Genomic DNA, 57,671 nt, shown 5'->3' with positions numbered 1-57,671 from the left:
CTCCAGGCGATTGCTCAATCCCAGCCCGCCGCCCAAAGCACCCTCGAGCCGAACTAGAGTTGGCGAGATTCGCGGTCCCGCTCCGGCATGATAATTTGCCGGCCATGGAAATCATCGTGCTCGGTGCCGGCGCCATCGGCAGCTTGTATGGAGCAAAGCTCGCCGCCTCCAACGACGTCACTTTGGTTGGGCGCGCCGATCATGTGGCCGCGGTAAATGAGCATGGACTGAGGATAGAAGGCATCGAGCCGCAGATCGTGCGAATTCGCGCCGCGACGGCGATCGATCAAATAGGCGCTAATGCGTTGATTCTCTTAACCACAAAAGTCCCGGACAGCTCCGCAGCGCTCTCGCCGATTGCGCCGCTCGTCCACGACGACACCACGATTCTCTGTCTCCAGAACGGCCTCGGCAGCGAGGAGATTGCGCGGGCGGCCTTGGGGGATCGCGGAACGGTGTTGCGCGGCTTTACGCAACTGGGCGCGATTTTCACAGGGCCTGGCGTGATCCACTACATGGCTCCCGGTTACACCCTCATCGAGCAGCATCCCCGAAGCGACGCCGTGGCCAGTGCGCTCAACGCCGCGGGCCTCGATTGCCGGATCTCACCGGACATCGCTCGCGACATCTGGTACAAGCTCGTTTTGAACTGCGTGGTTAACCCGATCACGGCCGTGCTGGGCTGCGAAGTAGGCGGAATTGCCAACCCAGGGCTCGATCGGCTGAAACAACTCGTGATCGACGAGTGCCTCGCTGTCGCGGCGACTCAAGGACTGACCTTCGACGTTAATTTCCTGCGAGAAATCGCGGAGATCTTCGGGTCATCGCGCAACATCGCGTCGATGCTGCAGGATCTGCGGCGCGGCCACCCCACGGAAATCGATTACATGAACGGCGCGGTTGCCGCCCTGGGGGCAAGGCATGGCGTGCCGTGCCCCGTCAATGCAGCCCTCACCTCCATCATCAAGAAAATGGAAGCAAACCCGCGCTCATTGCTCCCAGAGAAAGTGCTCGAGGCGAAGCCGGCTTAACCGCGATTTCGCTTCGTCGCTGCGCGCACCGCCAGCGGAGGCGAGCTTTTGGTAAACGACCGCGGCCGGTTCCCAGTGCGACTCATCCTCCAGCAAACGCGCCGCGTTGAAGCCGGCCTTGTAATACCAAAAAAATTCGCGCTGTGGGCGATCCGGACGCGTTTCGTTTTCGATGATTTTGTAAAAGGTGGCGAGCGCATTTTCCCGGTCGCCGAGTTTCTCCAGGCAAATGCCTTTCTTGAACAGGGCCTGATTACGCCAATGCGGCGGAGCGTCTTTCTGGGCGGCGAGCTGGTCGTAAACGTCGATCGCGCGCTTGTAGTTTTCGTGATCGGCCTCGCCTGATTCGTAGAAGATGTCGCCCCGGCCGCAGAGCGCTTCCCGTTTCTCCTCGGGTTTCGCGTTCCCCTGCAAAACTTCCCCGTAAAGGGTGGCGGCATCCTGGGGCTTATCCAGTTTGCGCTCTATCACCGCCTGTTCGTTCCGCGCGGCCCATTTCAGTTCGCCGTTCTTTTTCACAACCTCGTCAAAAAGAACCAGAGCGCGATCGAGCGATTGGGCGGCCATGCTCTGGATAGCGGATTTCGCGGCGAAAAACAGGGCCCTTTCCGTAAACGCGCCACCCGGATTTTCCTGGGCCAGGGTTTGAAACTGCGTCTGGGCATTCGGAAAATCCTGCTGACGGTAATAGGTCTCGGCCAATTTCATCCGGACGTCGGGAACGAAATGTGAGTTCGGATATTTTCGGAGGAACTCGCCCGCGGCACCGATGACCTTCGCCGGGTCCTGGTTTGGCCCGGCGTCTTCAATCCAGATGGCAAGATAATCCGCTCGTTCGGACGTGCTGGGGCTTGGCTCACTCTTTTGGGCACGCGCCAGGTGTTTCCGGGCCTCGTCGACCCGCGGGGGAGCGCCATGAAATGCCAGCTCGGCCAGGGCCAGCGATGCTTCCGCCGCGCGTTTGTGCCGCGGAAAGTCTTTCAGAAAAGCCTCCAGCGTTGCCGTGGCTTTCTTGTTTCCCTGCGCCGCCTGGGTAAGGCCTTCCTCGAGCAGGAGATCGCCCCGCGTTTCCGCGTCTCCGCCGTTTTGGGACAACTCCTGCGCGACCGTGTCGAACCGGCCATCATCTCCTAATTGGAGCCAGGCCAGCGAGGCATTGAAGAGCGAATCACGCGCCAGTAACGGCGAGGCGTGGGCCACCTGCTCGAATGTTCGTGCCGCTGCCTCGAAGTGTTTGGCGTAATACTGGGCGTGCCCCTGGAGCTGGGTGATTCGATCCAGCCAGTCCGGCGCCGGCCGGAGCGCTATCGCGTCGTTTAGAATTGCCAGTGCTTCGTCAAACCGGTGGTCTTCGATTTTCAATTGGGCGTATTCAAACAAGCCTTCAGCCATGGCCGGTAAGGGCGCGCGTTCATCGCGGAGCTTCTCGAAGGCTCGCAAGGCACCTTCATGGCGCCCGGCCCGTCCCTCGCTGCGAGCGAGATACCATTGCGCCAGGGCTCTCCGTGGTTGAACGGGATCGCTCGCCCATCGGCTCAGCTCCTGGCTCGAAGGCTGCCGTTCGGCGCGATACAGCTCATCGAGTTTTTCAAACACGGTCGGTAATGCCGGATCGGCTGGATGATGCTCGACAAAATCTTCGAGAGCATCGTCTCCAGCTTCTGGCGTTTCCCGGCGCAGGTTCGAATCCGCGATGGCACAGAGGGTTGCGATCAGCACTTCGCGGCTCGTTCCCTCGGGACTTCGAAGGATCGTTTGGAAAAGCTCGATCGCTCTTTCGTGGTGATCGAGTTGAGCCTCGATCCGCCCCTGCAGATAGCGTTTCTCCTTTTTCCCCGAAAGCGCGACTGGTCTTGTCTTATCGAGCAACCGGCGCGCGCCGGCAGCGTCTTGTTTTTCGAGCAGCAATTCGACCGAACGCAGCTGCGCCCGGCTGTTCCATTGTGGATTGGAAAAAAGATTGCCAAATAATTGCAACGCCTCGTCCGGGCGATGCAATGCCCGGAGGGCCTCCGCCTGTCCAAAGAGGGCCATTGCCTGAAGAGATGATGCGGATTGGGCGGCCACTCGCTGATACAGCGGGAGAGCCTCCGTCCAGCGCTGCAGACTGGCCAGGGCCTGCGCACGCCAGAGCGCAACTGCCACGAGATCCTGCAAACTTGGATCCTCCAGGATTTGCAAAGCCTTTTCGGCCTCGCCGGCTGCGAGCAATGCTTCGCCCAATCTTACCGTGACCGTTTTCCTGTCGGCAGGAGAGAGCTCGCCTTCCAGAACTTCACGCAGCCGAAGGACCGCCACCTGCGGCACCCCTTCGTCCAAAGGCTGGACGGCGTCGGCGAGGTCTGCCGGCTCGCCCTTCGCAAATGGAGCCAGCAGCAAACTGACCGCGAAGACCGCGCCCAGCATGCTCTGTCGTTCGGTCCTGGAACTCTTCCTCATCTTTTAAGCAACGGTTTCAAATATCGCCCCGTGTAACTTCCGCCCGTCTCCGCGATCTTCTCCGGCGTCCCCGTCCCGACGATTTCACCTCCGTGATCGCCGCCCTCTGGTCCGAGGTCAATAATCCAATCGGCGCATTTGATCATCTCGAGATTGTGTTCGATCACCACCAGGGTATTGCCGGCGTCCCTCAGTTTCATCAAGACCTGGAGCAATTTTTCGATATCCGCGAAATGGAGACCGGTGGTGGGCTCATCGAGAATGTAGATGGTTCGCCCGGTTGCGCGTTTCGCGAGCTCGGTCGCGAGCTTGACCCGCTGCGCTTCCCCGCCCGAGAGCGTCGTTGCCGCCTGTCCGAGCCGGAGGTATCCGAGACCCACGTCCAGCAATGCCACCAGTCGATCGGACACCGAGGGGACATTCCGGAAAAAGCGTGCGGCTTCATCCACCGTCAGGTCGAGCACGTCCGCGATATTTTTCCCCTTAAAGGTGATTTCGAGCGTCTCGCGATTGTAACGCTGGCCGCGACAGACCTCGCATTCGACGTAAACATCCGGCAAAAAATGCATCTCAATCTTGATTAATCCCCCGCCTTCACAATTCTCGCATCGTCCGCCTTTGACATTGAAGCTGAACCGGCCGGCATCGTATCCGCGGACGCGGGCCGCCGGCAGCTGGCTGAACAATTCGCGGATCGGGGTGAATGCTCCGGTGTAGGTGATTGGGTTGGAACGGGGCGTTCGTCCGATCGCGCTTTGGTCGATCACGATCGCCTTATCGAGCTGGTCCAGGCCCCGCAGGGCGGCATATTTCCCCGGTTTGTCCTTGGAGTTGTAGAAGTGCCGGAAGAGCGCGCGCCGCAGAATATCGTCCACCAGGGTTGATTTGCCGCTTCCGGATACGCCCGTCACGCAGGTCAGTAGTCCGATCGGGAAAGAGGCAGTGACGTTTTTCAAATTATTCTCCGCCGCGCCGGCGACCGTCAGCCAGCCATCGCCGACCTGGGTAGAGCGCGGTTTCGTGCGCTCTCGAGGCACGGCGATTCGAGCCCGGCCCGAAAGGTAGTCGGCCGTTGGTGAATTCTTCGCGGTCAGGACTTCGGCCAACGTTCCCTGCGCCACGATCTCGCCCCCGCGCGGCCCGGCGCCCGGCCCGAGATCGAGAATGTGATCAGCCGCCCGGATCGTCTCTTCGTCGTGCTCCACCACGATGACCGAATTGCCGAGATCGCGCAGCCGGCAAAGGGTCGTGAGCAGCCGCGCATTGTCGCGTTGATGCAATCCGATGCTCGGCTCGTCCAGGACATATAGGACTCCGGCCAAGCCCGAGCCGATCTGTGTCGCCAGCCGGATCCTTTGCGCTTCGCCGCCGGAAAGCGTTCCGCTTTCCCGATTGAGCGAAAGATAATTCAGTCCCACTTCGACGAGAAATTGAAGCCGCGAATCGATCTCGCGGACGACGTCGATCACGATCTGTCGCTGTTGGTCCGTCAACGCGAGCTTCCGGATGTATTCCGCGGCCTGTTCGATCGTCAGCTCGCTGAATTGGTGGATGTTCAACTCGCGCCCGACTGAATCCTTGATCGTGACGGCAAGAATTTCCGGCTTCAGTCGGGCCCCGTGGCAGGTCTGGCAGGGGACCCGGGTCATGAACGCGCGAATCCGATTTCGGGTGAACTCGCTCTCCGTCTCCGCATACAGCCGCTCCATTTGAGGCACGAGGCCTTCGAAGGGCCGCGCGGTTTTCGGCGATTTCCCATTGCCGCCGACGTTGATTTGGATCGGCTCGTCGCCGGTCCCGAAGTAGAGCGCGTTCTTAAAACTATCCGGCAACTCCGCGAACGGGATCGTCTCGTCGACGCGGAAATGCTTCACGAGCGCGCTCTGCAGGTTGCGATAGTACACCAGCATCGGCTTCGTTCCGCGACGCCACGGCGTGATTGCTCCTTCCTTCAACGATTTTTCCGGGTCCGACATCAGCTCGGCATCGGGGACCAGCTGCGTTCCGAGCCCATGGCAAGCCGGACACGCGCCCAGATGACTGTTGAACGAAAAATGTTTCGGGGTCAGCTCGCCGAGCGAATAGTTGCTGTCCGCATTTCCGTAATCCGTCGTGTATCGAACGGTTTCCCATTCCCCCGTTTGAGTGTCGGATTGTCGTAAAACCACAATCCGGTTCCCGCCCCATCGCAGCGCCGTCTCCACGGAATCGGCCAACCGCGTCCGCACTCCTTCTCGAATCACCAGCCGGTCCACCACCGCTTCGATGGTGTGCCGGTCCGTCTTCTTGAGCCGAATCGGCTCTGGTCCTCCCAGTTCCGCGATTTCGCCATCAATCCGCATCCGGACAAACCCTTCCCGTTTTACCTTCTCGATTACATCCCGGAATTCTCCCTTTTGGTCTTGAATGAGAGGTGCCAGCAAAATGACCTTCGTCTCCGCGGGAGCGGCGAGGATCTGATCCACGATTTGCTGCGGGGTTTGCCGGTGAATCGCCTGGCCGGTTACCGGATCGTGCGGCTGGCCGACGGCCGAAAAAAGGACCCGGAGATAATCGAAAATTTCCGTCGTGGTCGCGATGGTCGAACGCGGATTGGCCCCGGCGCTCCTTTGCTCGATCGCGATCGCCGGCGAGAGCCCTTCGATAAAATCGACGTCCGGCTTCTCCATCTGGTCGAGAAATTGCCGGGCATAGGCCGAGAGGCTTTCCACATAGCGGCGTTGTCCTTCGGCATAAAGGGTATCGAAGGCCAGGGAAGACTTCCCCGACCCGCTTAAACCGGTGATGACGACCAGCTTTTCCCTAGGTATTTCGACGTAGAGATTCTTGAGATTGTGCTGGCGTGCACCGCTTATCTTGATAGTTTGCGCAGCCATCGGACGCCAAATGTCGAACCTGTCAGTTAAGCACAACCGTCCCCTTTCTCTAGCCAAATCGCCCCGATCATGAGTGAACCCGCGCGCAGCATTTCCCACGAAGAACTCGTCGAGTTGCAGAAAAAATTCAGCGAGATCAAACACGCCATTAACAACGCCCTCGCCGTGATGATGGCGCTTTCCGAGATGTCACAACGCCGCCCTGATTACTCGGAGAAGCTGGCGAGCACGGTGCTGACCAAGGCGCCGCAAATTGTCTCAAGCCTGCAGGAATTCACCCAGGCGTTGAATGAAAAAGCCGGCCCGAAGCCGGAAATCGTCCCGTAGCCCTTGGCAGCTGGAGGTGCGGATCGCTAGGGCGGGGGTCGAAGCGAGTCGACGATTTGGTTGAATCGCGCATGGTCGCGGAGCTTATCCCATCTCGGGTTGAGCGCGAGATCACCGTAGGATGGGCCGGCGGGTATTTTTGTTACTGCCTCCAACTGTTCGATGGCCAGATCACTCTCTCCCGTCCAGGCATAAACGACGGCCAGATTCGTCGCCCACATCGGTCCTTCCATTGCGTCTTTTTCCACGGGACGAAGAGCGAGTGCTTGTTTCGCTTCTCGAATCGCCTCCTCCTTGCGGCCGAGAGCGGCATCAATCCGTGCAATGGCGCTGAGACGGGCAGGATCCTCGGGTTCTTTTTCGACCGCGGCCTGAAAGAGCTCGCGAGCACTGGTGAATGCTGTCCGGGCCTGCTCACTGTCTTGTTGGGCGTGGGAAATTAAGGCCTCGAACCAGACCTTGGGACAATAGGGTCCTTTCAACGAATCCGGAACGTTCGGCGCGCCCTCCGAGATGAAGCGCCTGGCCCCATCGTAGTCACGCAGATATAACGCTGCCGTGAAGCGATAGTAGGTCCCGTACGGGGTAGCGCTCGTACCTGGCGGACCGTATTCGAAGAACGGAAGGACACTCCTCGGGGTGCCGCGAGCGAAGTAGCAATCCGCGAGCTTGGCGTAAATAACGAGGGCGTCTTGAGGAATCGTCGAAAGAGCGCCCTTTAAGAGCTGTTCCATTTCCTTGTAGAGCCGCAGTTCCAAATACGTATCCGCCAAGGCTCGGGTGATTTCCCCATTGCGGGGGTCGAGGTCGTTTGCCCGCCGCAGATCCCGGAGCGCGGCGGCCCAGCGGTTCTGCCGTCGCTCGATCAAACCCGCCAGCGTAAGAACCTCGGTGTCGTTAGGTAAGAGATGGCGGGCCAGCTCGAGTTCGCCGCGGGCGGAGTCATATCCCCTGTAAGCAATGTAATGGTAGCGCGCGAGGGCTAGATGCGTTTCCCCGAGATCAGGTCCCAGGCGGACGGCCGAATCCACGGCGTGCTTCGCCAGAGCGAGCCGCGTGGGAGTATGGTCCAAATCATTCCAATATAAATTTTCATGGGCGCGGGCAAGGTGGCAATAGGCCAGCACAAATGAAGGGTCCCGCTCGGTAGCTTCATTGAGGAGATCGACAGCTTTCTTTATGTTCGCGGCTGCGTCCTTCGAGCCAATCGCTCCCGCGATAAGTCCCATCGCGCCCATGTACAAATCGTAGGCCGCTACATTGATCGTCGGGCGTTTTGTCAGCGTCGCCTTTTCGGTGGGGGAAAGTTTCGCCCGCAGTTGGTCTGCTATGGCCTGCGATAATTCCGCCTGGGCGTCGAACACGTCCGCGATATCGCGATCGTATTGCTCCGCCCACAGTTGAGTGCCGGTTTGCGCATCGGTTAAGTGAGCGCTGATCCGGACATGTCCATTAACTCGGCGGACGCTCCCCTCGAGGACGTGCCGCACTCCCAACGCGCGGGCAATCTCATTGAGCTTGCGGGACGGGCCCGGCTTGTAATCGCGCACACTTCTGCGGCTAATCACTTTTAGGTCCGCTACAGTCGCGAGCCTGGTCAGAATATCGTCGTGAATGCCGGCGGCGAAAAATACATCGTCCGGAGCGGAGCTAAGGTTTTCGAAGGGAAGCACTGCCAGGCTTTTTTCCGGGGGTGGAATTTCAGGCGGAGTAAAGGCATCTTGGCGGATCACCAATCCGGCGACCGCTCCGATGAGGAGCAGACACGCGCTTGCTGCCGTAGCCAGCAGCGGATTGCGCCGCGACCAGCGCCAAATGCGGGCAGGAGCGAGGACCGGCCGGGCGAGAATCGGCCGGCCAGCCAGCCAGCGTTCGAGGTCGTCTGCCAGGTTGCCGGCGGACTCATAACGCGCCCTTGGATCGCGCTCCAGGCAATGCGCGACGATGGTCTCCAAGTCTCGATCGAGCGACGGCGCCAGCGAGCGTAATCGGGGTGCGTCCGTGGCTCCGGCTTGCCGAATGACCGAGATGGCATTTTCTCCTACGAAGGGTGGTCGGCGCACGAGGAGGAAGAACAGGAGCGCGCCCAGACTGTAAATATCCGCCGCTGGCGTTAACCTGGCGGCGGCGCCTTCGACCTGTTCGGGCGCGATGAAACCGGGCGTCCCAAAGGCGGTGAGTGTCCGGGTGAGGTCGCTGCATCCATCCAGCCATTTCGCCAGGCCGAAATCGCTGATCATCGGTTCCCCTCGTGCATCGAGGAGGATGTTGCCCGGTTGGAGATCGCGATGAAGAATCCCGCGATGGTGAGCGTGCTCAAGCGCGCGCGCTACCCTGGCCATCAGTTGGACACACTCCCTCGGTTTGGAGGAAAGGGCGGGCGCCGCGGCCCGCAAGCTCCCACCTACGGCCAGTTTCATGCTGAAGAAGGGAACGCCTTCATCGCTCTCACTCACCTCGTAGATTGGAAGAATATTCGGATGATCGAGGCTGGCGGCTGTTTCCGCTTCGCGACGAAAGCGGACGAGCGTCTCATGCGACTCCGCTTCGTAACTCAGCATGCGTTTCACCGCCACGATGCGCCGGGAGTGCCGCTGTTTTGCCCGATAAATCACGCCCATGCCGCCGCGGCCGATCTCTTCCAGAATCTCGTAATTGCCCAGACGCCATTCCTTGTCCGGCAGGTCCACTTCCGCGAGCACGCTTTCGAAGACCTCGCTGGAGGCTTCGCCCTTCGCTGCCAATCCTTCCAGCAGTAGACAACTGAGACAGGTTCCTTGATCCAGCCGGGTGTCAGCGCCGCATCGGTCGCAAATTGCGGGATGTTCCGCCGTGCTCTTGCCCGGCGCGGAGTCGCCAAGCAGATTCTTCATCAAGGTTGTTCCATTCCGGCGGCGAGCGCCGCGCAGAGGTACCGAATCTCGGCATCCACGTCGGCAGGATTTGCGACCGTATGAGCGACCTCATCGCGGAGGAGCCATCGGTAACGCTCGCGAAGATTGTGCAGTTGTTTTTTGATCGCGCTCTCAGCCACTCCCAGGCTTGCCGCGAGATCGGCATAAGACACATCAGTGCGCTCAGCCGTCAAATGGCTGCTCAATGCGTCGAAAAGACGGCGACGACCCTTCGCTTCGCATTCCTCGCCCAGCCGTCGCAGGGCGTGCTCCACCACCGTCGCGGCCCAGCGAAGGTCGAACAGTCTTTCCGCGGGCAAGGTCTCTAGCGTTTGAGGAGGAATGGACAACCGGGAAGGAGCTTCTACCATCCACTCATCCCACGAAATAAACTGAACGTCCCCACCCCGCTTGAGCGCCTGCTTTTTCTCCCGCGCATGATTCAGCGAATTCTGAAGCGACTTGAGAAGGAACGACCTGAAACGGCCGCGGCTTTCGTCCGCGTGCTGGAGCCAGTCGGTTTCCAGGATCATTAGGAAGAAGTCCTGCGTCAGGTCCTGCGCGTCCTGCGGAGAATATCCTCCGCGGCAAACAAAGGAGAAAACAGGTCGCCAATAGATCCGGCAAAGCTCGGCCAGCGCCGCCTGCGTCTTGGCGGAGTCACCATTCGAATTCACGCCCGAAAGGATCAGGCTCCAGCGCGTGGTAAGGAAGATGCGCGGCTCTTCCGAGTTCTTTGATCTTGGAGGGGCGGTGTTCAACCGGGGGATCGTAGTCATTTTTCCGCCGTTCGACAAGCGTAGAAAACAAGCCGCCGCCGCTGGGCCGGTCTCTCGAAAACCTGCGCGGCGAAATAGGCCGGAACTTCCCGATCCGGTTCCGCTAGTAACTGCCGAACAGCAATCCACGAACCCCAAAACCCATCCTTATGAAAACCAACCCGTCCACTCGATTCCCGAAAACAACTCGCCCTAGAACGAATCATCAAAACTTCGCAGCGCTGCGGAGGTTTCGCGGCGTCCTCTTTCTTCTGCTTCTGGCCGCACTTCTCGCTCTCACGGGAGCGTCCAGCCTTGCGGCTGCGACTTGGAATGCCAACCAGGTCCTACATGGCGGTAATGTTTCCTCGTCGTCCGGAGTACCCTGGGACTACGATATTCAACCCTCTCCGCTCCCGCCGAATCCGATTACCATCGGATCGCTCGGTCACATAGCGTATGGCATTCAGGACCCGGCCGGAAACACCACTCCGGTATCGCTCACCATAACAACGCCGGCCGGATTTCATGTTACTGGAGGGTTCTGTGTCAGGTTCTTCGGGCCCTCGAATCCACCGAATAACCCCACTAACCTTGGTTCAGGCTGCAATCTCACGCCCGGCGCGTCGGTCCATAATATCGCCGTTGGCGTTTTAAACAAGAACGACAAGGTGATCGTCATCATCAATGGATATTTCGATCAAGCCGGCTCGCAAGCGGCGACATTTGCTCCCAGCGGGCCCGGCACCCAGCCCCAAAACTTAAACTGGAGTGTTTACGCGTCGAACCTCCCGGTCGACATAACGCTTACTAAGGAAGAGAAACCGAAGACAACGGGGACATTTGGCTCGTCGGCCACCGTCCCGATTTGGCCGACCGCCGGTACGGTTACCTACAAACTTAAAGTAAAGAATCAATCCACCCCGGATCTAATGTATCATACAACGGATGTCTATCTCGGCCAGTTGCTCCGCCTTAACGACACCGTCAGCACTCCGGGGGGAGTGCAAGACGTGAATCTCGGCATCAATATTAGTAACTTTCAGTGCACGAAATCGACTGGCTCGGTCGACTGTCCAGGGGCTATCTCGGACTCATTTGGGCTGGGCTATAATCAACCTCACAATTTGCCGATGATAACTTATCCCGCGCTTTCTCCCGGATTACTTCCGGCTGGCGAATGGTTCGAGATCACATTCGACGCGACGATCACGAATGGCTCCCAGTGCTCGGCCAATAATAATAACAAATTGCTGAACCAGGCGTTCCTGACTTTCTCCAATGGAACAACAACTGTCCAGGATACCAACGCGTCGAATAATACGTCGGGCATTGCCACCACCTATTTGCAGTTACCCGGGCTTCCGACCACGTGCGCCCCAATAGGCACGGTTAATGTCAGCAAAACCGTCCAGACCGTCGGCTCCTGGACCTCAGGTACGCCTTTCATCTACGCGATTACGGTAACCAATCCTTCGAATTCAACCCTTGCCGGACTGACCTTAACGGATTGGGTCGGGAATAATGGAACCCCCCCGTTCACAGCGACTCCCAACAACATCGCATGTGCCCCGGCCGTCAGTTGCGGGGCGCCGACGACTTACACGCCGGTCGTGAGCTCCGGAAGCTCGGGCACGCTGTTCTCGATGCCACTTACGCTTGGGCCTAACGCCTCGGTAACAATCAAGTATAAAGTGCAGTACTCCGCGGCCTGCGCCAGCACATCCACGGCGGGTGCCATTTGGAACTACGCCTACGTCGGCGGTCCTGCTACCGGAAGCGCCTACGTGTCGAACGCGATGCCGTCGCTTCCCATTTGCCAACTCCAGGTAACGAAGGTGGAAAACCCGGTTTCGCCACCGATAGCGTCTTATCCGGCGACCCTTAAGTACGTCTTAACGTATAAGAACAATTCCTCGGGGCCGATTACGGTCCGGACGCTGATTGACGCCATGTCACTGGATTCTCCGCTCTACGCCACCTCCATGGATATCACCTATTCCTACACCTGTGCCAACAATGGCGTAAGCAATGTTACGTCCCCGCTGAGTTATACCTCGCCCTCCTCGGGGCCTAATATCCAGCCGAGAAATCCTCTCTGGTCGGGCACGAGGTTAATTGATTTCTCCAATCCGACAGGGATGGTTTTCTCGGCCGGTGCCAGCCTGACCTTTAACCTTACTGTAACTCTGAATCAGCCGCCGACCGGCGACGCTCTGTGTCAGAATTCCGGCATCACCAATGTGGTCAATACCGCATTCATGGACCCGAGTTATCCCTACAATACGAATCTGTCTCAGGTGCCGGCGTTCTTTGCCAAGGTGACGAAGGCGCTGCCCAAATGCGTTTCTATCGTGGTCGGGAAGAGCGGCCCCACGACCGCTTACGGCGGCGGCCCCGTTACGTTCACCCTGACGGTGAAAAACGCCGGGAGCGACACGAGTCCAGCGGGGATGAAATTAATCGATACCATGAGCAGTTTTGTGAGTCCGTTTGCTAATCCATTCAGCATCACCGGAGCCGGAGGATCGGGAGGTTTCACCGGAAATGTGCTGAACTTCACCCTCGCCGCAATCCCAGGGGGCGGTACAACCTCGTTCCAAGTTAGCGCTACCGCGCCGGTGGTGACTCAGCCCACGCCGCTTTGCAACACCGCTGACGTGCGGATCGCTCCTGGCGGCACGACCCCGTCCTATCTCCCGCCACTCACCTTCTTCGAAGGAAACCAGACAGCGCTGACAACGGCGCAAGCCTGCATTCAAATTGTGCCGCCGCCGCCGCCGACCCTCGTTAAGAAATTCTCGCCGGCCGTCATCTCTCTTGGTCAACCCGTGGACGTCGTGTTCACCTTGACGAATGCAGCCGGCTCGCCAGCGCAGACCGGGCTGAGTTTTGCCGATGCGTTGCCGAATCCTCCTTTCCCCTCACCGGGGACCACTGGAACCGTTACGAACACGTGCGGGGGCACTGCCAACGTTAACTTCAATGTCGTCGGCCTGCACAATGGTGCACTCCCTGCCGGCCCGTCCAGCTGCACGGTGACCTATCATATGTCCCCGCCCACCAAGTGCGGCATTTTCCATAACACCGCCGAGAATATTCATGAGCCCCATGGCCTCGACTTTAGCCATCTCAGCGCCGACCTCGAAGTGAAGTGTAAGCCCACGATGGAGAAGAGCTTTAGTCCCGCGGTTATCAATCTCGGGCAACCGGTCAACGTTGTCATCACGCTCACCAATCCGCCTTCCAGCCCGGCCCAGACCGGCCTCGTCTTTTTTGACAACTTACCCTCGCCTCCCTTCACCGGCGGGGCGGTCGTAAGCAATACCTGTGGCGGAAGCGCAAACGTCAGCACGACAGGGACCATTTCCCTGACGGGTGGCTCTCTGCCCCCAGGTCCCTCGAGTTGTAGCGTGACCTATACTATGAAACCGCCCACCAAGTGCGGGAGTTTTCAGAACACTGCGCACAATATCGAAAAATCGAACCTCGATTTCTCTCACCTCGCAGCGAACCTCAACGTGAAATGCGAGGAACCCGTCAAGGGCGAGATCAGGAAGGTAGCCGTGGGGGTGCCGGCGAACTATGCGGGACAGTTCAAGTTCAATGTCAGTTGTTCGCCGCCGGGAAGTGGCCCGGTGACGAGCGTGGACACAGTTTCATTTGCCATCTCCGATCCTCTCCAATCCTACAAGGGCGGCACGAAGGCGAAGATTAAGACGGTGGGGTTTGGGCCCTTTCCTCCCGGAACCATCTGCACGGTCACCGAGGTCCCGCCGACGCCTCCAGGGCATTGCGCTTGGTTGGCTCCCGTGGTTAGCCCCGCGAATGGAAACGTCACCCTGACGGCTCCCGGTCCGGTGACGGTAACCGTGCTCAACCAATTGAGCTGCGGCACGGGCGGCGGAACCGTCTTTGACGGCGCCGGTCCATCGACAACTTTGCCTGATGCGTCGGTCTTCAGTACGCCGAGCCCGAGCCCGAGTCCGATCGTAACAGCTACACCGCCGAAAGACGCCCCGACACCGCCGAGACAGACGCCGACGCCATCGAAAGACTCGGCCACCTCGCCAAGGCCGCTCCCGACACGGGCGGCCAAGTCCGAAGTTGCCGCGCCCGCAATTAAAGGCGTGACTTCTTCCGCGAGCCCGACGCGGAACGGCCCGTTCCGCCCAAGTCCTACTCCGACTCCGGCCCCTGGTCGTTAGCACGTTTTCTGACCGCCGCAGTTCCCGGGATGGCGAAGCCGGGGATCGCGGGGGTCAGGCGCCCCAATATGGGTCCCCGCTTAGCTGCCCCACCGTACGGAAGAGAGAGGCGCTACGGCTGGGCCCTGAAGAGAACTTAGCCTTTGGGCGAAGCTGCCGGAGACACTGAAGTCGAAGCCGATGGGGCGGCGCTCGGCCGCGCTGAAGGCGCAGGACTGGTCGCCGGCGGCGCCGGGCTAGTCGTGGGCGGGACAACTCCAGCCGGGGAACTAGCCGGCTTTACCGACGAAGAAGGGGCGATTCCTGCCGGTGTCGGGCTCGTCCCCACAGCGGAAGGAGTGGCGGTCGAAGAAGCATCGGGACTTGGCGTCGCGGTGGGTGTCGCCGAAGTTGTTGCTACCGGAGGCGGCAGATTCTTCTTCACCCGCTCAGTCAGGTTGCTGGGCGAACTGCTCTTCTGCGCGTAGAGAATTGAAAGGGCGAAACAGAGCAGGAAAAAAATGGCGGCAAACCAGCCCGTTATTTTGGTCAGCACATTGGTCGTTTGAGCGCCGAAAATGTTTTCCGTGACCCCACCGCCAAAAGCAGCCCCAAGTCCTTCGCTTTTGGGACGTTGCATCAGGATCACAAGGATCATCAATATCGCGACAAAGATGAAGATTCCGGTCAGGATGTTAATGGCAAGGTCCATTGGGACGGGCAATATGGCTGGTCAGAGCGATTTGTAAATGGCAGGCCGAGCTTTCCCGCGACGTTGCCTTTCCGGACTGGCTACGGCGCCTTGCGCGCTTCGGCCTTATGCGGTTTCCAAATCCGGTCGAGCTCGTCCAAACCCACTTCACCGAGCTTTTGTCCGCGGGCTCGCAACTCGTCTTCGACGCGGCTAAACCGCGCCACGAACTTGTCAGTCGCATTTTGCAGGGCCGTTTCCGCGTCGAGGTTGACCTTGCGCGCCAGATTCACCACGGCAAAGAGAAGATCGCCAATCTCACCCGCCACTGCCTCCGGATTGCCTGACCCAATTGCTTCCTTGGTCTCGCCCAGCTCTTCGTCAACCTTGGCGATAACGTCGGAAAGCTCCGCCCAGTCGAAATTAACTCGCGCCGCCTTCTTTTGAGCTTTTTGGGCGCGCATCAGCGCGGGCAGCTCGGCTGGCAGGTCGGCCAGATAATGACCCCCGCCCGGCTCCTTCTCTTCACGCTTGATCGAGTCCCACTGTTTGATCACGCCAGCCGAGTCGCGGACATCGGTGTCCCCGAAAACATGCGGATGCCGCCGGATCAACTTGGCGGTCACATCCCGGAGCACTTCCTCGATATTGAAACGGCCGGTTTCGTTCGCGATTTCCGAGTGCATGACCGCCAGCAGAATTAGATCTCCCAGTTCTTCGCGGAGATTTTGATCATCGCGAGCCCGCACTGCAGTCGCGACTTCGTACGCTTCCTCGATCAGGCCGGGAAGGAGCGATTCATTCGTCTGCTCGCGGTCCCACGGACAGCCCCCGGGAGCGCGGAGTTGGGCGACGATGTCGCAGAGACGACGAAAGTGATCGGGGACAGGTGACTGGTGAACAGACTCAGCCATTGCGGGCGTTTGGGACCTATTCACTGATCACCGGTGCCATTCACTTCTTTAGATCTTCCACAGCGACCGATGGGTGCGGAATTCCGAAACTTCGCCGGTCGTCTTTTTGCCGACGTAAATCGTGATCCCGATCACGCTCACCAGGGTGCCGACGAAGATGAAGGCGACCAGCCACGACGGGATATGGCCGACGCGCATCGCCCGGTAGAAAGCCGGCAGCCCATCCAGCGTCATCGAGGCGTGCAGGAAAATCTTTGTCACCCACGCGACCATGATGAGGATGAAAATGAAAACGTAATTCCGTTTCAGGCGTCGCCCCACCGCTTCGAGTTTCGAGATCTTGAACGAGGGCAGAATCAGATCTTCGCAGACCAGCTTTTTCCATTCGCCCTGAAGCATCTCGCGATTCTCCATCACCATGGGGACGAGAAAGTGCGCTTCCAGCATGCGGACCCGGGCCCGGAAGGCGTCGTAAAACCGGTAACGCCGCGCTTCGATCCAGAGCATTACCCAGACAATCGCCAGGTTGAAAAAGAAGATGATGTGAGGCACCTCGCGATTGGAAAACGCGATCGTGATAATGGCCGTGCTGCTGGTGATCGCCCAATTTGTCGTGATGTCGAGACGTTGTCGCCAGACCATGATCCGCCCCAGCTCGCCCCGATAGAAGTGGGACATCGCATTGACGTAGCCCGGGTCGTAGAGACTCTTCTGCCACGAGATCGTCGCTTCGTCCGTCGTCCCGCCGGGATTGTTTTGAGTTGCCACGAGTTAGTGAATAATTCGATAACTCGGATTGCTCCGTCAATCCAATCAATCGCTCAAGCGTTTTCCCAATGCCCGCGCTGCTCTCCGAAATTCTCGATCCCAAACAGGTCTCGCTGGAACTGCACGAAGCTACCGCCGCCGAGGCGATTCTCGAGATTGTGCAGCTTTTGCGCGACAACGGGCGCGTCAATGACTTCTACAAGCTGGCCGACGCTGTGATGGAACGCGAAGGCCGGACTTCCACCAACACCGGGGAAGGCATCGCGTTCCCCCACGCGCGCACAAATCTGGTGGATCGAATCGTTCTGGGCATTGGCCGGAGCACGCCCGGAATCCCGTTCGGCTATTCGAATGAGCCGGTGCATCTAATTTTTTTGATCGGTGTCCCGCAGCGAATGGTAACCGATTATCTTATCTGCGTGGGAGCGCTGGCCCGGGTCGTGAAAGACAAGGAGCGCCGCGCTGCCCTGATGGCCGCGACGACGCCCGAAGAGTTTGTCGAGCTGTTGCGGGCCGGGTCGCTCGAAGTGAAGTGAAGCCGGGAGGGCGCCTGCCGCGTCGGGCCCATTCAACGGCCTCCGAACGTTGCTTACTGCGGTTTTTTTAGGAGCCGATTTCTGGCCCGGTCGAGGGCTCGTCTTTCCGAAGCAGTCAGGCTGTTGATTCCTTGCTTCGATATCTTGTCCAGCACGGGGTCGATGGATTCGTGAATATTTTCCGGCTCGACGACACGGCGGGGTGCTGACCGCGGGACCACGTGGAATTTCGGCTTCGGTTGCCAGCGCGCTTTCAGGTTGTCCCACCAGACGAGCTCCGGGCCAACTCCGCGCAACCGAATGAAAAAGAACGCCGTCGCCACCGTAGTCCACAGAATGATGATGCTGGCCCAATCGTGATTTGCGAAAGCCGCCAGCGTGCCGATACCCGTCAGAATGAGCGCAATCCATTTGACCTGGATTCGGAGGAAAAACATTTCGACGTGCGGATAAATGGAAGCGAAGGCGATAAAAACGCCGAAATGGAGCGCGGCGGAGCCGGCCACGCCGAACCTTCCCCAAAGCCCCGCCAGGAGGAGAAACACCGTCGGGATCCAGAGAAGCAAGCCGTAAAGAATGAGGAACGCGCGCCGGCCGATAAAGCGCTCCACCTCCCGGCCAAACGCGAAAAGCATATACATTTCGACCACGAACCAAAGCAGCGCGTAGGCGGAGTAGGGCGCATGGACGAAAGCGTAGGTCACGATCTGCCAGACGCGTCCGTAGACCAGCACCTGAGCGCTGTCGAACATGGCCACGTTCAAGATAGAGCCACCGCCGAACGCGACCAGGAAGCAGGTCAGGACCATCAAGAGGACATGGACGCCGACGAGTAAAGTCGTGACGTCGACCGGATGACGCCCCACCCATGTCACCGGCTTGTAGTCATCCGAGGTGGTGACTCCAAACATGAGGCAACTAAATGCGCGCCCGCATGGCGCGCAAGCGATGTTCTAGTTTGGAGGCGGCCTGCCCTCAGGCCGTGGGGCGGCTCTCTAAAAGGGGGGGTATCAATCTTCGACGCTTGCGGCCACGGCCTGGGGGCAGGCCGTCTCCATCAGCGAAAATTTGCTTGGACAAGAGCCTGAAGCGGAGAAAATGACAATCCGGCTTGCGGCCTTTGCCTGTGACGCAAGGCGGGAACCATGGAAAATCTCGCGCCAGCCATTGCCCCGCCGGAAGGAATCGGAGCCTCCAAGCCGAGCAACCCGGCGGTGCTCGATTGGGTCCAGGAAGTCGCCCGGCTGACGGAGCCCGAAAACATTTTCTGGTGCGACGGGTCCGAAGAAGAAAATAGCTGGCTTCTCGAACAGGCGCAGCGCCAGGGCATTGTCCTCAAGCTGAACGAGCAAAAGAAGCCGCGCTCGTATTTGCATCGCTCTAATCCAAACGACGTGGCGCGCGTCGAGCAATTTACCCTCATCTGCACTCCCACCAGGGAGGAAGCGGGTCCGACAAATAACTGGGCGGCACCGGCGGAGACCTACACAAAATTGCACACCATGCTGGGCGGAGCGATGCGTGGCCGGACGATGTTCGTGGTGCCCTACATCATGGGACCGCCGGATTCGTCGCTCACCAAAGTCGGGTTCGAAATCACGGATTCCATTTATGTCGTCCTGAGTATGCGAATCATGACGCGGATGGGATCGGTCGCGGTGCGGCGACTCGGCGCGGATCCGAAGGCGGAATGGAATCGCGGCGTTCATTCTCTTCTCGACATAAATCCGGAGCGGCGGCTCATCTGTCATTTTCCGCAGGACAACACGATCATTTCGGTCGGTTCCGGTTATGGCGGCAACGTCTTATTGAGCAAGAAATGCCTCGCCCTTCGCATCGGTTCCTATCTGGCGAAGAAGCAGGGCTGGCTCGCCGAGCATATGCTGATCCTGGGGGTGGAAGCTCCGGACGGGCGCAAGCATTATGTCGCGGCGGCGTTCCCGAGCGCCTGCGGCAAAACGAATTTCGCGATGCTCATTCCGCCGCCGCATTTCAAGGGCTGGAAGGTGACGACGATCGGCGACGACATCGCCTGGATGCAGATCGGGAAGGATGGGCGGCTCTATGCGGTCAATCCGGAGAACGGCTACTTCGGCGTCGTGCCCGGGACGAGTTACAAATCGAATTCGAACGCGATGAAATCGATCGAGCGCGACACGCTTTATACCAACGTCGCGCTCACCGACGACGGCGATGTCTGGTGGGAAGGGAAGGACGGCGCGGTTCCCGATCATCTGATCGACTGGCGCGGGAATGATTGGACGCCTGCTTCAAAAGAGAAGGCCGCGCATGCGAACAGCCGGTTCGCGGTCCCGATGCGGAACAACCCGGCGCTCGATCCCGACGTGGAAAAAGGCGAGGGCGTTCCGATCAGCGCCATCATTTTTGGCGGACGGCGAAGCGACACGATGCCGCTGGTCTTCCAGGCGCGCGATTGGGAGCACGGGACCTACATCGGAGCCACGATGGCGTCTGAAATGACGGCGGCGGCCGTTGGTGGACTCGGCCAGGTCCGGCGCGATCCGATGGCGATGCTGCCCTTCTGCGGATACAACATGGGCCGGTATTTTCAGCACTGGCTCGAGATCGGGCCGCGCTTGAAAAATCCGCCGCTCATCTTTCACGTAAACTGGTTCCGCAAAGGCAGCGACGGAAAATTTATGTGGCCCGGATTCGGCGAAAACATGCGCGTCCTGAAATGGATCATCGACCGCTGCGAAGGCCAGGGTGGCGGCGCGGAAACGGAGATCGGCGTCATTCCGCGCCCGGAAGATCTCGATCTCGCGGAAATGGACATTACCCGCGAGACGATGCGAGAGCTCTTCTCTATCAAACCTGACGAGTGGAAGAACGAACTCGAAGGCCAGGCAAAATTTTTCGAGACGCTCAAACCCGACATGCCAGAGCGACTCCTGACCGAGCGGGAGAAGGTGGCGCAGCGGTTCGACGCGTAATTGGTCTACCAGTTCGCGGAACGCTTTTTTCCCCGTAGCGCCGGAGGGCGATTCTCTTAATTGAGGGCGTAGACTTCGACCAGGGCCACGCCGGTCGTGTTGTTAACCCCGCGCACAATTGCAGTGTAACTCGCATTTGCCGGCAGCGTCTCCACCATCGCGGATTCCAAGTCATTGGTCGGAGCCAGCGTGGTGGCCAGGATGTCCGCTTCCTGATCGCTGCGCCAATTATCATTCGACCGAAGCAAAGCACCATTTTGATCGCGCAATTCCAAGACCGGGTCTTCCAATTTCCCGGCTACCGGCAGGGAAGGACCGATCGCTCGCACAACCACCGTCTCTGGTGTCTGGCCACTCACGATCGTTCCCGCGATCATGACGTTGTCACCGGTCAGGACGAGTCCTCGCGTCGAGATATTGGCCAGCTTTGAATCGACTGTTCGGTCCAGGTCGTACGCTTCCACCAAGCCAATCCCAGTTCCGTTGTTCACGCCGCGAACGATGGCTGTGTAACCCGCATTTGCAGGCAGGGTAGCGACGATGGCGGACTCCAGATTGTTGCTCGGTGCGATCCCTGTGGCGACGATCTCGGCTTCCTGATCGCTGCGCCAATCATCGTTCGACCGAATCAGGCCGCCGGAAGAATCACGCAGCTCCAGGCTTGGATTAGTTACCGTTCCTGTAAGGGGCAGCGACGGACCGATGGCGCGCAACAGAACTTTCTTTGGCTGTGTGCCACTGACGATGAAGCCACCGATGAGCGCATTATCGTCTGTTCCCACACGCAACCGCGTCGAGATGTTGGAAAGAGAGGTTGCGAGCGTGACATTTACTTGCATCGCATCGGTGAGAAGAAAATCGCCGGTAGCGATAACGGTCTTAACGGGGCTCGTGAATTCCCAGCCGCGCCAGTGCCAATTGGCAGTGGGGCCAGCGGGAAATGTTACCGTGCCCAATTCATTTCCCCCTGCGTCCAGGAAGGTAAAATAGGTGTCCATACCACCACAGCCTCTAATGTCCGGGAGGTTTGCCCAATATGCGCCGAAGGCCGAGACCGGCTGCGAGAAAGAAAACGTCATGCTTGAGCCAGTCTGGTCGGCCCCCAGGAAGTAACTTCCGTCCACCGGACTCGCATAGTAGACGCACATATAAAACTGATTAGAGGTGGCCGTTTCCAGCCTGGGACCAGACAGGGTTGCGATCCCTCCGAAGACGGGAATCTGTTGGTCGTCGTCAAAGAACTGCCTGCCGAACTCTTCGAACGTCTCGGTGTGGGTGCCCGTGAACGGGGGAACGGGCGTGACATCGGCCCTGGCGATGGTGAGGGTGAGGGTGACGATCGCAAGCGACAATGCGATGAAGCATTTGCCGAAGGAGGCCGGAGAAGGCGTCCTTTCTCTCACCGGCTTTTGAGGCCGCTGGGACAAGCGGGTAAACGCCCCCGCCAGATTGGAATGCGCCTTCATTCCAATTAGCTACGATGGCGGTTGGTACGGTCCGCGTCAACAGCCCGCCTCATCTGCTTTTCGGGCGAAAATTTGCGAAGCGTGCGGCGCAATCGGATAGTCTCCGGTGGGTTCGAAAACCGCCGAAAAACCATGCGTGACCGCGCCCCCCGATAGGGGTTGCGTGGAGATCCGTGGAGCCCGCCAGAACAATCTCAAAGGGATCGACCTCGATCTTCCGCTCGGGAAATTGACTGTCGTCACCGGCCCGAGCGGCAGCGGCAAATCGAGCCTGGCCTTCGACACCATCTACGCGGAAGGCCAGCGCCGTTACGTCGAGACCTTCAGTCCGTACATGCGGCAGTTCCTTGATCGGATGGACAAACCGCGGGTGGACGAAATCCGGGGCATCCCGCCGGCCATCGCGATTGAGCAGGCGAATCCGGTGAAGAGTTCGCGTTCCACCGTCGGCACGATGACCGAGATTAACGACTACCTGAAGCTCCTCATGCCGCGGATCGCCCGGGCCTTTTGCCCGAATTGCGGCCGCGAAATTCGGCCTGAAACCGCGAAATCGATCGCGGACCAGGTTACGCAACTTTTCAGTCAGGATGAGACCGTCTTAATCACTTTCTGGGTCGCAGTCCCTCCCAAGACGGAGCCGCGCGCCTTCTTCGATTTCATCCAGCAACAGGGCTACCTGCGCATCTGGATCGATAACGAAATCGTCCGCGTCGATTCCGACAAGAAGGTCAAGCGCCTCGGTGCGCGCGTGCAGGTGATCCAGGACCGAATCACGATTTCGGAATCGAACCGCGCTCGCCTTGTAGAAGCGATCGAGACCGCGCTCCGTTTCGGCAAAGACCGCGTCAACGTCATCGCGCTCTCTGCCGAGCAATCGAAAATCCCTGCCCGCAACGCTTCGCGTAGCGATGCAGGCGGGGAAAATCGCAATTCGAAAATCCGAGAACTCCCGTTCTCGACTGGCTGGCATTGCGCTCATTGCGACATCGACATCCGTCCCCCGACTCCCGGCTTGTTCAGTTTCAACAATCCCCTCGGCGCGTGTCCCGAATGCCGCGGCTTCGGACGGACGATCGCCATCGACCTGAACAAGGCGATCCCGGATCGATCGCTCTCGATTTCGCAGGGCGCGGTCCGCGTTTTTCGCGGCGAAGAAATGGGGGAATCCCAGCGCGACCTGATGCGGGCCTGCGCGCGGAACGAAATCGATGTCCGGATCCCGTTCGAAGAACTGCCGAAGGCCGACCAGGATTTCGTGATCAATGGAGAAGCGCGCGATGAAGACACCGATGTCGAGGAATTGGCCGAGAACGATCGCTGGTACGGCGTCCGCGGCTTTTTCAAATGGCTCGAGAGCAAAACCTACAAAATGCACGTCCGCGTGCTGCTCAGTCGTTATCGCGCTTACACAACCTGCCCATCGTGTAATGGAGGTCGTTTCCAGCCGGAGACACTCAATTACCGGATCGTCTCGCCAGGTCCTGGAGCGGCGGTCCCTGACCGTCGAAATGGGCAACAGAACCCGGGCGGCGACGGTCAGAGACCGCCGCTCCAGAAGACGCGAGAGATCGCACGGACGTTGCCGGAAGTAACGCTGCTTCCTATCTGCGATGCTCAAAAGCTGTTCGCCGACCTGATTCTGCTGCCTGACGATTCGACCGCCCAAATGTTGCGGAACGAAGTGGTCGCCCGGCTCCGTTATCTTTGCGAAGTCGGTCTTGGCTATCTCACTCTCGATCGTTCAACGCGGACCTTGAGCGGCGGCGAAGTGCAGCGGGTAAACCTCACCACCTGCCTGGGCGCGTCGCTCGTGAACACGCTCTTCGTCATGGACGAGCCGAGCGTAGGGCTTCATCCGCGCGACGTCGGCCGGCTCGTGCGCGTCATGCACGATCTCCGCGACAAGGGGAACACGTTGCTCGTGGTCGAACACGAGGGAGCAATCATTCGTGCGTCCGACAATATTGTCGATATCGGGCCGGGCCGGGGTGAATACGGCGGGGAGTTGGTTTTCAGTGGAGCGTTGCGTGATTTTGTCTCGGGTAGGGTGGGCGTCTCGCCCGCCGGCGAAGGCGTCTCGCGTTCGCAAAATTCTCGGCGGTCACCAGAAGAGGAAAGACTATTTCGGCAAGATGCCGAAACCGGCGGGCAAGATGCCCACCCTACCCGAGACAATGTCGCGCCTTCACTGACGCGCGCCTATCTGTCCGGCAAGCAGCGCGTGCCCGTTCCAAAGACTCGCCGCAAATCGTCCAGCGCGGTCAAGATTGCCGGGGCCCGAGAGCACAACCTGAAGAATATCGACGTCGAAATTCCGCTCGGCATTTTCAACTGCGTCACCGGTGTTTCCGGGTCCGGCAAATCGACGCTCATCCACGACGTGCTTTACCGGCACCTGATCCTGGCAAAAGGGCAATCGAGCGACCAGGAGCCGGGCGCGGCCAAATCGGTCACGGGCGCGCATCGAATCGGCGAGGTCGTGATGGTCGATCAGTCACAGTTGGCCCGCACCCCGCGCTCGACCCCGATTCTTTACCTCGGGCTTTACGATCGCGTCCGGGAAATGTTTGCCGCCCAGAACGAAGCGATGGCGCAAGGTCTGACCGCAAGCGCGTTCTCTTTCAACTCAGGCAGCGGCCGTTGCGAGCGCTGTTGCGGGACAGGCTTTGAGAAGATCGAGATGCAATTTCTGAGCGATCTTTATGTGCGTTGCGCCGAGTGCGAAGGGCGCCGGTTCCAGCCGCATGTGCTCCGGGTCAAGGTTTACGGCAAATCGATCCACGACATCCTGGAGATGACGGTCGGCGAGGCGATTCAATTCTTCGCCCAAATCGGCGAATCGAAAACGCTCGGCGACAAACTCGACGTTCTCGATGAGGTCGGGCTCGGATATCTGCGGTTGGGTCAGCCGCTCAATACCCTTTCCGGCGGCGAATCGCAGCGGTTGAAATTGGTCCGTCATCTGACCGAAATCGGAGAGCCGAACGCAGAGACAGGAAAGCTGTTCATCTTCGACGAGCCGACCACCGGACTGCATTTTGACGACGTCGCAATCCTGATGCGGCTGTTTCAGCGATTGGTGGATGCCGGCAACACGCTCGTCGTGATCGAGCATAACCTGGAGGTCATCAAATGCGCCGACTGGATCATCGATCTCGGGCCGGAAGCCGGTGACGAAGGCGGACAGCTGGTGGCTGCCGGAACCCCGGAAGCGATTACGAAAATCGAGGGGTCGCACACCGGAAGATATCTGCGCCCAATTCTCTCGGGTAGGGTGGGCGTCTCGCCCGCCGATCGCCGCGTCTCGCGGCGATATCCTTTCGAGATCGCGGTCGACGAGATTCTCGCTTTGCGTGCCGCGGAAGTTCCGCCCGGCAAGATGCCGGCCGCGGCGGGCAAGATGCCCACCCTACCCGAGAGAAATCACGCCATCAAAATCCACGGCGCCCGCGAGCATAATTTGAAAGACATCTCTCTCGCCATCCCGCGCGAGCAGATGGTGGTGATCACCGGATTAAGCGGCTCGGGCAAATCGACGGTCGCGTTCGATATTCTTTTCGCGGAAGGGCAACGGCGTTTCCTCGATAGCATGTCGCCCTACGCCCGGCAGTTCGTCGAACAACTGGAAAAACCGGATGTCGACCTGGTCGAAGGCGTGCCGCCGAGCGTCGCCATCGAGCAACGCGTCACCCGCGGCGGCGGCAAATCGACCGTTGCGACCGTGACCGAAGTTTATCATTTTCTCCGGCTCCTGTTCGCCAAGACCGGGACACAGTTTTGTCCAGATTGCGACCTGCCCGTTGAAAAACAGAGCGTCGCGGCCATCGTCCGGCAGCTCGAGACGGCGGTGAAACGCGGACCGCTCAAGGTGCTCGCTCCGCTGGTCAAGGCGCGGAAGGGCTTTCACACTGACGTCGCGCGTTGGGCTGAGCGCCAGGGGTTCGATACCTTGTTCGTTGATGGCCAGCTGATTCCGGTCGCGCAGTTTCGCAAGCTGGAGCGTTTCAAGGAGCACACCATCGATGTCGTGGTCGGAGCAATTGATGCCAGGCGAATCCTAAAGGCGCGCAACCTCGTCCAGCGCGCGCTCGACATCGGCCGCGGCACCGCTCATCTCCTCGATTCGAAACATCGGCTGACCGTGATGAGCACGGAGATGAGCTGCCCGGGATGCGGCCGTGCCTTTGAAGAACTCGATCCGCGCCTCTTTTCGTTTAACTCGCCCCATGGCGCCTGCGAAGAATGTGGCGGGTTCGGCGAAATCTGGGACCGCGACAAACAGACCGGAAACGAAGACACCGGAGATTCGGTTCTCGAGAACGAGCTCGCCGCCGAGCGTGAGTCGGAGTGGATCGACGAAGAGGAAGCGGTGCCCTGTCCGGCCTGTCATGGCTCGCGGCTGAACCCGATTGCGCGGCACGTAAGGCTTCAGGGTCAGACCATCGATAATTTTACTGCGCTCTCGGCCGGCGAAGCGTTGGGGTTGATCGGCAAGCTGCGGTTCCGCGGCAACGCAAAGACTGTGTCCGACGATCTGGTTCCGGAGATTTCGCAACGGCTTCGTTTTATGCAAAACGTCGGTCTCGGTTATCTCGCGCTTGGGCGCTCGGCGAAGACCTTGAGCGGTGGAGAATCGCAGCGGATCCGGTTGGCGGCGCAGCTTGGCTCGAATCTGCGCGGAGTTCTCTACGTGTTGGACGAGCCGACCATCGGCCTGCATCCGCGCGACAACCTGCGTCTGCTCGAGACGCTGACGGCGTTGCGCCAAAAAGGAAATTCACTCGTCATCGTCGAACACGATGAGGAGACGATGCGGCGCGCGGATCATATTATCGATCTCGGCCCGGGAGCCGGCCTCCATGGCGGCGAAGTCGTTGTGCAGGGGACCCTGGCGGACATCGAGAAACACGGCGGCTCCGAAACGGGGCGCTGCCTGAAGAACCCGCTTTGTCACCCGACGCGCTCAGCGCGCCGATCGTTAACCGAAGTCGAGCAGTGGATCGAGATCCGCGGAGCGCGCGCGAACAATTTGAAAAATGTCGACGTTCGGTTTCCCGTCGGCCGGCTATCAGTCATCACCGGCATTTCCGGCTCGGGCAAGTCAACCCTGATGCGTTCTGTTCTTCTCCCGGCCGTGAAGGAAGCGCTAAAGGACAAACGAAACGCCCAGCGGGAATTCATCTCTCAAATTTCCGGCGCTGACGCGTTCGAGACGGTTTATGAAGTCGACCAGTCGCCCATCGGCAAGACGTCGCGCTCGACTCCGGCGACCTACATCAAAGTCTTCGACGAGATTCGGAAGTTGTATGGCCAGTTGCCGGTCTCGCGGGTGCGCGGTTATTCGCCGAGCCGGTTTTCTTTCAACACCGAAGGCGGGCGTTGCGAAAGCTGCGCCGGCCAGGGGGCAATCAAGCTGGAGATGAGTTTCCTCCCGAGCAGTTACGTCCCGTGCGAGGATTGCGGCGGCCGGCGTTACAACGCGCAGACCCTCGAAGTGCTCTACAACGGAAAGAGCATCGGCGATGTCATGGAGATGACGATCGAGCAGGCAGCGGCATTCTTTTCCGCCAACCCGAAAATCGCGCGCCCGCTCTCGCTCCTGGTCGACACCGGCCTTGGCTACCTGAAGCTTGGTCAGCCGAGTCCCACCTTGAGCGGCGGCGAAGCCCAGCGCCTGAAGCTGGCCATCGAATTAACCCGCGGAATCGGACGCGCCCAGAACGAGCGGATCCGCAAAATGCGCAAACCGAAATCGACGCTTTATCTTTTGGAAGAACCAACGATCGGCCTTCACATGGCCGACGTGGAGTTGCTCCTAAACGTGCTTCATCGGCTGGTGGACGAAGGGAACACCGTGATCGTGATCGAGCACAACGTCACCATCATGGGCGAAGCCGATTACATCGTCGACATGGGGCCGGAGGCCGGCGCGGAAGGCGGCGAGGTGGTGGCGACCGGGACGCCGGAGGAAGTCGCAAAGAACCGGGTTAGCCGCACGGCGCCATTTTTGCGTGACGTCTTGAAAACAAAGCGGCGGAAGGTTTCCTCCCGGGCCGCTTAGTTGAGCGACGGCGCTATTGCCCGTTCGCAAAACTTCGCGGAAGATCGCCTCTCGCATGTTCGCCTACTACGTCCACAATCTCGATCCGTTCATCTTCCGCATCACCGGCAACGTCGGGCCGCGCTGGTACGGGATGGCCTACGTGCTCGCGTTCGTTTTTGCCTACCTGCTGCTCCGGGTCCTGGCACGGCGGGGTTATCTCGATTTGCCCGTAGCCGCGCTCGGCGATTTCGTGACCTGGGTCGCTTTCTTCGGGGTCATGATCGGCGGCCGGATCGGCTACGTCCTGTTTTACAAACCGGAGATGCTTCGCGATCCGCTCTCGATTTTGCGGGTGTGGGAAGGCGGGATGTCCAGTCATGGCGGGATCATCGGCGTTGTCCTCTTCACCCTGATTTATTCGCGCCGGCACAAGCTTCCCTGGACCAATCCCGGCGATAACCTTTGCGTGGTCGCGCCGATCGGCTTGTTCCTCGGCCGAATGGCGAACTTCATCAACGGCGAGCTTTATGGGCGGATCACGGCGGTTTCCTGGGCGGTCCAGTTTCCCAAAGAATTGCTCGACTCGGCTAGCGGCGACCAGGGGGCGCGCGCTCTCGCTGCAGCCCAGGAGGTCGATCCCTCCTTGAAATCGATCGAATCGATAATCGAAAACGTTCGTGCCAATCCGCACCTTGCCGACGCGCTCCGCCCGATCCTTTCGCCGCGCCATCCCTCCCAAATCTACGAAGGACTCTTGGAAGGCGTGGTTCTCTTCGCGATCCTCTGGGTTGTCCGCACCCGCTTCCGGACCCCGAACGGGTTTATCACCGGCCTTTTCCTGATTTGCTATTCGGTGCTGCGAATCATTGTCGAAAACTTTCGGGAACCGGACGCGCCGCTCGTCGGCATGTTTACACGCGGACAATTCTTTTCGTTTTTCACCATCGCGATCGGCATCGGCTTTATCGTCGTGGCGCGGCGTAATCCCAGCTATCCGCGGGCGTTGAAAAAATAGGGTCGCTTCGCGAAGCAACTTTCCCTTTCGGGAAAACTCCCGTATTAATTCGGCGAGTTGGCGCACATGCTTCTTCCGATCATCCTCGCGACCGGTGGCCTTACTTTCGCGTTCGAGCACTCGACCATCGCCGGGAAAATCGTCCTGTCGCTCCTCGCGGTGGTCTCGGTTTTCAGCTGGTCGATCATGATCACGAAACTGCGGGTGATCCAATTCGCCCGGAAGCAGACCGCGCGTTTCCGATCCTCGTTTCGCAAGGACCGCCAGCCGCTCCGCCTCTTTGAGAACCGCGCGAATTTCCCGGGCGCTCCGCTTTTCAATGTTTACCAGGCCGGTTGCGAGGAAATGACCTTCCAATTGCTCGGCTCCGCGGAGGTGGACGAAACCTTCAAGGCACGTCTCGGTATCGCCGAGAAAATTGCGCCCGCCCAAATGCACGCGGTCAACGCCGCCATGGAACGCGCGGTCGGCGAGACCGCGCTCAAATTGGAATCGCAGATGATCCTGCTCGCTACGGCGGTGAGCGGCGCGCCTTTTCTGGGATTGCTCGGCACCGTCTGGGGAGTGATGGACACGTTTACCGATGTGGCGGTCGCCGGTTCGCCAAACCTGACAACAATGGCTCCTGGTATTTCGGGGGCGTTGATCACCACCGTGACGGCGCTCTGTGTCGCGATCCCGGCCATGTTCGGTTACAATTTTTTAGTTACGAGCATCCGCGGGATCATCGTGGAGATGGACAACTTCGCCGCGGAGCTGGCCTCGGAGTTCGAGCATAAGTACGTGGACCATTCGGTGCGTGAAATGGAGCTGCGGCGATGAGGCGCTACTCTCAACGGCAAAATCTCTCGACCCTTTCCGAGATCAACATCACGCCGCTGCTCGACCTGGCGTTTGTGCTCCTGATCATTTTCATGATCACGACGCCGCTCCTCGAGAACAGCGTCAACCTGATTATTCCCTCCAGCGGCGCCACTAATGCGCCAGTGAAGGCCGGCCAGGTTCAAACGATTTCCATCGACCGCCACGAGGCAATGAAGCTCAACGACAGAGCCGTCACGGCGGCGGATCTGGTCGCGCGGCTGTTGGAATTAAAGAAGGCGAACCCGGAGGTGGCGATCGTGATTCGTCCCGACCGCGAACTGCCGGTGCAAAAGTTGATCACGCTCATGGACGCGCTCCAGCGCGCGCAAATCAGCAAGGTGGGAATCGCCACGAAAGCAGAGTCGAACAAGTGATGCCTCGGGACCGGCGCTTCTGGAGGAACGTCGCCCTTGTCGCGGTAGCTCATCTGGCGATCCTGCTGGCGTTGGCGCGTGGGAGCCGGGAGGAGCCGCGGGCGAATTTGCAAAATGTGGTTTGGATGAGCGGCGAAGTCGCGGCCGCGGCGGAACCTCGGAGTACGCCGGAGGCGACGGTGGCGCCTGTGGAACACTCGGAGTCGTCGAGCCCGGCGCGGTTCAAAAGCGAGATCCAAATGCCGTCGCCCACGGCGACTGCGACCATTGCCCCGAAGCCGAGTCCGACTCCAAGTCCCTCCCCGAAGAACTCTCCCAAGCCGTCGCCATCGCCGAGCCCGAAGGCAACGCCGAAAAAACACGCCGAGCCCAAGGCAACCCCGAAACCTTCGCCCAAAGCCGCTGCCGAGAAAAAGCCGGCCCCGCCCAAAAAAGAGGCAAGTTCGTCTTCAAATCAGAGCGCTGACAAAAAAGAAGGCGCAGACAAAGGGTCCGGCAACTCGACCAGCCAGCCGTCCGAGTTCGCCTGGTATGGAGCGATGCTGCACGATCGCTTTTACAGGGAATGGGACCAGCCGATGAGCATCGTCGCCACCGGGGTGAAGATGTCGACGATCGTGCAGATTCGGATCGAGAAAGACGGCCGGGTCTCGAAGTTCGCCATCGTGAAGCCGTCGGGAAATGTAGCGGTCGATGAATCTGTCGCCGCGATTTCCCAGCGGGTGACGCACGTCGATCCCTTGCCGGAAGGGTTGACGCAGAAAAAATATCACGAGGTGAAGATCGATTTCGAGCTGAACGCAAACAAATGATCTTCTGTAGCCGTCGCCCTGTGGGCGACGCGGCGCTCGGCAAATAATGAAGTCGGCTCTCGCGCTTCGCACAGCGAAGCGGCTACAGGCTTACAGCAATGCCAGCGATTTGCCTTCGCGGTGCTCGACCTGGTCCATCGTGCATTGGCGCGGCGCCTTGTCGGGACGATAACGCACAATCTTCGTTCCATGCCGGAACCGCCCGCCGGTAAAATGATCATAGGTCACTTCGACGACGATCTTCGGATTGACCGGTTCCCATTCGGCCGAACGTTCTGTGCTCCAACGGCTCGGGCCTCCGGGAGCGTTGCCGGTAAAGCCGGGCGGCTTTTTCAGCGCCTCGAATTTCTTCGTGAGCGCTTTCCGTTCGCTCGCTTTGAACGCGGACGTGAACCCGACGTGATGAAGCAAGCCATCGTCGTCATAAAGCCCAAGCAGGAGCGATCCGATTACGCGCGCTCCGGTCGCGTAGCGGAAACCGCCGATCACGCAGTCAGCGGTGCGCACTTGTTTTACTTTGACGACTGCGGTCCGCTCGCCGGAGGCGTAGGGCGCGTCGATCAATTTTCCGATCACGCCGTCCAGATCGCCACCTGTCTTGTCGAACCACTTTTTCGCCTTCCTTAAATCGGTGGTCGCGGGGGAAAGCCGGATCGTGCTCTTCGCCTTGAAATTCTGGCGCGCAAACGTCTCGAGCTGCTTTCGCCGTTCGCGCAGGGGCTGAGCTAGCAGCGGTTTGTCGTCGGTGCCCGCAAGCAGATCGAACACGATGAAAAGCGCTGGATGGGCGGCCGCGAGTTTTTGGACGCGGCTGGCCGCGGGATGGAGCCGGAGCTGCAGCTCATCGAAAGAAAGCGCGCCGCCGATTGGAATGGCCAGCTCGCCGTCGATTACGAAGCGCTTTGCCGGCAGCTGACGGAGCGCTTCGACGACGTCGGGAAAATAACGCGCGAGCGGCTGGCCAGCTTTCGATTGGAGGAAAACTTCTTTGCCATCACGAAAAGCGATACAGCGAAAGCCGTCCCACTTCGGCTCGTATTGCCATTCGTCGCCGGTGGGAATTTCGTCGACGGAGCGGGCCTCCATGGGAGTGATGGGCGGCTTCATTTAGTGCAAATGACGAATGACGGATGACGAATGACGAGTGAATGCGTGAATGACGAATGGCTGATCCCCCGTTCTGCCTTCGTCACTAGTTCGTCATTCGTCATTCGGGAATTCGTCATTTCTTCCCATATCTTCGCGGCTCGAGCTTCGGCGGACGCTTTCCTTTTCGCACGGCGCCCGCAACACTGATGTAAGGGAGTTCGTTCCCATCGACCGCGCAACGGAGCAGCAACCCACCCCGGCTCATGTCGCCACGTCCAACAAAATCAGCCGGGAACCGAAGCCGGAGCCCGAAATGTTCGAGCAGCACATCGACATACTTTCCCGTCGCCACGCTTCCGAGCAGCACGACCTCGCCTCTCGGCGATAATTTCTTCGCGAGTTGCTTTACGTCGCGCTCGAGCGGTTCTCGATAACGCGGGTCGGCCGCGTCGATGTCCACGCCGGCGAACTCCTGGAGGTCCGCCAGGCCAATAGGTGCCACCGCCGGGACAAGACCCCGGGTTGGGGTAATCACGAGAATAGCCGACCCGCGGGCGCGGGGTGGCGCGAACGCATTCGCATAGGCGAGCTTGCCTCGAAAATAGAGCCCGCTCAGAAACGCAAAGACTTCCCCGAGCGTTGGAGGTTTTTCGCTTCGCAAGCGGCGCGCCAGTTCGAACTGCGCTCGCTCGCTCATGATCATCCGGGCACGTTCCCCGCCCGCATACGCCGGCGAGAGAAGGAAAACGCGTTTCGTCATCAAGAGAGCGAACGCTGACTAATTCGCGACTGCGTTTTGCGAACTGGTCTGGGCGCGATCGCGGTTCGCTTGCAACTCGGGAAGATGTCGCTCCGACCATCGGCAGAGCGCGTGCAACGGATCGATCAGGGTTCGGCCCAGCCGGGTCAGAGAATACTCAACCTTCGGCGGAACGACCGGATGAACTTTGCGCAGAACCAGGCCGTCACGTTCCAGGCTGCGGAGCGTCTGGGTCAGCATCTTTTGGGAAATCCCCCCGATGGCCCTGCGCAACTCGGCGTAGCGCTGGGTTCCGTTCGCGAGGACGTGGATAATGAGCGCGGTCCATTTGTCCGCGATCCGGTCGAGGACTACTCGTGAGGGACATTGCGGTTTCAAGACCGAAGCGGACGAGGATCTCATCCAGCATTTGTAGGAGCGAACGCGACAGACGCAAGCGGAGAGTAACGAACCAGAAGGAGGGTATGGCTCAATAGACCCGCTGGACTTGCGTTCGGCGGATTTAACTAGGACGCTTCGTTCCGCTATGCCGAAACGACAGGCTCATTCGCTATGAACATTCTCGTGGTCGGCGGCGGTGGCCGGGAACATGCGCTCGCCTGGAAATTGAAACAGTCCCCGGGCGTCGCTCGGATTTTTTGCGCGCCTGGCAATGCCGGCACAGCGGAAGTGGGTGAAAATGTTGCCATTCCTGCCCACGATTTGCCGGCCCTGGCCCGTTTCGCCAAAGACAATCGCATCGATTTGACGGTGGTGGGGCCGGACGACTGCCTTGCCGCTGGGATCGTAGACGTTTTCGAGGCAGGAGGTCTTCGAATTTTCGGCCCGACCAAATCCGCGGCCCGCCTCGAATCCTCGAAAATTTTTGCCAAGGAATTGATGCGCAAAAATCGGATCCCGACGGCGCGTGCTGCGACTTTCGAGAAGCAGGAAGCCGCTTTTGCATTCCTCAAGGAGTCGCGCTTCCCCATCGTGATCAAGGCCGACGGGCTCGCCCTCGGGAAAGGGGTGATAGTGGCCAGGGACGCGGACGAAGGATGCGCGGCCATCACCGCGATGATGAGCGAACGACGCTTTGGCGATGCCGGGACGCGTGTCCTGATCGAAGAATGTCTCACCGGCCCAGAGTGCTCGCTCCACGCGCTGGTTGACGGCAACAACTACCGCATGCTTGGCACGGCGCGCGATCACAAGCGCGCTTACGATGGCAATACTGGCCCAAATACGGGCGGGATGGGCGCGTTCAGTCCGGCTGATAATTTTGACGCCGAATCGCAGACACGATTCGAGGGCGAAGTGATGCGTCCTCTGCTGGCAGGTTTGAAGCAAGCCGGCGTGTCATTTCGCGGCTTACTTTTCCCGGGCCTGATGATTACGGCGGATGGCCCGCGAGTCCTGGAATTCAACTGCCGTTTCGGCGACCCGGAGACGCAGGTGATTTTGCCCCGCTTGAAATCGGATTTGCTGGCCCTCCTCGAAGCGACGATCGACGGAAAGCTGGACCGCATGGCGATCGAGTGGGATGAGCGCGCCGCGGTCACGGTTGTGCTGGCCTCAGGGGGATATCCCGGCAAATACGAAGTCGGGAAGCCGATTTCGGGCTTGGAGACCATCTGCTCTCCAGACGTCCACATTTTCCACGCCGGCACGCGCCGGGAAAATGGGAACCTGGTGACGGCGGGCGGGCGAGTTATGGCGGTTACCGCTCTCGGAGAGACAGTGACAGCTGCCCGGGCCGAGGCCTACAAAGCCGTGGCGCAAATCCATTTCGAGGGCTGCCATCACCGGCGCGACATTGCTCTGAGCGCGGTTGAAAGCTAAGATTTCAGAGCACTGATGTTCCGGCCCACTTTTCTGCTTCTTCTGCTCCTCTTTGTTTGGAGCGTGGTGCCGAAATCGTCCGCACAATCTCCCGCCAAACCCACCGCCACTCCTGCGCCTGCCGCTTCGGCTACGCCGCCCCCCTCCTCCACGCCGGCGGCGCGAGCCCTGGTCGATTCGATGGATTCCGGCGACCTCAAGGAAGCGATTCAGTTTTTGAAGAGCAACTACATCAAACCCGAGACGTTGAATGAAACAGAATTAAGCCGCGCCGCTTTTGAAGGAATTCTGGCGCGGCTGGGGCGCGGCGTCGTTCTGCTCCCCGACGCCGGAGCCGAGCCCGCGGAGCCGGCAGCCCCCTTTTTCGGGGAAATCCTGGACGGCCATATTGGGTATCTGCGGCTGGGCGCACTCAACCAGGCGAACCTCGAGGCGATGGACGCAAACCTGAAGACTTTCGCCGGCAAAAAAGTCGATGCGGCCGTGCTCGATTTTCGCGCCAGTCCGGTGACCAACGACTTTCGGATGGCCGCGGAGTTCGCGAAACGATTTTGTCCAAAGGATAAACCTCTTTTCACCCTGCGCCGGACCACAGCCCGGCAGGAGAAGACTTTCACTTCCGACCGCGAGCCGCTTTTTCAAGGTTTGATTATCGTCCTGGCGGATGGCGACACCGCCGGAGCGGCGGAAGCGGTTGCCGGGTCGGTTCGACTTTACGACAAGGCGTTGATTATCGGCCAAACGACCGCCGGGCGCGCCGTGGAATATTCCGATCTGAAACTGCCGAGCGGGAAAGTTCTCCGCGTGGCCGTGGGAGAGGCGATCCTGCCTGAAGGGCTGCCACTTTTCCCGGGCGGGTTGAAACCGGATGTCCCGGTGGATCTGGCGCCCGTGGATAAGCGGGAGATTTTTCAATCCAGCCGCGAGAAAGGGATGACGCCGTTTGTGGTGGAGAATGCGCGTCCGCATCTCAACGAGGCCGCCCTCATGTCCGGCCGGAATCCCGAGCTCGAAGCGATGGAAGCGGCCCAAAAGCGGAAGAATCCGGAAAAGCCCAGCGTGCACGATTCAGTTCTGCAACGGGCCCTGGATTTGATCACGTCCATCGGGATTTTCCAGAAACGGTAGAAACGCCGCCGCGGCGTCGTCCGAATCCTTGGAAATCCGCGTTCGGGGGTCTATCTTTTGGCGGCGTGAACCCGCTGGAAGAACGTATCGGCTACAAGTTTCGCAATCCGCTCCTGCTGGCGGAGGCGCTGACCCACCCGAGCTTGCGGCACGAAACGCATCGCGACCATTTTGATAACCAGCGTCTCGAATTCCTCGGCGATGCCGTCCTTCAGCTGGTCATCACCGAACATCTCTACGGGCATTTCGAGACCGAACCGGAAGGCAAATTGACCAAGCTCCGGTCGCGGCTGGTTTCGCGCGAAGCGTTAACGGTCCACGCGGCGGCGATTGACCTCGGGAAGTACCTCATGATGGGCCGGGGCGAAGAAGCAAGCGGCGGCCGGATGCGGAACTCGACCCTGGCGGATGCGTTCGAAGCCCTGGTGGGCGCCATTTATCTCGACAGCGATCTGGCCACGGTGCGCCGGTTCCTTCTGGAACAGGCAGCCGCGGATTTCGCTCAGCTGGTCGAAGAGCCGGTCGATATCAACCCGAAGGGCCAGCTTCAGGAATTGCTCCAATCGATTTCCCCGCGCAGCCCCGCCTACGAGCTTCTTTCGCAGAGTGGGCCGGAACACGCCAAGACTTTTGTCGTGCGCGCCGTCTGGGAGGGAATTGCGCTGGGCGAAGGGACGGGCCGGAGCAAGAAGCAAGCGGAGACGGCGGCCGCCGTCGAAGCGATGAAGGAACGCCGCTGGGAGAAGATGGTGGTGGGCGGGACCTAGATCGAATGATTGAGCGCGTGGATATTTCCCCACGCGTAATGCTCGGCAATCGTCGCGGAAACGAATTCCTTCGCGCGCCGCACGGCTTCCTCGAGGGGCAAATCCTGGGCGAGACCTGCCGTGATCGCCGCGGAGTAGGTGCAACCGGTGCCGTGGGTTGCGACGCCGCGGGAAAACCGCGCGGAGAATTCAATCACGTTGCCGTTCACAAAGAGGAGATCGATCGCCTGATCTCCGGTGAGATGACCGCCCTTCAGCAGGACCGGAGCTCCATATTTCTTCGCCAGCGTTTCGACGGCCTTGCGCATGTCCGCCAGATCGCGAACCGGTTTTCCCAGGAGCCGGCCCGCTTCACCAAGATTCGGCGTCAGGAGTGTGGCCAGCGGGAAAAGCTCGCGTTCGTAGACTTCAATCGCTTCATCCCGGAGGAGAGCATCCCCGCTTGTTGCCACCATCACCGGGTCGATCACGAGCGGAATGGGCGTTTTGGCCGCCTGTGCGCGCAGCCTCTGAGCGACCTCCGCCACAATTTCACTCGAAACCAGGAGGCCGGTCTTGATTGCCGCGACCGGAAAGCTCGCGAGCAGCACCTCGATCTGCTCGCGCACGATCTCTGGGCTGAGGGGCGCAATCTTTGAGACGACCCCCGGCGTCTCCGCGACCACGCACGTGACGGCCGTCAATCCATAAACGCCTAATGCGCTAAAGGTTTTCAGGTCCGCCTGAATTCCCGCGCCGGCGCTGCTGTCGGAGCCGGCGATGCTGAGTGCGACGGGGATCGGTCCCAGTCGTCTCGCCGCGCTCATGAGACAAATGGACGAACAGGACGAGTCTAGCCGCCGTCGCTTCCGATCGCTTCGACCGGGCAGCCTTCCATGGCTTCCTTGCAGAGCGCTTCCTCTTCAGGACTCTCCGGCTGCTTATAAACGAAGGAGTGGCCGCCATCGTCGTTGCGCTTGTAATTAGCAGGGGCGGTTTCGCGGCAAAGATCGCAGTCGATGCATTGATCGTCGACGTAATAAGGTCCCGCTACGTTTTCCGGATATTTGTTTGCAGCATCTGCCATATTTCTCCCGCTAAAAGCGAAATGGAACGTAGAAAGAAACTACCCCGGCGCAAAGGAAATCTGACTCGAAACAGATTGGGCGCAACCAGCGGCAGGCCCAAGAGCGAAGTGTGGGTAATGCCGCGCCGTTTTTTTGCATGAAAGCCGACGCCTCCAAGGCCTTGCGCGCCTTTCTCGTCGAACTCGGGGTTTATGCCGTTTTTGTGACGGCCTACTTCCTTCTCGTCCTTCACTTTCTTGCCGGCTGGCTTCAGGACCTCCACCTGCACCACGTGAAGATCTACGCGTCTGTCGCCATTGTGCTCATCATTGGCCAGGCGGTCTTGCTGGAGAGCGTCACGACCTGGTTGCTGCGGTTGATTCGCGGTCGCTCGGAATAAGGGCCCATGTTCTTTCCGATCTCCAACTCCCACATAAGCCCGGTCTATCTGGCGGCCATTGGGTTCCTGATCGGGGTCCTCGGTGGATTTTTCGGGGTGGGGGGCAGTTTCATCGCGGGTCCCGCGTTGCGGGCGGTGGGGCTGGATTGGAATTTTGCGGTCGGCACGGATCTCGCGCACATCGTTGGCAAATCGGTCGTGGCGGCGAAACGGCACCGCGCCCTCGGCAACGTCGATCTGAAGCTTGGATTGATAATGGCCGTCGGAACTATGGGCGGCGCCGAGGTGGGCGCGCAGCTCATCCAAATGTTGAAGCGCGCCGGGAACGTGAACTTTGTCGTCAGCATCGTCTCTATCGCCATCTACGTGAGCATCTCCAGTTTCATGATCTGGGAAGCCTGGCGGACCCTGCAGTTTCAAAAGAAACGGCGTCCACGGAGCAAGACACCGGGGACGGCGGCGAAGCGGGACGAGTCTTCCTTCAGTCATCGGACAAAAGCGATCCAGCGCCTGAAAATCTGGCCGATGGTTTCGTTGCCGGCCTCCGGCGTGAAAGCGATCTCGCTCTGGGTGATCATTTTGGTTTCGTTCATTGGCGGTTTGTTCAGTGGCTTCCTGGGCGGCGGAGCGGGTTACATCCGCATGCCGATGCTGGTTTACGTCCTCGGCATTCCGACCCATCTGGCCGTGGGGACCGACCTTTTCGAAATCATTATCTCGGCCAGTTACGGAACGTTCAGCCATGCTCTCAAAGGCAACGTCGACATTTTGATTGCGCTCGTGATGCACACCGGGGCCGCCATCGGCGCGCAAATCGGCGCGATCTCAACCCAGTATTTCGCCGGCCCCAAGATCCGGCTCGCTTTCGTGCCGCTGCCGCTGATCGGCGCGGCCATCGTCATTTACACCCTCTTCACCGGACACAAACTCTAGCCTTATGCGGATCCTGATTTGCAGCGACGGCACCGACCCAGCCGACAAGCCGGTCATCGTCGCCGGTCTGGTCGCCGCGCCGACCAAGTCCGAGACCACGTTGCTTGGAATTTTCGAGACGCCCGAGGGCGAAAAGCCGTTGCGTGAGGCGCTCGAAAGCGAGGCGGAAAAACTCCGGCGTTTTGGCGTCTCCCCGGAGATCGTTGTTCGCGCCGGCGAGCCGATCCGCCAAATGCTGGAGCAAACCGCCACAAAGGCGTACCACATCACGATCATCGGCGCCCGGCGCAAAACGAGCAGCGGTCCCTATTGGCGGTCGGGGAAAACCTACGAAGTGATCAAGGCGATCCCGACACCTGTGCTCCTCGCTACCGGCATTTGCGAGACAATGAGGAGCTTCATTGTTTGCACCGGCGGCAAAAAATATATCGACGCTGCCGTGGAATTGACCGGGAACCTTGCCGCGGCGGTGGGCGCGTCGGTGACCTTGTTGCACGTCATGGCGGAGCCGCCCGCGATTTATGCCGACATGGTCCGGCTCGAGGAAGACGTGGAACGCCTGCTTGAATCGGGCTCCGAGCTCGGCCGGAACCTGCTCGCCCAAAAACAGAGCCTGGAAAAACTCGGCATCCTCGTTGAAGTGCGAGTCCGCCACGGGTTCGTGGTCGACCAGATCTTCGCCGAGGTGAGCGAACGCGGGCACGACCTGATCGTGACTGGCTCGTCGCCCACGCGCGGGCCTCTCGGCCATTACATCATGGGCGATCTGACCCGCGAGATCGTCAATCGCGCGAACGTTCCGGTTCTCGTGGCCCGATCCGCGAAAAACGGCGGCGCGCCGCCTGCCGGGATTTGGAGCACGCTAAAGCAACTTGTTGCGTCGAGCTGGGGCAAATCCTCCTAGTTCGACGTTGGACGTTGGACGTTGGGCGTTGGACGTTCTCTCTTTCTCTCTCCATCGAGTAGCCCGCTCTGTCCGCGCATCAGCGCTTCCCCAATTAGCACCGCATCCACCCCGCACGCTTTGATCCGCGACAAATCTTCGGCGGTCCTGATCCCGCTCTCGCTGACCAGCACGATCTCTTTCGGAACTTCTTCGCTCAGCCGTTCCGTTACTCCCAAATCAACTTCGAACGTCGCCAGGTTACGGTTGTTGATCCCGATGATGCGTGCCTCGGTTTCCAAGGCCCGATCCATTTCCTCCAGAGTGTGCACCTCCACCAGGGCATCGAGCTGATATCGCTCCGCCGCTTCCAGGAGCGCTTTGAGTTGTTCCTGCCGCAGCGCGGCCACAATGAGCAGGATTGCATCTGCGCCGGCAGCCGCCGCTTCCACGATCTGGATTTCGTCCAACACGAAATCCTTGCGCAGCAGCGGTTGCGGGACCGCCGACCTAATCAGGTTGAGATAGCGAAGATGTCCCTGGAAAAACCTCTCGTCGGTCAGGACCGAGATCGCTTCCACGCCCGCGCGCGCATAGTTTTTCGCGATGGCGAGCGGATCGAACGCCTCGACAATCACTCCCGCCGAGGGCGACGCCTTTTTGATCTCGGCAATCAGCGCCAATTTCCCGGGACCCTGCTGCAGAGCGGAGCCAAATCCACGAAAATCAGTCCGTAGAAAAGCGGCCTTGTGCAGCTCGTCGTGACGCGGACGCAAGAGTTCGATCTCTTCCCGCTTCGCTCCCAATATTTCTTCGAGCCGGTTCACGTCGAATTCTCCCACCTCAGGGCATTAGAGCGAAGCTGAGTTTGGATTGGAGAGCACGGCGCACGGACATGCAGCCGCCCTTTTATCACGCGAATGCGATCGCCCCTAATGTATTTCGCACCACTGGCTGATTGAGGATTCTCCAGCGGATGGGATCGAGAAGCTTGATCGGCCGGCGCAACGGCGCTTTTCTTCTGCGGTGTCCCACGGAACTCCCGGCACTCACGCGATAGTTATCGGCGGCAGCGTGGCTGGTCTGCTGACCGCGCGAGCGTTGGCGGATTGCTTCGAGCGGGTGACGGTGCTCGAGCGCGAGACCTTTCCGGCCCGCCCCGAGCCGCGAAAAGGAGTGGCCCAGGGCCATCACATTCACCTGCTCCTGCTCAGCGGGGCGAGAGCGATTGAGACGCTGTATCCGAGGTTTTTTGAAGAGCTGGTCGAACTGGGGGCCGTGCCTGTGGATTTTTCGACGGCGGAGGCTTCGTGGTTCCAGCATGGGGTGTGGAAGCGACGGCCGCTGCGGCCTTTGCCGGTGCACTGTCAGACCCGCCCGTTTCTCGAGCAACATTTACGCGTCCGCTTGCTCAGGATTCCGAACATAACAATCCTGGAGCGGTGCCGGGCTGTTGGCCTGGAGATGAGCACTGATGGATCTCGGGTCACTGGGGTCTTCACCAAAAGGCCGGATGAAAGCACGGGAGAAGAAGCGGAAGAGCTTGTGAAGGCCGATCTGGTTGTGGACGCGAGCGGTCGTAATAGTGCGGCGCCAAAATGGCTGGAAAGTGCCGGTTTCATCCCGCCGGACGAGACCTCGGTCGCCGTCCGTATCGGATATGCGAGTCGTTTTTACGAGGCGCCCGTTCTGGAATGGAAAGCACTGGCCATTTATGCTCGCGCGCCGGTGAGCACAAAGTCGGGGGTTATCTTCCGCGTGGAAGGCAACCGATGGGTCGTCACGCTTATGGGTTGTCTGGGAGACTATCCTCCCATCGATGACGCGGGCTTTCTGGAATTCGCACACCAGCTCGACAATCCCGCGGTGTCAGATTGGTTGCGAACGGCAAGACCGCTGACTCCCGCGGTCCCGTATCGATATCCTTCGCATCTGCGGCGGCGATATGATCGGCTCCAGCGTTTTCCAGAAGGGTTCCTGGTCATGGGCGATGCACTGTGCAGCTTCAATCCCATCTACGGCCAGGGAATGTCGGTTTGCGCGCTCGAAGCCCTGGCCCTGAGAGATTGCCTGGGAAAAAATACGGTCAGGAGCGAGCCTTTGTGGCGCCTGTTTTTCAAGGCGGCCGCCAGGATCACGGACGGGCCGTGGAGCGCCGCGACGGGAGCCGATTTTCTGCATCCGGACGTGGAGGGCCCGCGTCCACGCGGCGGCGCACTGCGAAACTGGTATCTGAAACGCGTGCTCAAAGCGACGGGACGCGATCGGTTTGTCTCGACCTGCTTTTTCGAAGTCGTGCACCTGCTGCGAAAACCTTCGGCGCTCTTTCGCCCAGACCTTCTTGTTCGCGTTCTCTTATTCGGCCGATAGAGCCATTTACTCGCTACGCGGATCCAATTCATCGGGGTTCGCGGCTGACTCTCCGGCCTTTCTCAGGCGCTCGAAGGCCAGGGCCAGTTTCGCGAGCCCTTCGCGAATTTGGGCGGGCGACCAGGCTGCGAATCCGAAAAGGAAGGTCGGGCCGGCCTTCGCCTCGATACAATAGAAGGACATTTTCGTCGGCACGATTCCGGTCTCAGACCGCGCCTGAACAAAGAAAGGGAAATCGCTTTTGCGCCGGAGCCGGGCGACGAAGTGCAAACCGGCTTCCGGGATCTTCACCGTCAGATGTTCGCCGAGATATTTATTGAATTGCTCGACGAAATATTCCCGCCGTTCCCCGTAGAGTTTTCGCATCCGCTTGACGTGACTAAGGAAAAATCCCTCGGTCAGGAATCGGGCCAGCGTGGCCTGGTCAATCGCGGACGAATGTTGATCCATCACGGCGCGAATCTTGATCATCGAATCGACCAGCGGTTCGGGCACCACCAGGTAGCCGAGGCGCAGGGAGGGAAAGAGAATCTTGCTCATCGTGCCGGCATAAATGACGCGGCCGACGTCGTCCAGGCCCTGCAGGCAGGGCAAGGGCGGTCCGTTAAAGCGAAACTCGGAGTTGTAGTCGTCCTCGAAAATGAAGGCGTCGCGCTTGCGGGCGAAATCGATCAGGGCAATCCTCCGCGCGAGGCTCATGGTGACGCCGAGAGGGAATTGGTGGGAAGGCGTTACGAAAATCATTTTCGGCGGGGCCAGCCGGGACGATCGGGCGATCACGATGCCTTCGCGGTCGATCGATCTCGGCACGACGCTGGCCCCGACCAGGCCGAAGACGCGCCGGGCTTGCACGAACCCTGGATCTTCAATCCACGCGGTGTCGCCCGGATCGAGCAAAGCCAGGGCGCTCACCGCCATGGCCTGCTGCATTCCGCCGACGATGACGATCTGTTCCGCATGGCAGCGGGCGCCCCTGGAATCACACAGATAGGCGGCGACCGCCTCGCGCAAGTCCAGGTCGCCATGGGGCGTCGCGTAACGCAATAGATTGGCCCCTTTCTTCGCGAGAGTTTCGGCCCGAAGCCGTTCCCAGATATCGATGGGAAATTCGTCGACTGCCGGTAGGCCGGGCCGCAGGGAGACCTTGTCTCCGCCGCCGCGGCCGACATCAAGCTCTTTCCGGCCGCGCCGATCGTGAATCTGGCGCAACCGCTCTGCCATCCGCGGCGGACGCTCGCTTGCCCTCGGGGTTTTCGGCTGCTTTACACTCAAAAAAGTCTCGGGGAGCGGATCCGCCACAAACGTCCCCGATCCGATCCTCGATTGGAGGTAGCCTTCCGCATGAAGTTTGGCGAAAGCGAGATCGACGGTTTCCCGGGAAACCCGCAGATCAGCCGCCAGGGCCCGGGAAGAGGGAAGCCGCGAGGCCCGGTCGCCAAAGTTCCCGGAAGCCAACTCCTGACGAATCTGGCGGCACAGTTGCTGGTGGAGCGGTTCAGGCGCCGCCCGGTCGAGCCGAATCAAGGGAAAATCGATGATCGAACGCCGGCGCCGTTGCGGAAGAAGCGATTTCGTCATGACGAGTGGTCCATTGCCTGCGCGAACGATCTGGAAATCACTGTTCCATTTTGCGCCCGCAATCTCAACCGGTGAGGGTTGGGGCGCCCCAGTCGACCGGGATCGGTTGCAGCTTCGCCCGCGGATGGCATGTTCCCGCCACGTTTCGGCAGTCCTGGACCGCCGCTACATCCGCCGACGTAGCTCAGCTGGTAGAGCAACGGTTTCGTAAACCGTAGGTCACGGGTTCGAATCCCGTCGTCGGCTCCACTGTCGTATCGAGATTCTAGAGGGTGCAGGGGCCTTCATGCCGGTTGCTCATTGCTGCGCACGGCTGGTCAGTCCGGCTCGTCCGGCATGTCCGCAACTTGTCCGCCGGTGACACGAGGATTGCACGACGTAATCGGGCCATCTTTCGATGTGCCGAGGCCTGCCGCGATGAATCCTGGGTCAACCAATTCGGTTGCCGTTCAAGTGAACACGCCATAACGTTTCGGGTTCTAACGATTTTATGAATATCCACGATCTCATCACTCGGGACATGCAAGTGAACGCAGCAGCCGCTGGCGCAGCGGTGGAATTTTCAATTCGCGAAGCTGAACGCATGAGACTGATGATGCGTGAAATGGACCGAGTGAACTCCGTAGTCCGAGAGATTGAGAGAGCTGAGGCAGCTACGCGTGAGATTTTGCGCGCCGACTCGCTTACACGCGAAATCGATCAGGCAAACGCAATGATCCGAGAATTAGACCGAGCGAATGCCGTGGCCGGTGAGATGTGTCAGGCAAAACCTGAATTACCAGCGGATTGGTTGAGCAACGTGCGGATTCCGCTCAAACAACGCTCGTGGGAAGACATTCCGTTTCCAGACTTTCCGAAAAATCGAACGCTGGCTGAATTTCAAGAAATGCCGGACGCGGACATTCGGGAATTTTTAGACGACAACCCGTCCCTAATTTCTGTTCAGTTGGCGCTGCATGAACTGGAGATGCGGCGATTGGATCGAGCGACCCGACCACATTGGAGCGTCACGCCCACGTTTTGGTTGGTGCTTGGTTCCCTCGTGGCGGCGGTAGTTGGCGTTTTGTTGATGATCCACTGGTAATAGATCGGAGCGCGAGATGTACAAGATTGTGAGCACGAAACGGTACACGATCCACCACAAGAAAGGGAAATTCACGGTCGCCGTGTCAGAACACGATGACGGAAGTTTTCACGGGACGGTGGTCGATTACGAAGTGAGCGGGAGCCGGGGCACCCGACCACAATGGACTTCAGTCACAAGGTCTTTCACGCGCAGACCGAAAAGGACATTGATAAACAGTGGCGTGAATGGGTGGATAAAACCCACGGCCCCGGCTACACCGTGACCGAAGATTAATCGTCCGGACAGACGATGCGCAATACCCATCAGAGAGTTCGGTTTCCGTGCGAGGTGAAATCTTTGTAATGTTTTGATTGACCTTTGCAGCGAAAAGGTTAAACCATACTGCCATGAAAAATTACTTTGATAAAGAAATCGACGAGGCAGACCTGCGAACCAAATACAAAAGTGACCCTCTATTGCGCACCCTTATAGATTTTTTCGCTTCGCAGCCGAAGGACGACCGATCGGTTTCGGTTACTGACCTATGTAATCGAATGGGCAAAGCCGGAATCGCGGTGCGGCGCGCGGACGTGATCAGAATGCTCCAGTCACTTCAAGGTGGTCAACGCGGTTGGTTTTGGGCTGGACGAAAAGGACATGATTCACGATTCGATTTCCATGCTTCGTCGATTAAGATGGCAAAAGTTGCCTCGGGCCAAAACGACGACCCGGCCCCGCCTCTGCCCACGATGATCAACCACAAGTTTCGATTGCGGGCGGACTTGGAGATAGGATTAGAGCTACCAGCTGATCTTACGGACAAAGAGGTGACTCGGATCGCGGACTTCCTCAAGACGCTCCCTTTTGATCATGCCGGACTGCGGGCGGCGTAGTTCGGCTACAAGGTCTATTTGGCGTCAGATCGGAATGTGGCAACGTGCTCCCAAGTCATGTTGTCAGGCTTGGAGTCGCCTTTCGTGTAATCCGTCAATGTCTGAGTATTGCTGAAATCCCACTGCTGTTTTTGCAATAGCTGATCAACCGCTTGGGACACCAACCATCCGGGAACGGCTATCGAAATATTGGTGCCGGGAAAGCCAGCGTGAATGACGCCGAGCACGTCACCGTTCTCGGGATCAAATACAGGAGAGCCACTCGCACCTCCTTGGCTCATTATATCGATTGTGAAACCGTGCGCGTGAGGGACCTCGAATGGAAACACGCCGCTAACAATTCCATGCCTCAGAGTAGGTGTGACTTGATTGACGTTGCCGAAAATTGCTAATGGATCTGTGCCGAGTGGAAATCCCGCCGTTGCGATCGGCATTCCCGCTCGAATGCGCCATTCATCATTAGCTACATGGAGCGCGGGCACATCGCGAACCGCTAGTTGAATGATAGCCAGATCAGCGGCTAGTTCGCCATAGTATGTGTGGGGCGTCTCGACGGTTGTAGCGACGAATCGTCTTTTCAGTGGTACAATCCCCGCTGCCATTGTTTGTTGAGTCCCGACTGAGGTAATCTCAGTAAAGACCATCGCGAATCTCGTTAGACAGTCCTTCATCCTGGGCAGCTTATCTAGCGCCTCAACGACGTGACGGTTTGTGATTACAATTCCGCGTTCGTCAACGATAAAACCAGTGCCGATGATTTTCGGCAATAGTGGAGGGTTCTCACCCTCTGCAATCGTCGCCCAAGCCGTAGCAAAGGCGACAATCGACTTGCGAACACGACTAAATGTCTCAGGGAGGTTCGATCCTGGGTGCATTAGCCAGTCATCACCTTGGCCGGGCGTGATTGCAATGTTTCGCTGCTTAGTTGGCTTACTCAGCCATGGCTCATTTGTGAGCCGGAGAATCTTGTCCGCCTCCGCCGAGTCGATCAGCGGCCAGAGAATCGTGGTGCCGACGGTTACCTCGATCAGGATTCTGGCTCGATCATTCTCTTGTGCTCACGCAGGGTTCTTGACGAACGACTCAACTTTTGGCTTCGGTGCATTCCTGGATGATCCTCGATGCATCGTTGATGGTCCCTGCTGGCCGTTGATGTAGTTCATAAGCGCCTGGAGTCCCTTGCTCTTGGGGCCTGGCACCCGGATCAATTTTTCCACGAGCTTGGTCGGATCATCGAGGGGCCAGCCGCGCTTGTAGGCTTTGGCGGAAATCATTGACCGGGATGGGTGAACCCCTAGGGTCGGGCCGGTGAGTCACGGTTTGCGCAATTCGCTGTTGTTGCTCGTTCTGGCGGCGGCGACCTTGAGATTGATCTTTCCCCAGGTTCTCCGCGATCTCTGGCCGCGGGTCGCGGCCTTCGGCCAGAGGCTGTCGGCCCTCGCCGGTCGCCATCGAGCCGGGGCCTTGATCCTGATTTGGATCGTCGCCCTGGTTCCGATGATCCACTTGAGCTGTCTCGTCTGCCAATACGCCGTCAACGTCCCGACGCTCGATGATTGGGAAATGGGGCCGTTGATCGTCAACGCGCATACCGGGCAGTTGACGTTTGCCCAAGTCTTTGAGCAACAACAGGAGGCCCGAACGGTCCTTCCCAAACTCCTCTTCATTCTCCTGGCCGGCAGCCGGTGGGATGTGCGCGATCTGATGTGGCTCTCGGTTATCTCCTGCTGGCTGACGGTCGCGGGCATTTTTGTTTTGCTGCGCCGTTCCGGGCTCAATCTCGCCGCGCTTGCTCTTTGTTTCTGGCTGGTCATCATCACGGTTTTTTCGACCGCTCAGTTCGAGCTTTGGATTTTCGCTTCGGGATTTCCTTCCTTTCTCCTCGGGCTTCTGCTTGTGACCGGTTTGGTCGTAATCGGGACGAATCTTCCGACCTTCTGGAAATTCGTTATCTGCGCAGGGTTGGCGACCGCGAGCAGCTTCACTCTCGCGAACGGGTTGCTTGCCTGGGGCCTTACGTTTCCCGCTCTTCTCGCCTCCCGCTCCGTTCCCCGCTGGCGCTCCTGGCTTTCGGCCTGGGTAGCCGTCTGTGCTCTGTGCGCCACGGCGTATCTGTGGGGATACGAAAAACCATCCTATCATCCGGACTTCGCGCCTCATGTATCGCCGCTCACCTACATTCAATTCATCCAGGAATTTCTCGGCGGCGGGCTGGCCTACTCGCTAAAAAAATCGCCTGACCTGGCCGCCACCATTTTCGGCGCGGTTCAACTCGTCCTCTTTTTTGCGGCGCTGATTTATTGCGCTCGTCGAATTCGGGACCGAACGCTGATCGCGCAGACAATTCCCTGGTTCGCCGTCGGTTGCCATTCCCTCGGAAGCGCCGTCTTGGCCGCGCTCGGGCGAGTGGCATTCGGTCCGTCTTACGCGCTGGCGTCCCGCTACGTCACCTTTTCGATCTATCTCACGATCGCGGTCATCGCCCTCACCGCGATTATTGGCCGCGAACTGGCGAGGAAATATTATCCGACCAGGCTGCGTTCGTCGCTGCTCGCCGCCTGCGCCTTACTAATCGTCGCCTACCTCGTGCCATTCGCGGCTTGCGCCAGCAACACCCGCTTTTTTTTCCGGGCGTGGTCGGCCAAGGATAGGCTGGCGCGAGCGGCGGTTCTTTTCCTGCCCGTGATCGATACCTCCGAGCAGATCAAGAAAACGACTTATCCTGGTGATTCGCGGCCCGTGAAGGAAAGAAGCGAGGCTTTGGATCGGCTGCGCCTGCTTCGCCCACCGCTCGTGCGCACAAACCATCTGGGCGATCTGCCGCACGAGACCGCTGGAGGCAAGCCTGCCTCCGGGTCCTGCGAGAAGATTGACGCCAACGGCGACCTCGTCCGGGCGACCGGCTGGGCTGTGCTCAATGGACAGGGTCGCCCGGCCGATTGCGTGGCGATTGCGTATCAGACCTCGCCGGATCAAGACTGGATCCTGTTCGCGCTCTCCAACTCTTTCGAAATGCGGCCGGACATGGTGAAACGTTTTCGCACCATGGAACAGCTTTGGTCCGGCTGGAGCGCGACCTTTCCCAAGGGCGCGGTGCCTCCGGGAGCCCGGCTTTCGTTTTGGGCGGTCGACGCCGACCAGCCGAGATTATTCCAGCTCGCGGATGACTCGTCCGGCGAAAGACGCTAAGGAGATCGAATGTCGCCGGAAGAACATGACATCATGCACGGGTTTGAGGACCACTATTGGTGGTACCAGGCCCTCCGGCAGCACCTGGCTGATTCCATCCAGCCGCGTTCTGCCTCCTTTTCGCTTCTCGACGCCGGATGCGGCACCGGCGGGACCCTGGCGGCAATCCGGCAAAATTTTCCGGACGCCGAGCTGACTGGGGTCGAGCTCGGCGACCACGCGCTCGAACTTACGGCTGGCCGCAAGACGGGGGCCCGTTTGGTGCGGGCGAGCGTAAACGAACTCCCATTTCCCGAAGCGTCGTTCGACGTGGTCCTCTCCATCGACGTCTGGACCCACGCGGGCGTGGATGACGCCCTGGCCGCTCATGAATCGCACCGAGTCCTTCGTCCCGGCGGCAAGTTGATCGTGAACCTGGCGGCCTTTGAGGCGTTAAGAGGGGCCCATGATTGCGCCACCGACATCGGCCGGCGTTACACGCGCCGGGAGCTCCAGGCGCTGTTGGCAGGCGCGAATTTCCAAGTCGAGCGCCTTACCTATTGGAATGCGACCCTCATGCCGCCGATTGCCTTTGTCCGCTGGATAAGCCGGATGCGTCTCCGTTCCCAGCCGGCGCGCTCCGATTTCCGGGCGCTCCCGCCCTTCTTGAATGCGGCCCTAAAACACCTCGCGGCGCTTGAACTCAGCACCAGCCGTCACCTATCCTTGCCTTTTGGCACGTCGGTCTTTGCCATCGCGCGAAAACATGGATGACTCCACGCCGCATCTCAGCATCGTTATTCCCCTTTATAACTCGGCCCTGACCCTGCCCACGCTCCATCAACAGTTGTCGGACCTGGAGGTGAAGGGCGGTCTCGAGCTGATTGTGGTGAACGATGGCAGCCGTGATGAGACGGAAGCGGTCGCGCTGAAATTGACCCGGGAAAGCCGGTTGCCGATGACCTTTCTGAGCTTGTCGCGCAACTTCGGCGAACACAACGCCGTCCTGGCCGGTCTGCGCGCCGTCTCCGGTCGCTATGTCATCACCATGGATGACGATCTGCAAAATCCCCCTTCCGAGGCGTTGAAGCTCCTGGCCGTCGCGGAAGCGGAGAAGCGCGATGTCGTCTTCGCCATTTACGATCGCAAGGAGCACGCCTGGTGGCGGAATGCCGGCAGCCGGTTGACCAATCTGATCGCGGACTTTGTCGTCGACAAACCTCGCGGACTCTATTTATCGAGCTTCCGGTGCATGAGCCGGTTCGTGGCCGACGAAGTGGCAAAATCGCGGAATCCCTATCCCTACATCGACGGCCTCATTTTCCAGGTCACGCAAAACGCGGGCACGGTGCGGGTGCATCATGCCGAACGAAGCCAGGGAAGCAGCGGCTACAATGTTCGGAAGCTGGTCCGGCTTTGGATCAGCATGCTCGTCAATGTCTCGGTTGTTCCGTTGCGCCTGATGACGGTGGCGGGACTCATCACGAGCGCGCTGGGATTTCTCGCCGTCATTGAGGTCGTGATCGAACGCGTCATCTCCACGACGCCGCCGACCGGTTGGAGCTCGCTCATGGCCGCGATCCTTTTGCTCTCCGGCACCCAGCTTCTGTTGCTCGGTATCCTGGGCGAATATGTCGGACGAATTTATCTCGGCATCAGCGAGAAACCCCAGAGCGTCGTCCGGGAACAGCTCAGCTCGCCCCGGTCCCCAACGGGCCCCGCCTGATGTGGAGCAGAAGAGAAGCACCCGCGAATAACGCGAATTGACGCGAATGAATGGGTAGGGACGGCGCGCTCCGCCGTCGGTTGGCAATTATGTCAGGAGATCGGCGCCAGGACCATTCGGCCGTAGGCGACGAATGCCATGAGAAGGCCGAGCACGGCGCTCATGACCAGCGGCGGGATTTCGTGGCTCTTCACATGCACCCAGATGAAAATGAGGCTCTCCAGCGCCAGGACCGCAGCCGCCAACACCGTGAGCTCCGGGTGCCAGCGAAAAACGGCGGGGATGATCAGTCCGACCACGCAGACGAGCTCGAGGATGCCGAGACCTCTCCAAACTCCACGCGGCAACGCATCAAAGGACCGGACGTCTTTGCTTATTTTCTCGAACATGAAGATTTTCATGACGCCCGACGCCCCGTAGAGGAGCGCGGCGAGTATTTGCAGGATCCACAACAGCATATTCATATTAATTCTCGTCCATTCGTGTGATTCGCGGGCAGCCCTTTCTGGCTTCGTTTCAGGCGCCAAAGCTCGAGAGCCAGTCCCATGAAGAGTAGAACCGCCGCGAAAAAGAAGTTCCCATAAGTCTGCGCCATCATGCGGAACGGAATCGAGAGGGAAAGCGAAAAGACCGCGCCGCCCGCGCAGACCCGCAATCCCGGGTGAGGTCCTGGTTCTGCCAAAACGCGGTGGACCACAATGGTCAGGGGATAGAGGAGCCAGACAAACAGGTAGCCGAAAGAGAGCGGGGTAAAGAGAAGCATCAGGAGGAGCAGAAGCGCGAATTCGATCGCGTCCGTTTCCCGCGTTCGCCCCGAAGCACGAGGCATCACCGCGATGAACGTGAGGCCGAACAGGAGCGCCGTCGCCAGGATGATCCGGTTCACCGTGCCAAATTCCAGATCGGCGAAATTCGCATACACCGGCGTATGCGGCTCGTAGCGATGATCGTATTCCACGTGGCGGAGTAACCGGTTCGCCACTCCCCAGATCGATTGGTTCTTCCAGGAAACGCTCCGGCCCAGCCGCTGGCCCACGCCGGACTCATCGTATTTGAACAGCATTCCGCTGGTCCACCTTTGCAGGTCCTGTTTGGCCAGATCGTATCCCCGAAAAGGGAGTGCGAGGATCAGCAGGAAGATCAACGTCAGCACCATGGTCGCCGTTGCCACCCAGTAACGGCGGTAAATCAAATAGACGATCCCGAGGAGCGGGAACGCTTTGATGGCCGCGGCGAGCGCGATCAGGCCGCCCGCGAGGGATTGCAATTTCTGCCGAAGCGCAACAAAAGCGCCCAGCATCAACGCGAGCAGCACCAGGCTGGGTTGTCCTAAAAGGAAATTTCCCCAAACCTGGGTCCCCATGATCAAGCCAGGAATCAAATAGAGAAGAACGTGCCCGCGCTCTTTGCCGCCGGTGGCGAGGCGAACCGAAAAGATAATGCTGCAAATCCAGGCGACGGCATTCACCACCACCAGGACGATGATCAAGCCTGTTTGCCCAAGCGCGCTGAGCGGCGCCAGGAAAAGCGCGCAGGGCGGGGGATACATGAAAGGGAATTTGTTCCAGCGAGGGTCCGGATAGATTTCCGTGCCCTGCAAAACCGTTTTGCCGGTCTCGAACCAAACCCAATAATCTTTTGTGCTGTGGCCGCGCAGGCCATGCAGCACGGGAACCAGCGCGAAGACGAATAACACCGCGCCGAAAACCCAAAGGAGGATTCGAAAGACCGCGTCGCGATTCATGCGGTCCGCGAACGAATTCATTCTGGGCGCGCCCGCCGCGAGCTCCGGCATCGCGTTGTCCTAGAAATGCAGGTGGCTTACCAGCCAGACGACCAAAATGCCGAGCGCGATGACCAGGACGAGAAAGATGATCCGGCCTTCGCGCCGTTCCTTGCGCAGCGATCGGCGGCGGGCCGGGGATTGGCGATTGTCTCCCCAGCGATTGTCCTGGAGCGCAATCGACACATCCAACCGGCTGCGGCCTTCGCTGGCCCGCGCCAATAATTCCTCCCGCTGGCGGCGGGTCGTCTCTTCAGCGACGCGGGGAGCTTCCGCGATCATCCGTTCCAGTTTTTCCATTTCGCCGCGAAGCCGCGACTCGCGCTGGGCGAGTTCTTCCTGTTTCTGGTTCAGTGGCGTTTCCGCTTTAGGAGCTCGGCGGCGCATGCGGAACTATTGCACCTTTGCGGCCATCCAGAAAAAGACCAGCAGCGCCAGGATTCCAAAAATAATCAGCGGCAGGGTGACGGCGAACCCGATTTGGACCCACTGCGCGAACGACCTTCCGGCCAGGCCGGAATTACCTGTGGCGACCTCGGGTAATTCGAGCTCGCTCGATTCCACCCCGGCTTCGAGGCGGCTGCGTTGCTGGCTGAATTCCGTCCGCGCGTCGTCCACCGTGCTGAGGGCGCGGCTGAGCTCTTTTGGCAAATCGGCCGGGTTCCAACTCTTGGGCTCGATCGCTTCGAGGAGTTGCAAATGCTGGGTAAAACTCTCGTGGGTGGTGCGAATCTGCTCGAGCTTCTTCTGCGAGTCGTAACCTTCGCGCTCCAGGATGACGAGGGAACGGGAGAGCTTGTCGGTCATTTCCGCCCGCCCGCGTTCCAACTCTTCCTGGCGCCGGCTGAGCTCTTCCAGTTCGCGCTTTTGCTTCTCAATCTGCTCCGCCTGCCGCTTCAACTGGAGCAATTGCTCCTGCGCCTTTTGCACTTGCGAATCAAGATGCTCCGGGGACATCGCCTCATCTTCGCTCAGTTCCAGCATTTGTTCGATCGGTCGGATTCGTTCTGGCATGGCACTCCGTTTGGTGCGCCGCTTTTCGGCGTCATGCCTCCAGCGCGGCTGAGTGATATTAGCGGGCGAACTTTAGAATGCCACCACTTTTCCCGCAGGATTGTCGAAGTCGCGCGCGTGAAACGATTGCTCGACTCGCGCGCCGGGGTTTGCGCGTTAACCTATTCGCAGGGCGATTGGGGAGCCCCGGTTTTCATGTCAGATCAAAATTCAAAATCAAATCCGTCACCGGTTCAGGCGAACCTCGATTCGCCGAAACCGGGCCAGAGCATTTACGACGAGGCGGTTTTTCTCTCCGGATGGGTTCACTCTGCCGGCTGCGATCCCGCCTCCTGCCGGATTCGCGCATTTTTCAACGACACCTGCTTCGCGGAGACGCGGATTCTTTCTTCTCGCGCCGATGTCTCCGCCAGTCTGCAACTTCCTCCCGGGACACGAACCGGTTTCCGGATGCTCGGCAAAATCCCGCCGGGCGCTGCTGAAGCGGGGGAGGCGACTTTGCGCCTGGTGGCATCATGGGGCGAAGGGAATTCCACCACGATCGCCGAGCGAGTCGTGCGGCTCGTTCCCGCCATGCTGCCCGCACGCCCCTACGGCGAAGTGGTCTTCCCCGAGAACGAGAGATTGCTGCACCGGGAAAATATTTACGGGTCCGGCCCGCCAATTGAAGAACCGGGGGTCGAGGCTGCCAATTTGCTTAGGGAATATTTGCCGCCCGGTTCTTCCGTGGTGGATGTCGGTTGCGGTGCGGGCGCGTATGGGCCGGTGCTGATGACCGCCGGGCATCACTGGGTTGGTTTGGAGGCCAACGACTATTGCTGCGAAATCCTCGAGCGCCGCCAGCTTACGTTTCGCCGCGTCGATGTTGAATCAGGCAAATTACCCTGCGCTGATTCGGAATTCGATTGCGCGATTTGTATCGAGGTTCTCGAACACACGAAGGACCCGGCTGCTTTCGTCGCTGAGATCGCGCGGAGCGTTCGGCAGCGTGTTCTCTTCTCAGTCCCGAACCTGGAGTTGCTTCCTTACCTGCATGATTGGGGCGTCGTTCCCTGGCACTTGCTTGAAGGCGATCACAAGAACTTTTTCACCCGCGGCAGCCTGCACGCTGTGCTGGCGCGCTCCTTCTCGCGGATCGAGATTTTTCCCTATGGCGAACATCCGCTCCGCACCCGCGATGATGTTCCGGTCTTCGTCCATTTGTTCGCGATCGCGGACAAATAGATAAGCGATCACATCGCCTTAACGCGCTTCGGCCAGCAGCCGCGACCAGTGCTCGACCTCCTTCAGGTACGCCCCGCCAGTTAGATATTTCAGCTCCGGCCAGGTCGATTCGATGTGATCGCGCTGAAACGGCTTCGGGCCGTGAAAGTGGATGATCTTCGCTCCGGGGCATTCGCCCCAGTAAGGTTTCCAGTTCAGTTCCGGCCGGAGCTGGTCCCAGAGCGGACCATTGCTGTCCCGGTAATACCAGCGATACGCCGCTTCGTCCCACGATTCGCGTTCAAGCTCCGCCAGGTTCTTCGAAATGTATTCCCGGAATTCCGGCAGGCTCTCTCGCAGGCGATCGATGTTCATCAACATCACGCCAGTGTTCATGTTGACGTAATCGTCCTGATTCCCTTCCGGAGCGACGGCGAAATATTCGCAAGGTTGCGCCTCCAGCTCGGGGACGACTTCCGAGACAAAGATCACGTCGCAATCGGTATAGAGAACTCGGCCCGCCCCGCCCAGCCGCGCCACAATTTCCGGAAGCTCGACCCGCGAGAACGCGCCTGAAAGCGCCGCCGCCAGGTGCGGATTCCCCTTTTGTCGGCCCAGCTCTGTCAGGGCGTCACGAATAAAACTGCGATGCCGGACGATCCGCACTCCGTGTTTCGCCAGCCAGGCGGTAAAGTCATTGTCGCCGCCGTCATAAATGCAGTGCGGAACGAGCGAGGTAAATTTTTTCGCGGTGTGCACGGCCACCATGATCATCTCGGCGTATTGCCGAAAAGCAGTCGAATCTTCCGTGAGAGCAAAGAACCAGTGCATCGATTAGTGGATCCTGGCGCCGACCGCCACCGCCGGGCCGTTTGAATGGCCCGGATCGTCTTTGATCAAATCAACCCTTCCATAGCCGCTGCGCTTCAGCAGCGTGATCAGCGAATCGAGGGTCAGCCAGGTAGCTGTGGCTGACATTCCGCTGAGTGGCTCGTCGGAACCGCCTTCCGGACAGATTTTTCCGCGCAATCCCGGCGCAACCTCGGTTGCCTCTTCCTCTTTGGCATACTGCGTCCAGATAAACAGGGCGGGCGCGATCGCCGGAAGTTGCGCAATCAATTTCCACGGCTCCGGCAAATGATAGAGAAGCCCGGAACAAAACACCGCGTCGAATTTTCCGTAGGCGGCCAGATCGGCGTCTTCCAAATTGGCCTGGACGAATTCTGCGTTCGGGATCCGCAGGAGTTCCTGGACGAATCGCGCCTTGCGGAGGTTGAACTCGCGGCCTTCGAGCGCCACGACCCGGGTTACTCCGGGCCGCTGCGCCATGATAAAGGTTTGGGCGCCTTCCAATGAGCCGAGCTCCAGGATCGTTGCTGCCTTGGGGACGTAATCGAAAAACTGCTCGACCCGGATATCGCCAGTCGCGCTCACTCCGCCGCCGTAAATCGCGCCGTCAATTTCGAATTGGAAAACCCACGGGGCAAGCTTGGCGAATTCCGCTTCGAGGTCTGATTTCACGCGCGCTTCTCTTGAACAAGAAAAGACGCGGTTTGTAAACCCGCTTTCCTTACCGAAGGAAAGATGCTCCCGCTAACAACTGCGACGAGAGGTGCGAAAAACCATGCGCAGGGTTCACTGCGGGCAATGCACCAAAGCTCGTTCGGCAAAATGAGCGCCTTTCGGCGCGACCACCGCTCGGAGGGCGCGAGTAATACGCCCCTTTTTTGTCCGCTGGAATCGTTCGATTTCCTGCTAGCGCAGGGTCAGCGCGTCATGGAATCAGGCGGATGTACGTGTCAGGCGCCGCGTCATAAATCTGCCGAGGAGAGCTTTCGAACGTGTTATCCAGGATTTTTACCTTCCTGGAAGCCGAGTCGACAACGATGCAGCTTCCATTAGTAGTAGTTGGGGCCAAGGCGATGGAGTTTCCGGCGAGTCGAACCTGCGTGCTGTTGATAGAATAGATACCGTTCGTATTCGTTTCGCCTGATATGCCGAAATCCTCGAAGTTATTATCGGTAACCATTACGTCACGGCAATTGGTCAGGGTTAAGTGCGTGCCATCGTATATTTGATTGAAAAAATTCACCTGGGAAATCTTTGCGTGCCAAATATTCGTCAGGCGTATTCCACAACAAAATTGATTAACGTGGCCGTCCGAAATGTGAAATACCAACCCCGGAGAGGAAGGGCTAGTGGCCGAAAGCTCCATAGCTGCCTTGGAGTTGGGGAGAGGGTAGCCGCAAAAGACCAGTTCAAATTTATCCAAATAGAAACCTTCAACCCATCCCGAGGTCTTAATGGCAACTTGGTAAAAATCCACCTGGATGTCGTGCATGAAGAGCTGCGTGGAGGGTAACGCTGGGTCCGAGCTCCATTCAATTCCGACGCTCGCGGTTGGGCCGGGGCTAGCAGGATCAAGTTTTCCATGAACCTGGACGTCTTCGATCAGCGCATTTTGCGCCTGGTAGACCTTGATCCCTGTTCCCCAATATCCTGCGGGATTTTGGGTGCGGTCTGATCCTCTGATTTCCACATTTCGGATAGTCACCGTTCGGAACTTTGGGTTATTGGGCTGAAGCGCGGCGTTGATCCCGATGCCGGTATTGCCGAAATTTCCCTGGATGGTTAGTCCATCCACTTGAAAAGTTTTGTCCACGATGGAAGGCGCGTTAATCCCGCCAACTGCATCCGTGAAAATAATCGTCGAGATGCCGGGTCCATCCCCAAAGAATCGATAGGAGATATTTGAGGGGACTGTCATGGGACCGACGTACCTGTATTTTCCAGGTGGAAAATAGATTGTGGTCCCCGCCGCGATTGCGCGATTGATCGCCGCTGTGTCATTGGCGACACCATCCCCAACGGCGCCAGGCAGCCCGTTGAAGGAACTCCTGACACTGGTAAAGGTCCAAGAACCCACGGCATATGCGTTGCTTTGACCTAACGTTGCGATGGCGACGAGAAGGCAGAGATAGTGAGAAATTTTGAGCTTCATAGGAGTGATCTTTCGGGGTTGTTGGGGTTGAATTTTCGCGCGGGTTTTGAGGGTTTACGTTCCGGGGGTTGGAGGGTTCGGGGGTTGGAG

49 protein-coding genes and 1 tRNA gene (1 of these 50 running past the window's edge) are annotated in these 57,671 nt (G+C 59.3%); 26 read left to right on the top strand and 24 right to left on the bottom strand.

Annotation, left to right across the window (positions count from 1 at the left end; all coding sequences use genetic code 11):
* Together VJU77_05600 and VJU77_05595 are read left to right on the top strand one after the other, a co-directional pair.
* Positions 1 to 57, top strand: partial view of a tetratricopeptide repeat protein gene (locus VJU77_05600; protein ID HKP02823.1) — the 3' portion only. Its footprint begins 2,085 nt before the window's first position; the window shows 57 of its 2,142 coding nt (coding positions 2,086-2,142); the start codon falls outside the window, past its left edge; it ends in the stop codon at positions 55 to 57.
* Between the two features lie 47 nt (positions 58 to 104).
* Positions 105 to 1,031, top strand: coding sequence for a 2-dehydropantoate 2-reductase (locus VJU77_05595; protein HKP02822.1), 927 nt, complete (start codon positions 105 to 107; stop codon positions 1,029 to 1,031).
* Here the strand turns inward: VJU77_05595 and VJU77_05590 are convergent.
* Positions 990 to 3,470 (bottom strand): tetratricopeptide repeat protein, encoded by a 2,481-nt coding sequence (locus VJU77_05590; GenBank protein HKP02821.1) that lies wholly within the window; start codon positions 3,468 to 3,470, stop codon positions 990 to 992. The genes VJU77_05595 and VJU77_05590 overlap by 42 nt on opposite strands.
* Complete coding sequence (gene uvrA / locus VJU77_05585; GenBank protein HKP02820.1) at positions 3,467 to 6,346, bottom strand: excinuclease ABC subunit UvrA; 2,880 nt, start codon at positions 6,344 to 6,346, stop codon at positions 3,467 to 3,469. The genes VJU77_05590 and uvrA overlap by 4 nt, the downstream gene beginning before the upstream one ends.
* 69 nt (positions 6,347 to 6,415) lie before the next feature.
* On the opposite strand from uvrA, the gene VJU77_05580 reads away from it, so the two are divergent.
* Positions 6,416 to 6,673: a hypothetical protein gene (locus tag VJU77_05580; protein ID HKP02819.1), complete on the top strand. Its 258-nt coding sequence runs from the start codon at positions 6,416 to 6,418 to the stop codon at positions 6,671 to 6,673.
* A 26-nt stretch (positions 6,674 to 6,699) separates the two neighbouring features.
* Here the strand turns inward: VJU77_05580 and VJU77_05575 are convergent, their stop codons facing one another.
* Positions 6,700 to 9,546, bottom strand: a complete 2,847-nt coding sequence (locus VJU77_05575; protein HKP02818.1) for a protein kinase — start codon at positions 9,544 to 9,546, stop codon at positions 6,700 to 6,702.
* Entirely contained in the window at positions 9,546 to 10,346 is an 801-nt protein-coding gene (locus tag VJU77_05570; protein HKP02817.1) for a sigma-70 family RNA polymerase sigma factor, read from the bottom strand. Before VJU77_05570 ends, VJU77_05575 begins: the two co-directional genes overlap by 1 nt.
* Before the next feature lie 149 nt (positions 10,347 to 10,495).
* Between VJU77_05570 and VJU77_05565 the strand changes: the two genes are divergently transcribed.
* Both VJU77_05565 and VJU77_05560 read left to right on the top strand, forming a co-directional pair.
* On the top strand, positions 10,496 to 14,533 hold the full coding sequence (locus tag VJU77_05565) for a DUF5979 domain-containing protein (GenBank protein HKP02816.1): 4,038 nt from the start codon (positions 10,496 to 10,498) through the stop codon (positions 14,531 to 14,533).
* Positions 14,534 to 14,676: 143 nt separating this feature from the next.
* Positions 14,677 to 15,000, top strand: coding sequence for a hypothetical protein (locus VJU77_05560; GenBank protein ID HKP02815.1), 324 nt, complete (start codon positions 14,677 to 14,679; stop codon positions 14,998 to 15,000).
* A gap of 304 nt (positions 15,001 to 15,304) precedes the next feature.
* Here VJU77_05560 and mazG read toward each other — a convergent pair whose 3' ends face one another.
* Together mazG and VJU77_05550 are read right to left on the bottom strand one after the other, a co-directional pair.
* Positions 15,305 to 16,117, bottom strand: coding sequence for a nucleoside triphosphate pyrophosphohydrolase (mazG, locus tag VJU77_05555; GenBank protein ID HKP02814.1), 813 nt, complete (start codon positions 16,115 to 16,117; stop codon positions 15,305 to 15,307).
* A gap of 48 nt (positions 16,118 to 16,165) precedes the next feature.
* Positions 16,166 to 16,885 carry a DUF2270 domain-containing protein gene (locus tag VJU77_05550; protein ID HKP02813.1) on the bottom strand — a complete coding sequence of 240 codons (720 nt, stop codon included), beginning with the start codon at positions 16,883 to 16,885 and terminating at the stop codon, positions 16,166 to 16,168.
* Positions 16,886 to 16,953: 68 nt separating this feature from the next.
* On the opposite strand from VJU77_05550, the gene VJU77_05545 reads away from it, so the two are divergent.
* Positions 16,954 to 17,421, top strand: coding sequence for a PTS sugar transporter subunit IIA (locus VJU77_05545; GenBank protein HKP02812.1), 468 nt, complete (start codon positions 16,954 to 16,956; stop codon positions 17,419 to 17,421).
* 53 nt (positions 17,422 to 17,474) lie between these two features.
* Here VJU77_05545 and VJU77_05540 read toward each other — a convergent pair whose 3' ends face one another.
* On the bottom strand, positions 17,475 to 18,332 hold the full coding sequence (locus VJU77_05540) for a DUF6576 domain-containing protein (GenBank protein HKP02811.1): 858 nt from the start codon (positions 18,330 to 18,332) through the stop codon (positions 17,475 to 17,477).
* A 234-nt stretch (positions 18,333 to 18,566) separates the two neighbouring features.
* Between VJU77_05540 and VJU77_05535 the strand changes: the two genes are divergently transcribed.
* Positions 18,567 to 20,375, top strand: a complete 1,809-nt coding sequence (locus VJU77_05535) for a phosphoenolpyruvate carboxykinase (GTP) (protein HKP02810.1) — start codon at positions 18,567 to 18,569, stop codon at positions 20,373 to 20,375.
* A gap of 56 nt (positions 20,376 to 20,431) precedes the next feature.
* Here the strand turns inward: VJU77_05535 and VJU77_05530 are convergent, their stop codons facing one another.
* A complete protein-coding gene (locus tag VJU77_05530) occupies positions 20,432 to 21,841 on the bottom strand; it encodes a hypothetical protein (protein ID HKP02809.1) in 1,410 nt (469 codons plus the stop codon).
* Between the two features lie 163 nt (positions 21,842 to 22,004).
* Between VJU77_05530 and VJU77_05525 the strand changes: the two genes are divergently transcribed.
* The 5 genes from VJU77_05525 (at position 22,005) to VJU77_05505 (ending at position 30,952) form a co-directional block, all read left to right on the top strand.
* Complete coding sequence (locus tag VJU77_05525) at positions 22,005 to 27,905, top strand: excinuclease ABC subunit A (GenBank protein HKP02808.1); 5,901 nt, start codon at positions 22,005 to 22,007, stop codon at positions 27,903 to 27,905.
* A 55-nt stretch (positions 27,906 to 27,960) separates the two neighbouring features.
* A complete protein-coding gene (gene lgt, locus VJU77_05520; GenBank protein ID HKP02807.1) occupies positions 27,961 to 28,902 on the top strand; it encodes a prolipoprotein diacylglyceryl transferase in 942 nt (313 codons plus the stop codon).
* A 66-nt stretch (positions 28,903 to 28,968) separates the two neighbouring features.
* Positions 28,969 to 29,724, top strand: a complete 756-nt coding sequence (locus VJU77_05515) for a MotA/TolQ/ExbB proton channel family protein (GenBank protein HKP02806.1) — start codon at positions 28,969 to 28,971, stop codon at positions 29,722 to 29,724.
* Complete coding sequence (locus tag VJU77_05510; GenBank protein HKP02805.1) at positions 29,721 to 30,140, top strand: biopolymer transporter ExbD; 420 nt, start codon at positions 29,721 to 29,723, stop codon at positions 30,138 to 30,140. The genes VJU77_05515 and VJU77_05510 overlap by 4 nt, the downstream gene beginning before the upstream one ends.
* Positions 30,140 to 30,952 carry a TonB family protein gene (locus tag VJU77_05505; protein HKP02804.1) on the top strand — a complete coding sequence of 271 codons (813 nt, stop codon included), beginning with the start codon at positions 30,140 to 30,142 and terminating at the stop codon, positions 30,950 to 30,952. Before VJU77_05510 ends, VJU77_05505 begins: the two co-directional genes overlap by 1 nt.
* Positions 30,953 to 31,042: 90 nt before the next feature.
* Here the strand turns inward: VJU77_05505 and VJU77_05500 are convergent, their stop codons facing one another.
* The 3 genes from VJU77_05500 to VJU77_05490 form a co-directional block, all read right to left on the bottom strand.
* Positions 31,043 to 32,059, bottom strand: coding sequence for an ATP-dependent DNA ligase (locus VJU77_05500; GenBank protein ID HKP02803.1), 1,017 nt, complete (start codon positions 32,057 to 32,059; stop codon positions 31,043 to 31,045).
* Between the two features lie 115 nt (positions 32,060 to 32,174).
* Positions 32,175 to 32,801, bottom strand: a complete 627-nt coding sequence (locus VJU77_05495; GenBank protein HKP02802.1) for a hypothetical protein — start codon at positions 32,799 to 32,801, stop codon at positions 32,175 to 32,177.
* 18 nt (positions 32,802 to 32,819) lie between these two features.
* Positions 32,820 to 33,203, bottom strand: a complete 384-nt coding sequence (locus tag VJU77_05490; GenBank protein ID HKP02801.1) for a helix-turn-helix domain-containing protein — start codon at positions 33,201 to 33,203, stop codon at positions 32,820 to 32,822.
* 150 nt (positions 33,204 to 33,353) lie between these two features.
* On the opposite strand from VJU77_05490, the gene purD reads away from it, so the two are divergent.
* From purD to rnc, 3 genes are all read left to right on the top strand, one after another.
* A complete protein-coding gene (gene purD, locus VJU77_05485) occupies positions 33,354 to 34,622 on the top strand; it encodes a phosphoribosylamine--glycine ligase (protein ID HKP02800.1) in 1,269 nt (422 codons plus the stop codon).
* 15 nt (positions 34,623 to 34,637) lie between these two features.
* Complete coding sequence (locus VJU77_05480; GenBank protein HKP02799.1) at positions 34,638 to 35,750, top strand: S41 family peptidase; 1,113 nt, start codon at positions 34,638 to 34,640, stop codon at positions 35,748 to 35,750.
* A 65-nt stretch (positions 35,751 to 35,815) separates the two neighbouring features.
* The gene (rnc, locus tag VJU77_05475) at positions 35,816 to 36,517 is read left to right on the top strand and encodes a ribonuclease III (GenBank protein HKP02798.1); all 702 of its coding nucleotides are present in this window, start codon (positions 35,816 to 35,818) and stop codon (positions 36,515 to 36,517) included.
* Here the strand turns inward: rnc and thiD are convergent.
* Positions 36,514 to 37,323: a bifunctional hydroxymethylpyrimidine kinase/phosphomethylpyrimidine kinase gene (gene thiD / locus VJU77_05470; protein ID HKP02797.1), complete on the bottom strand. Its 810-nt coding sequence runs from the start codon at positions 37,321 to 37,323 to the stop codon at positions 36,514 to 36,516. The genes rnc and thiD overlap by 4 nt on opposite strands.
* A gap of 26 nt (positions 37,324 to 37,349) precedes the next feature.
* Positions 37,350 to 37,583 carry a ferredoxin gene (locus VJU77_05465; GenBank protein ID HKP02796.1) on the bottom strand — a complete coding sequence of 78 codons (234 nt, stop codon included), beginning with the start codon at positions 37,581 to 37,583 and terminating at the stop codon, positions 37,350 to 37,352.
* A 137-nt stretch (positions 37,584 to 37,720) separates the two neighbouring features.
* On the opposite strand from VJU77_05465, the gene VJU77_05460 reads away from it, so the two are divergent.
* Genes VJU77_05460 through VJU77_05450 form a run of 3 tightly spaced genes read left to right on the top strand, consistent with a single transcriptional unit; the run spans position 37,721 to position 39,800 of the window.
* Positions 37,721 to 37,963: a hypothetical protein gene (locus tag VJU77_05460; GenBank protein ID HKP02795.1), complete on the top strand. Its 243-nt coding sequence runs from the start codon at positions 37,721 to 37,723 to the stop codon at positions 37,961 to 37,963.
* Positions 37,964 to 37,969: 6 nt separating this feature from the next.
* Positions 37,970 to 38,896 carry a sulfite exporter TauE/SafE family protein gene (locus tag VJU77_05455; GenBank protein ID HKP02794.1) on the top strand — a complete coding sequence of 309 codons (927 nt, stop codon included), beginning with the start codon at positions 37,970 to 37,972 and terminating at the stop codon, positions 38,894 to 38,896.
* A 4-nt stretch (positions 38,897 to 38,900) separates the two neighbouring features.
* Positions 38,901 to 39,800 (top strand): universal stress protein, encoded by a 900-nt coding sequence (locus VJU77_05450; GenBank protein ID HKP02793.1) that lies wholly within the window; start codon positions 38,901 to 38,903, stop codon positions 39,798 to 39,800.
* On the opposite strand, the gene trpC is transcribed toward VJU77_05450, so the two are convergent.
* Entirely contained in the window at positions 39,797 to 40,621 is an 825-nt protein-coding gene (gene trpC / locus VJU77_05445) for an indole-3-glycerol phosphate synthase TrpC (GenBank protein HKP02792.1), read from the bottom strand. The two genes, VJU77_05450 and trpC, sit on opposite strands and share 4 nt — an antisense overlap.
* Positions 40,622 to 40,805: 184 nt before the next feature.
* Here trpC and VJU77_05440 point away from each other — a divergent pair, with 184 nt between their 5' ends.
* Positions 40,806 to 42,149 (top strand): hypothetical protein, encoded by a 1,344-nt coding sequence (locus VJU77_05440; protein ID HKP02791.1) that lies wholly within the window; start codon positions 40,806 to 40,808, stop codon positions 42,147 to 42,149.
* A 6-nt stretch (positions 42,150 to 42,155) separates the two neighbouring features.
* Here the strand turns inward: VJU77_05440 and VJU77_05435 are convergent, their stop codons facing one another.
* Entirely contained in the window at positions 42,156 to 43,727 is a 1,572-nt protein-coding gene (locus VJU77_05435) for a PLP-dependent aminotransferase family protein (GenBank protein HKP02790.1), read from the bottom strand.
* Between the two features lie 173 nt (positions 43,728 to 43,900).
* Here VJU77_05435 and VJU77_05430 point away from each other — a divergent pair.
* The 3 genes from VJU77_05430 to VJU77_05420 all read left to right on the top strand — a co-directional run bounded on the left by VJU77_05430 (position 43,901) and on the right by VJU77_05420 (position 45,686).
* Positions 43,901 to 43,976: transfer RNA gene (locus VJU77_05430), tRNA-Thr, on the top strand.
* 241 nt (positions 43,977 to 44,217) lie between these two features.
* Positions 44,218 to 44,811: a hypothetical protein gene (locus VJU77_05425; protein HKP02789.1), complete on the top strand. Its 594-nt coding sequence runs from the start codon at positions 44,218 to 44,220 to the stop codon at positions 44,809 to 44,811.
* A gap of 389 nt (positions 44,812 to 45,200) precedes the next feature.
* Entirely contained in the window at positions 45,201 to 45,686 is a 486-nt protein-coding gene (locus VJU77_05420; GenBank protein ID HKP02788.1) for a hypothetical protein, read from the top strand.
* A 14-nt stretch (positions 45,687 to 45,700) separates the two neighbouring features.
* Here the strand turns inward: VJU77_05420 and VJU77_05415 are convergent, their stop codons facing one another.
* Together VJU77_05415 and VJU77_05410 are read right to left on the bottom strand one after the other, a co-directional pair.
* Positions 45,701 to 46,561, bottom strand: coding sequence for a serine protease (locus VJU77_05415; protein ID HKP02787.1), 861 nt, complete (start codon positions 46,559 to 46,561; stop codon positions 45,701 to 45,703).
* A gap of 183 nt (positions 46,562 to 46,744) precedes the next feature.
* Positions 46,745 to 46,960 (bottom strand): hypothetical protein, encoded by a 216-nt coding sequence (locus VJU77_05410; GenBank protein HKP02786.1) that lies wholly within the window; start codon positions 46,958 to 46,960, stop codon positions 46,745 to 46,747.
* Positions 46,961 to 46,994: 34 nt separating this feature from the next.
* Here VJU77_05410 and VJU77_05405 point away from each other — a divergent pair, with 34 nt between their 5' ends.
* From VJU77_05405 to VJU77_05395, 3 genes are read left to right on the top strand one after another with little or no spacing between them, the layout of a single operon-like run.
* On the top strand, positions 46,995 to 48,875 hold the full coding sequence (locus tag VJU77_05405; protein HKP02785.1) for a hypothetical protein: 1,881 nt from the start codon (positions 46,995 to 46,997) through the stop codon (positions 48,873 to 48,875).
* 9 nt (positions 48,876 to 48,884) lie between these two features.
* Positions 48,885 to 49,628, top strand: coding sequence for a class I SAM-dependent methyltransferase (locus VJU77_05400; GenBank protein ID HKP02784.1), 744 nt, complete (start codon positions 48,885 to 48,887; stop codon positions 49,626 to 49,628).
* Positions 49,621 to 50,580: a glycosyltransferase family 2 protein gene (locus VJU77_05395; GenBank protein HKP02783.1), complete on the top strand. Its 960-nt coding sequence runs from the start codon at positions 49,621 to 49,623 to the stop codon at positions 50,578 to 50,580. The genes VJU77_05400 and VJU77_05395 overlap by 8 nt, the downstream gene beginning before the upstream one ends.
* 92 nt (positions 50,581 to 50,672) lie before the next feature.
* On the opposite strand, the gene VJU77_05390 is transcribed toward VJU77_05395, so the two are convergent.
* Genes VJU77_05390 through VJU77_05375 form a run of 4 tightly spaced genes read right to left on the bottom strand, consistent with a single transcriptional unit; the run spans position 50,673 to position 53,377 of the window.
* Positions 50,673 to 51,044, bottom strand: a complete 372-nt coding sequence (locus tag VJU77_05390) for a DoxX family protein (protein ID HKP02782.1) — start codon at positions 51,042 to 51,044, stop codon at positions 50,673 to 50,675.
* Positions 51,041 to 52,375 carry a glycosyltransferase family 87 protein gene (locus VJU77_05385; protein HKP02781.1) on the bottom strand — a complete coding sequence of 445 codons (1,335 nt, stop codon included), beginning with the start codon at positions 52,373 to 52,375 and terminating at the stop codon, positions 51,041 to 51,043. Before VJU77_05385 ends, VJU77_05390 begins: the two co-directional genes overlap by 4 nt.
* A 9-nt stretch (positions 52,376 to 52,384) precedes the next feature.
* A complete protein-coding gene (locus VJU77_05380) occupies positions 52,385 to 52,750 on the bottom strand; it encodes a hypothetical protein (GenBank protein HKP02780.1) in 366 nt (121 codons plus the stop codon).
* A gap of 6 nt (positions 52,751 to 52,756) precedes the next feature.
* On the bottom strand, positions 52,757 to 53,377 hold the full coding sequence (locus VJU77_05375) for a hypothetical protein (GenBank protein ID HKP02779.1): 621 nt from the start codon (positions 53,375 to 53,377) through the stop codon (positions 52,757 to 52,759).
* A 117-nt stretch (positions 53,378 to 53,494) separates the two neighbouring features.
* On the opposite strand from VJU77_05375, the gene VJU77_05370 reads away from it, so the two are divergent.
* Entirely contained in the window at positions 53,495 to 54,601 is a 1,107-nt protein-coding gene (locus VJU77_05370) for a class I SAM-dependent methyltransferase (GenBank protein ID HKP02778.1), read from the top strand.
* Between the two features lie 18 nt (positions 54,602 to 54,619).
* On the opposite strand, the gene VJU77_05365 is transcribed toward VJU77_05370, so the two are convergent.
* The 3 genes from VJU77_05365 to VJU77_05355 form a co-directional block, all read right to left on the bottom strand.
* Positions 54,620 to 55,411, bottom strand: coding sequence for a hypothetical protein (locus VJU77_05365; protein HKP02777.1), 792 nt, complete (start codon positions 55,409 to 55,411; stop codon positions 54,620 to 54,622).
* 3 nt (positions 55,412 to 55,414) lie between these two features.
* The gene (locus VJU77_05360) at positions 55,415 to 56,101 is read right to left on the bottom strand and encodes a class I SAM-dependent methyltransferase (protein HKP02776.1); all 687 of its coding nucleotides are present in this window, start codon (positions 56,099 to 56,101) and stop codon (positions 55,415 to 55,417) included.
* 253 nt (positions 56,102 to 56,354) lie between these two features.
* Positions 56,355 to 57,581 (bottom strand): glycosyl hydrolase family 28-related protein, encoded by a 1,227-nt coding sequence (locus tag VJU77_05355; protein HKP02775.1) that lies wholly within the window; start codon positions 57,579 to 57,581, stop codon positions 56,355 to 56,357.
* Positions 57,582 to 57,671: the final 90 nt, after the last annotated feature.

The sequence above is a fragment of the Chthoniobacterales bacterium genome, assembly GCA_035274845.1.
In the GTDB taxonomy this organism is placed as follows: Bacteria; Verrucomicrobiota; Verrucomicrobiia; order Chthoniobacterales; family UBA10450; genus AV80.
Note: the sequence above shows the minus strand (reverse complement) of the source record. Positions and strands in the feature narration are given on the sequence as shown.

Excerpts from the sequence above, each read along its gene's own strand:
- VJU77_05455 (HKP02794.1), top strand. The coding sequence starts at position 37,970 with ATGTTCTTTCCGATCTCCAACTCCCACATAAGCCCGGTCTATCTGGCG.
- VJU77_05480 (HKP02799.1), top strand. The coding sequence starts at position 34,638 with ATGTTCCGGCCCACTTTTCTGCTTCTTCTGCTCCTCTTTGTTTGGAGC.
- VJU77_05420 (HKP02788.1), top strand. The coding sequence starts at position 45,201 with ATGAAAAATTACTTTGATAAAGAAATCGACGAGGCAGACCTGCGAACC.
- VJU77_05595 (HKP02822.1), top strand. The coding sequence starts at position 105 with ATGGAAATCATCGTGCTCGGTGCCGGCGCCATCGGCAGCTTGTATGGA.
- VJU77_05510 (HKP02805.1), top strand. The coding sequence starts at position 29,721 with ATGAGGCGCTACTCTCAACGGCAAAATCTCTCGACCCTTTCCGAGATC.
- VJU77_05535 (HKP02810.1), top strand. The coding sequence starts at position 18,567 with ATGGAAAATCTCGCGCCAGCCATTGCCCCGCCGGAAGGAATCGGAGCC.
- VJU77_05490 (HKP02801.1), bottom strand. The coding sequence starts at position 33,203 with ATGAGATCCTCGTCCGCTTCGGTCTTGAAACCGCAATGTCCCTCACGA.
- VJU77_05425 (HKP02789.1), top strand. The coding sequence starts at position 44,218 with ATGAATATCCACGATCTCATCACTCGGGACATGCAAGTGAACGCAGCA.
- VJU77_05375 (HKP02779.1), bottom strand. The coding sequence starts at position 53,377 with ATGCCAGAACGAATCCGACCGATCGAACAAATGCTGGAACTGAGCGAA.
- VJU77_05395 (HKP02783.1), top strand. The coding sequence starts at position 49,621 with ATGGATGACTCCACGCCGCATCTCAGCATCGTTATTCCCCTTTATAAC.
- VJU77_05390 (HKP02782.1), bottom strand. The coding sequence starts at position 51,044 with ATGAATATGCTGTTGTGGATCCTGCAAATACTCGCCGCGCTCCTCTAC.
- VJU77_05545 (HKP02812.1), top strand. The coding sequence starts at position 16,954 with ATGCCCGCGCTGCTCTCCGAAATTCTCGATCCCAAACAGGTCTCGCTG.
- VJU77_05415 (HKP02787.1), bottom strand. The coding sequence starts at position 46,561 with ATGCACCCAGGATCGAACCTCCCTGAGACATTTAGTCGTGTTCGCAAG.
- thiD (HKP02797.1), bottom strand. The coding sequence starts at position 37,323 with ATGAGCGCGGCGAGACGACTGGGACCGATCCCCGTCGCACTCAGCATC.
- VJU77_05500 (HKP02803.1), bottom strand. The coding sequence starts at position 32,059 with ATGAAGCCGCCCATCACTCCCATGGAGGCCCGCTCCGTCGACGAAATT.
- VJU77_05540 (HKP02811.1), bottom strand. The coding sequence starts at position 18,332 with ATGTTTGGAGTCACCACCTCGGATGACTACAAGCCGGTGACATGGGTG.
- uvrA (HKP02820.1), bottom strand. The coding sequence starts at position 6,346 with ATGGCTGCGCAAACTATCAAGATAAGCGGTGCACGCCAGCACAATCTC.
- VJU77_05465 (HKP02796.1), bottom strand. The coding sequence starts at position 37,583 with ATGGCAGATGCTGCAAACAAATATCCGGAAAACGTAGCGGGACCTTAT.
- VJU77_05590 (HKP02821.1), bottom strand. The coding sequence starts at position 3,470 with ATGAGGAAGAGTTCCAGGACCGAACGACAGAGCATGCTGGGCGCGGTC.
- VJU77_05495 (HKP02802.1), bottom strand. The coding sequence starts at position 32,801 with ATGACGAAACGCGTTTTCCTTCTCTCGCCGGCGTATGCGGGCGGGGAA.
- VJU77_05355 (HKP02775.1), bottom strand. The coding sequence starts at position 57,581 with ATGAAGCTCAAAATTTCTCACTATCTCTGCCTTCTCGTCGCCATCGCA.
- purD (HKP02800.1), top strand. The coding sequence starts at position 33,354 with ATGAACATTCTCGTGGTCGGCGGCGGTGGCCGGGAACATGCGCTCGCC.
- VJU77_05505 (HKP02804.1), top strand. The coding sequence starts at position 30,140 with ATGCCTCGGGACCGGCGCTTCTGGAGGAACGTCGCCCTTGTCGCGGTA.
- VJU77_05575 (HKP02818.1), bottom strand. The coding sequence starts at position 9,546 with ATGAAGAATCTGCTTGGCGACTCCGCGCCGGGCAAGAGCACGGCGGAA.
- VJU77_05565 (HKP02816.1), top strand. The coding sequence starts at position 10,496 with ATGAAAACCAACCCGTCCACTCGATTCCCGAAAACAACTCGCCCTAGA.
- VJU77_05460 (HKP02795.1), top strand. The coding sequence starts at position 37,721 with ATGAAAGCCGACGCCTCCAAGGCCTTGCGCGCCTTTCTCGTCGAACTC.
- VJU77_05580 (HKP02819.1), top strand. The coding sequence starts at position 6,416 with ATGAGTGAACCCGCGCGCAGCATTTCCCACGAAGAACTCGTCGAGTTG.
- lgt (HKP02807.1), top strand. The coding sequence starts at position 27,961 with ATGTTCGCCTACTACGTCCACAATCTCGATCCGTTCATCTTCCGCATC.
- VJU77_05450 (HKP02793.1), top strand. The coding sequence starts at position 38,901 with ATGCGGATCCTGATTTGCAGCGACGGCACCGACCCAGCCGACAAGCCG.
- VJU77_05385 (HKP02781.1), bottom strand. The coding sequence starts at position 52,375 with ATGCCGGAGCTCGCGGCGGGCGCGCCCAGAATGAATTCGTTCGCGGAC.
- VJU77_05530 (HKP02809.1), bottom strand. The coding sequence starts at position 21,841 with ATGAAGGCGCATTCCAATCTGGCGGGGGCGTTTACCCGCTTGTCCCAG.
- mazG (HKP02814.1), bottom strand. The coding sequence starts at position 16,117 with ATGGCTGAGTCTGTTCACCAGTCACCTGTCCCCGATCACTTTCGTCGT.
- VJU77_05515 (HKP02806.1), top strand. The coding sequence starts at position 28,969 with ATGCTTCTTCCGATCATCCTCGCGACCGGTGGCCTTACTTTCGCGTTC.
- VJU77_05380 (HKP02780.1), bottom strand. The coding sequence starts at position 52,750 with ATGCGCCGCCGAGCTCCTAAAGCGGAAACGCCACTGAACCAGAAACAG.
- VJU77_05365 (HKP02777.1), bottom strand. The coding sequence starts at position 55,411 with ATGCACTGGTTCTTTGCTCTCACGGAAGATTCGACTGCTTTTCGGCAA.
- VJU77_05435 (HKP02790.1), bottom strand. The coding sequence starts at position 43,727 with ATGACGAAATCGCTTCTTCCGCAACGGCGCCGGCGTTCGATCATCGAT.
- VJU77_05410 (HKP02786.1), bottom strand. The coding sequence starts at position 46,960 with ATGATTTCCGCCAAAGCCTACAAGCGCGGCTGGCCCCTCGATGATCCG.
- VJU77_05400 (HKP02784.1), top strand. The coding sequence starts at position 48,885 with ATGTCGCCGGAAGAACATGACATCATGCACGGGTTTGAGGACCACTAT.
- VJU77_05570 (HKP02817.1), bottom strand. The coding sequence starts at position 10,346 with ATGACTACGATCCCCCGGTTGAACACCGCCCCTCCAAGATCAAAGAAC.